Origin of the sequence: Allomuricauda sp. d1 (assembly GCF_039592695.1) — a bacterium.
GTDB lineage: Bacteria > Bacteroidota > Bacteroidia > Flavobacteriales > Flavobacteriaceae > Flagellimonas_A.
The window spans coordinates 922,137-979,807 of record NZ_JBBUTK010000002.1; the positions used below are offsets into that span (position 1 = coordinate 922,137).

Below are 57,671 nucleotides of genomic sequence, written 5' to 3' on the forward strand. Positions count from 1 at the left end.
TCAGAAGCCGAGATGCTCTATGTCGGCGGCGGTGCGGGTATGGCCCCAATGCGCTCGCATCTGTATCATTTGTTCAAGACCTTAGAGACTGATAGAAAAGTGACCTATTGGTACGGGGGTCGCTCAAAACGAGAGTTGTTCTATATTGACCACTTTAAACAGTTAGAGCGGGATTTCCCAAACTTTAAGTTCTATATGGCGCTATCAGAGCCTTTGGAAGAAGACAACTGGAAGGTCAAAAAAGATATCAATGATGAAGAAGGTGATGGTTTCGTTGGTTTTATTCACAATTGTGTCATTGACAACTATCTAAACCACCACGAAGCCCCTGAAGATATTGAACTGTATTTCTGTGGTCCACCTTTGATGAACAAGGCCGTTCAGAAAATGGGCGAAGACTTTGGTATTCCTGATGAGAATATTCGTTTTGATGACTTTGGAGGATAACCTTTAGATATACAAAGATAGACCTGACAGGTTTTCAAAACCCGTCAGGTCTTTTTGTTTTTGGCTATATGGACAATGAAAATGAAAGAAGAGAGCTCACCCAACAAGAACTGCATAATCTGGCTATGAATATTGTTGGCCGACAGTTGGAAGCCGACGGATTTGAATTCATGGCGGTCAACAGCAAGCCGAAGAAGAATCCACAATTTGTATGCTTAAAGAATAAAGTACTTCATTTTATTGTAGTGCGAAATGTAACCCATCCCAATAATCCAAGAGAGTTTGATGAGGGCTTGATGGAGAAAATGAAAAACCATGCCGATAAGTTTGAGGCAAGAACCTATTATGCGGGTGTGGGCCTGACAAATGCTACAGACCAACAACTTCCCGTGTATCTCAATGAAGATTATATTGTAGATTACGAAGGTCTAATAGAACTATAAATGCGGATTTCTCTACTTTTTTTGATATTGATATTTTTTTTGGGATGCCAGTCAGACCCGCTGGTAAAAAACCAAAATATCGGCAATGCCTTGGGCACTACCTATGCCATCACCTATATTGCCGATGAAGAACTGGATTTTCAAAAGGAAATCGATTCTGTTTTTCAGGCGGTGAACCAATCGATGTCGACCTACATTACAAATTCTGACATCTCAAAAATCAACGAAGGAGATTCCACCGTGGTTGTTGACAAGATGTTTGAAGAGGTCTTCAAGCTTTCAAAAAAAGTACATGAAAAAACATCGGGCTATTTTGACCCTACTGTGGGTGTTCTGGTCAATGCATGGGGCTTCGGGCCCGGTCAGCAAATAGTACTGGATAGTACAAAAGTGGATAGTCTTTTAGAGTTTGTTGGCTGGAAAAAGGTGCATTTGAATGCAGAGGGTACGATTGCCAAAAGTCACCCTGCGATACGTTTTGATTTCAATGCGGTGGCCAAAGGCTACGCCATTGACCGATTGGGGGCCATGCTTGATGAAAAAGGTATTAAAAATTATTTGGTCGAGGTAGGGGGCGAGGTTTTGGCCAAGGGCACCAATCTTGTTTCTGAAAAGCGATGGACCGTGGGGATTGACGACCCACAGGTAGTTCAGGGTAGAAAACTAAAGTTGGCCATCGCGCTCAAGGATAAGGCCTTGGCGTCTTCTGGTAATTACCGCAAGTTTCGTGTCGATACAGTGACAGGTAAAAAATATGTGCACACCATTGATCCAAAGACTGGCTATACCAAAAACTCCAATGTTTTGGCGACGAGTGTGGTAGCAAACGATTGTGCCACTGCCGATGCCTATGCCACGGCTTTTATGGCAATGGATTTGGACGAATCCATTAAACTGCTCGTGAAGCAAGAAGAATTGTCTGCTTACATCATTTACCTGGACACCGAAGGGGAAACCCAAGAATTTATGACACCTGGGTTTGAGGCATTGGTCGTTGACTCGATAATCGAGAATTAATGTTCCGGATGCTTGCGTCGAAGTCTAATGTACATTTTCTACCAATGATCAGTGGGCTTGTCCGTCCTGAGATAGTTTACGAAGGTTTTGAAACAAACGGAATGATTTCACCCTTTGCCAAACGATAACGTTCTATTTCTTCTTCTGAAAGCTCTGATGTCAAATCAACTTCCTTAACTTCAAACCCGACTTTTCTGAGTATATCGAAGTAATCCCTGCCATAAATGCGTACGTGGTCGTATTGGCCAAAGATTTTCGCCCGTTCTTTTTTGTCTGTGATGGTATCATCCTCAAAAGTGGCTTCACGATTCAAATCTTGCGGAATCTGAAACACGCCCCAACCACCCGGTCTCATGACCCTATAGAGTTCTTGCATCGCCTTTTTGTCATCAGGGATGTGCTCCAATACATGGTTACAAAGAATCACATCAAATGAATCATCATCAAATGGAAGGTTGCAGATATCAGCTTTAATGTCGGCCAGCGGTGAATTCAAATCTGTCGTGGTGTAATCAAGATTCTTGAGTTTCTTGAAACGTTTGTGAAAAGCTTGCTCGGGGGCAAAATGCAAGACTTTCAGGTTTTCAGTGAAAAAGTCGGTCTTTTCCTTTAAAAAAAGCCATAGCAATCTGTGCCGCTCAAGCGATAGGGTAGAGGGCGATAGCACATTTTCTCTCGGATTTTCATAACCGTAGGGCAAAAAACTGCGGAAACTTTTGCCATCAATGGGGTCTGTATAATTGTTTCCCCTCAAAAACACTGCCAGAATAGGTCTGGCCAAATAGCTCAGTTTAATGAGCCATGGTCTTGGTAATAGGTTAAGAAAGTACTTAAATATCTTGGACACGAATGGCACGAATTTTCACAAATACTTATAACAGAACTCTTTTGTACGTGAGACTATCTTCTCCAAAGTTAACCAGTAACCCTAATTTTAATTTTGATACGGCAAGATAGTTGAGTGTTTGTTTGATATGGCTATCGGTAATTGATTTTATAGCCTTGAGTTCTAAAATAATTTTGTCTTCGTTTACAAAATCTGCGTAGTAATGAAGAAATAGTTTAGTGCCTTTATAAAGAATATCAAATTTTACTTCTCTTTCATATGGCACTCCATTTGTTTTTAGTTCAAATTCTAAAGCATCTGAATATACAACCTCGGTAAACCCTTTTCCTAACTCATTATGCACATCCATGCACAATCCGATAATAAAAAAAAGATTCATCTTTATAGATTAATTTTTCAGAGAGCATTCGTGAAAATTAGTGAAATTCGTGTCTCTTGAACGCTGTTTCTTCATCAGATTCAATGCCCAAGGCATTATAGATATATTGAAACGTGGAAAGCAATTCGGGTTTGCCATCAATCAGGGCGACATCATGTTCAAAGTGTGCACTGGGTTTGCCATCAGCGGTAAGTATTGTCCACCCGTCTTTTAATTGTTTGATGCGCCGTGTGCCCATATTGATCATGGGTTCAATGGCAACGACCATACCATCGACAAACTTTTTGCCCCGACCTCTTTTACCATAATTGGGCATTTCAGGGCCTTCGTGCAGTTTTTGGCCCAGTCCGTGGCCGACCAATTCACGAACGACCCCATAGCCATGGCTTTCGCAGTAGTTTTGAATGGCAAAACCGACATCACCGACACGATTGCCAATTTTGAATTCTCGAATGCCGATATACAGTGATTCTTTGGTGACCTTCAAAAGTTTTTTTGTCTCTTCGGCAACTTCGCCAACCTCAAAAGTATACGCATGATCGCCGTAATATCCGTTTTTAAGCGCCCCGCAATCCACAGAAATGATATCCCCTTCTTTCAATGGTTCGTCATTGGGTATGCCATGGACCACTTGGGCATTCGGACTCCAATTCAACGTATTCGGAAAGTCGTACATGCCCAAAAAACCGGGTGTTGCACCTTCTTCGCGAATGAACTCTTCGGCCATTTTGTCCAATTTTAAGGGATTGGCTCCAGGTTTGATTTCTGCGGCCAGCATGCCCAGTGTTTTTGAGACCACTTGGGCACTTTCACGCAACAACTCAATTTCTTCTAAGGTCTTGATTTTTACCATGGGTGCAAAGATACACGGATTTCAAAAAGCGAATCGCAATCAGACCAATGATTCTTGTGTCATGGCTTTGGGCTTTTCAATACCCATTAGATGAAGAATTGTTGGGGCGATATCTCCCAAAACCCCACTTTTGATTTTTTTGATGTCATCATCGACCAAAATCAAGGGAACTGGGTTTGTGGTGTGCGCCGTATTCGGGCTTCCATCGGGGTTGACCATGGTATCACAGTTGCCATGGTCGGCAATAACAATTGTAGAATACCCATTGGCCTTGCCCGCCAAAATCACATCTTTGGTACATTGGTCAACGGTTTCGCAGGCTTTGATGGCAGCTTCCATAACTCCGGTATGGCCCACCATATCTGGATTGGCAAAATTGAGACAGACAAAATCGACTTCCCCTTTTTGTAATTCTGGTAAAATGGCATCCCTGATCTCATAGGCGCTCATTTCAGGTTGAAGGTCATACGTGGCCACCTTGGGCGAGGGGCACAAAATGCGCTCTTCACCCCCAAAGGGTTCTTCCCTTCCGCCATTAAAAAAGAAGGTCACATGGGGGTATTTCTCTGTTTCGGCAATACGTATTTGTTTCTTTCCCGCTTTGGAGAGCACTTCTCCCAAGGTGTCGTGAATGTTTTCCTTATCATAAACCACCTTGACGTTTTCAAACGTGTCATCATAATTGGTCATGGTGACATAATACAAATCCAATTTTTCCATTTCAAAATCAGGAAAATCTTTTTGGCTTAACACCTGGGTAAGTTCACGCCCCCGGTCGGTTCTGAAATTGAAGAAAATGACAACATCCCCCTTGGTGACCGTTCCATCCACATCCAACAGAATGGGTTTGATAAACTCATCGGTAACCGTTTTGTTATAGCTCATCTGCATCGCTTCAGAGACGTTGCCAAACCGTTCGCCTTCACCATTTACAATAAGGTCGTAGGCCAATTTGATACGCTCCCAGCGTTTGTCTCGGTCCATGGCATAATACCTGCCGATGACCGTGGCCAGCGTTGTGTTTTTATCGGTACAGAAGTTTTGCAGGTCTTCTAAAAAGCCTTTGCCGCTTTTTGGGTCAACATCCCTACCGTCGGTAAAGGCATGGACGAACATATTATTTACACCGGTTTGGTTGCCAGCTTCGATAAGGGCCTTCAAGTGTTCAATATGGCTGTGAACGCCACCATTACTGACAAGCCCTAAAAAATGGACTTTTTTATTGTTCGTCTTTGCATATTCAAAGGCATCTTGGAGTACCTTTTCATCTTTGAGCCTGTTTTCTTTCACGGCCTTGTTGATCTTGGCCAAATCTTGGTAAACGATTCTACCTGCGCCCAAATTCATGTGGCCCACTTCTGAATTGCCCATTTGCCCCTCGGGAAGCCCTACGTTCATTCCGTCTGTCAACAGTTCGGCATTCGGGTAAGTTTTGTACAGTGAATCAATAAATGGTGTTTGTGCTTTTTCAATTGCCGACACATCAGGATTGGGTGACTTTCCCCATCCATCCAAAATCATCAAGATTATTTTTTTATCCATTTTTTGTTGCAGGTGTTTATTTTGACATATTCAGTAAAAAATGTCTTTTTCTAAAAGAAAGATTATAGAAAGTCCTTCTCGTTGTGCATTTTGTTAAACCTTAGTTATTTAATTGTTAATCTCGTAACATTTTGCGAATAAGTCAGTCTATTTGGTATAAACAATTCATTAATCAAAAATTTATTCATCATGAGAAAAACAATTCTAACCTTAGCCGCACTTTGCCTTTTGGTTTCAACACAGGCCAATGAACTCGACAACCCAACCAAAGTTACGAAAGACATTCACCTTGCACCAGACTTTAAACTGAATTCTTTCTGCAATGCCATTATCAAAGGTGATGTAGAAACAGTCAAAAAAATGATAGAGCTTGGCGAAGATGTCAACCGCAAATCACTGGGCATGGCCCCCATTCACTTTGCAGCCCGTTACAACAAGGCAGAGATACTTGAGCTCTTGATCGAGAATGGAGCTGATGTAAAGAAAAAGTGCGACAAAGGTTACACAGCAATGAAACATGCAGAATTGTCAAATGCAACTGATGCAATCGCTGTTCTCGAAGAAGAAAAAGCTAAGAAAAAGAAGAAGTAACAGCTGAGTTTACACATCAATCAAAAAACCCATCCGCCAAAGGCGGACGGGTTTTTTTCATTTACCTTATAGTGTTCAAGTAAAAGAGTAAATTTTTCGTTTTATATTTTAAAAATAATAATCGAATCCTGTAAAAACCCTATAAATAAAGGCATAAATCGCCATTGATAGCATCAGGGCACAGAATACCGAATATACTTTCAAGAGCAATACCACGATTTCGGGCTTGCAGTTTGAAAATGCCTGCACATATAAGTTTTTGAAATGTAAAAGTGTTCCCATATAGTCTGTTTTTCTGGTACTACAGCTATAAGGGATTAAGTTTGAATAAGTAATTTGGGAACCATAAAGATACGTAAAACAGCCTAATCGCCAGTTTTTATCGCTGAATTAACACTATTTATCGACCTCTATACTTTTCGATGGCCTCACGTATTCTCTCAATGCGGTTTTCAGGATCGGGATGTGTGCTTTGAAACTCGGGCACCCTATTCGGGCCGGCAGCGGCCTTTAAAATTTCCATCACCTTGATCATTTCATAGGGGTCATAGCCTGACTGCATCATCAGAAGTACCCCAAGGTCATCGCTTTCAAGCTCATCGCCACGACCGTTTTTCAGCAAGGTGTTCTGACCAATGCTGCCGACAATGCCCCCTGCATCGGCACCCACTGTAGCACCCATGGTCACGGTTTTCCAAAAACTGCTTTCAGCAATACGTTCTGCGGAATGCCTGCCAATCACATGGCCGATCTCATGGCCCAATACCCCGGCGAGCTGGGCTTCGTTCAATTGTTCAAAAAGTGCATAAGTGATAAAACATTGCCCACCCGGAAGTGCAAAAGCATTGATGGTCCGATCATCGGCCAAAAGATGAAAATCATATTCATAGGGTGTTTCACGGGCCACACTGTTCTGCACCAGTTTTTGGCCTACTGCATCGACCAACGCCTGCATACGCTCATCAGGGTACAAACCTCCATGTTGTTGGGCTATTTCTGGGGCACTCTGCAAACCGATGGCAATCTCTTGTTCGGGGGTCATGTTGATGTGCTGCACCCTACCCGTGTACGGATTCTCTTCTTTATTGCTGCATTTCTGGATAAAGGCAAAGGCAACGATGGCCAAGCCGATGAGAATACGAATTTTCCAACTTCCCCTACTTCTCATGACAGTCAGTGTTCTAGGCGAAAGAAAGATACAAAAATTGGGGCTATAATAAGACTTGGTTGATATCCAAAATGTTGTCTTGAATATAGGTCTTCAGAAAATTGGAGGTGAAGTGGTCACATCCTGCAAACTCTTCTTCTGAAATCAATTTTAGGATGTTCAGCTTTCGATAAGCCGAAAGCATGGGTTTTGAAATGGGTGCATAACTGTAGTGCCAAGGTTCATATTTAAACCCTTTCCGCTCCGGATTGTCAGTGTAGACCAAGTAAAATCCAAAATCTTCAGAATGCTTGTCCAACCATTTTTTGAAAGGCGCATACGGACCTTCACCTTCAAATTTACTGGGGACGAGCACATCACCCGATACCTTTTGGTTACCATCTACAATGTCGATATCGGTGGCCCAATGGTGCCTGCTGGTGCCCGGTATCGTAGAATATTCGATGATTTTGTCAATGGCATCCGCGGGTTGCATTCCGTCATCTTCGGTGTATCTGATGTATTTGCGCTCCCAAATGCGCTGTTGGTGGTAAAAATCGCGATAGCTCGAGACCATCTGTATTTTGAATCCGTCTTTTTGTGCAGCTTTCTCCATTTCAACAAAGGCATCGTAGGCTGCTGCACGTAGGTTGATGCCCTCTCCATACAAATCGATATCGGCTTTGCCCATCAATTCGTCAACGGAATATTCAGCAGTGTTGGCGAAACCTTGTTGGGGCGCACAGGCCACAAACAAACTGGCCATACTCGATTGTTTTACAAAAGACCTTCTTTTCACAGGCTTAAAGTTTATTAATGCTTGTTTCGTGTATTTTGAATTACAAGCATTACAAACTTAAAAATTCTAGAGGTAACCGGAACAGTGGAGATGCCACTAACGATCTAAAAAAAGAAACCCCTGATATTCTAGGTTGAGGTCGTTGAGCGTGACAATGTAGTAGTAAATGCCCTCTTCAAGGCCAGTATCGCGGCTGATGACAAAGTTATCGGTGTTGGCAAATCCGTTGAATTCGTTTACATAATTGGTTCGCTCGAACACTTTTTGGCCCAGACGATTGTAGATGATCAATACATTGTTGGGGGATTCTTCCAGTCCATCAATGACCAGAAAATCGTTGATGCCATCGCCATTTGGACTCAAAAAATAATTACCCAAGCTTGGGTTGTTGACCGGAAAAGTGTCGGTAGGCAAGGGCACGGTGCCAAAAGTGATGGCTCCGTAATTGTTGGGCACAAAGGTATCTGAGGTGATAAAACCCTCAGTGATGTCGCCCCCGAATGCCGCATTGCCCAAAACCACCCATTGGTTGCTTGATAGGTTGTAGCCCACCACGATGATTTCTTCCGGAGTGTTGGCCAAATTGGCCAAGTTGCTGCGGGCATTCCAATTAATGGTGATTCGAGAGGGTACATCGCCCTGCAACACCCAAAACTCCGTGGCCGAAATTTGACCAATATCACGCACCCGGTTATCGGTGTCAAACTGTTGGTCATACGTCAATGGATTGTTGGGATCCTCAAAGAAATACGCACAGTTGGCAAAAGCGTTTCGCCCTTCACTTTCGAGCAATAGCGAACGCAATTGCTCGGCATCACCCACAGGAAACGAAAAGGTCGCTTTATCGGTCACCGCAGCAAAACCGACCACTTTTGAAGTATCGTTTTCCCCCGTAAAAAAGGCGTCTTGCAAAAAGTTGAGGTTGATGCTGGGGTCGGTCACCTGCGTCTGTACATTGCCGCCAACAAAGTTGGCATTGTTCACTACGGAAACAGGAACATTTAAAATCACATCGCCTGCGGTAAAGAACTCCACATCATAAAAGGTAGGGGCCACCGTGCCATCAACAAAAAGGGGAAACCCACCATAAAACCCTACCAAGCTCTCACCAGTGGTAAAGACATTGTCATTGATCAAATCAACATGAAAGCCGACTTGCCCTTGGTCATGTACCTGCAACCCACCTGAATTGTACAAAGCGGACTGGCCGGATGCCAAGAGGCAACCGAAAAAGAGTGTTATGCAGAATAACTTTTTCAAATTAAAAATCTAAAACTGTAAAATGCCATTCGGTTACAATTAAAAAATTAGTAACGTTGTTTCTAATTTCAACAGTGAAATTTCCTGGGTTTTGAGAAGTAACATAAATTCTATTATCACCTTCCACGGTTAACTGTATGATATAATCATCAGTAGGTCGGGCAGTGGTGAGACTCACAACGTTTATACCCCCTCCTCCTGTAACAGTTGCTCCACTAACTCGAATAGAATTGGCTCCATTTGCTTTACCCATAGCAACTACAGAAGGTTCTTTCCATTCGGTCCCAGTTGTTGTGGCAGTCAAAACATCACCCGCATTTCCTGTATTTCCATTTTCATCCAGAAGTTGTTCAGTAAGTTCAAGACTTCCATTTATAGTGGTTTCTGTGTCATTTCCAATTTCTCTTATGTTTACTGCTTCTAATCCACCAGTTACTATTCCCAATTGATCTTGAGCAGGAAGATAGAGGCCGGTATTGGTGTCTGTATCATTTGCAAAACCATATGCGGGGTTTGACAATGTTCCATCTGAATTTGAAATTCCCTCAGTTCTTGTTCTGCCATTAGCGACATGTAATTTAACTCCAATTGCAGGGTTATTTGTTCCAACCCCTAATCTATTACCTGTTTGATCCCAAAATAGTTGGCCATTATTTTCTGTTAGAGCCCCAGTTACATTATCTGCAAAAAATACAGAGCCAGATATGCCAGTAACAGAACCCGTATCGTCGTCCGCTGCGGGCTCCCATGCGGTCGTGGTGGCGTTCCACTTGAGCACCTGCCCGTCCGCGGCCCCCATGTCACTGAGGTCGGCCAGTGCTATGGTCGCGTCGTCGATCTTGGCCGATGTCACGGCGTCGTCGGCGAGTTCGAGCTGGTCGGTGGCGTTGATTGCGATGGTGGTCCCGTCGACGTTGACGTCATAGCCCGCTGCGGGGTCGAAATCTGAAAGCCCGTCGTCGCCTTCGGTGTCTGTGAACCCTGTCCCGCCGTCGTCGTCCGCTGCGGGCTCCCATGCGGTCGTGGTGGCGTTCCACTTGAGCACCTGCCCGTCCGCGGCCCCCATGTCACTGAGGTCGGCCAGTGCTATGGTCGCGTCGTCGATCTTGGCCGATGTCACGGCGTCGTCGGCGATGGTCAAAATACCTACGTTATTCATAGTTGCATCTCCGCCTACAATTTGCTCTGTTGGTATATTGGATCCATTACCGATTAAAATATTGCCATTTGTTAGTGTAGGGATACCTGTTCCACTCGTGTTATCGAAGTCTGTAATCCAACCTCCTAATCCTGCATTGGCAGCATCACTCCATTTTAAAATTTCTCCATCGTTGGCCCCCATTCGGTTGAAATCTTCGGCTAGAATAGTGGCATTATCAATTTTTGAACTATCAACAGAATCATCATCCAATTTTGCATTGGTAATTCCAGAATCCGCCACTTGCAAGGCATTGACTCCATTGATTTCAATGGTAGCATTGTCGACATTGACATCTAAATTGTTAGCACCATCGAGGGTAAGGGCATCGCCAGCGGTAAAGTTTGTACCGCCGCCACCTTCTTCGTCATTTGCGGGTATCCAAGTAGCGCCGTTCCATTTTAATACTTGATTTAGGGTAGCTCCTTGTTGGTCAATATCATCGCCCAGAATAGTGCCATCGGCAATTTTTTGCGTGGTTACCGCATTGTTTTGGAGATCAACGTTTTGAACTTGGCCGTTTTGAATCCTAGCAGAGTTAATAGCATTGTCATTGATTCTGAATTCGTTTCCAGGACTACCGTCTCCAATTATTGTAATTAAATCCGCTTCCTCCGTACTCCCCCCAGAAGAGATGATTTGATTGTCAACATAAGTTTTAACAGCATTTTGAGTTGGGTATAAAGTGGTAGAATTACCAAGGTTGGTATTGTCAGACTTGTTTGCCAAATCCTCTTTTTGGGTTAAAGCAGTAGTGTTTGCATCAATGGCATTTTGTAGTGGAGTGGCATTAAAAAAAGCACCGCCATCACTTCCCGGTGTAATTGAGTTCCCTCCATTGCCGCTAACTATTGTTTGGGTTGAACCTGAAATGGCATTGTTAACAAAAGTTCGCACCGCATTTTGTGTGGGGTATAAAATATCAGAATTGCCAAGACTTGTATCTGTGGATTTATTTGCCTGATCTTCTTTGAGTGTTAAGGCATTGCTATTGGCATCAATCTGTATCTGTAGACCACTGTCGTCATACAAGGCACCACCATCTGACCCTGCCGTGATGGAATTGGGTGTGTCGCCACTGACAATGTCAGCCCCAGTGATAAAGCCAGCATCGTTTGGAAAGTCGGTTAGGCTTACCTGTCCAGGGTCGGTACCAATATCGATTTTTTCTTCGCTCACGGAACGAGCATTCAGTTCTGATTGTGTTACGGAATTTTCTGCTAATTGAAGGGCTGTTATTGATGCAGCTTGTATGTTGTTAAACCCATTTATTCGGCCTACTTCAAAATTATAGTTGTTGCCATTTTGTGTGATAATTATTGATTCAAGAAAATTTTCAATAGGATCAGTACTAAAAGTCAATTCAGATAGCGACTCTAATTCTACGCTCACCGAATTGCCCTCACTGTCGGTAAGTACCAAGTTGCCGTCTACAATCTCTAAACTCTCATTGGTCGTACCATTCAAGCCCTCGCAAAGATTAATCCATTGCGCACCTTCAAAATAATGCACACATTGCGTGTCGGTATTGTACACCAGGGCACCCCGCAGCGGGCTCAGGCTGTTCATCTGGGCACTGTTCATTCTTGAGATGACCAAGACCCGTGAGCTGCTTTCAAGCTCCAACACCGATGCTGGGTCAATGGTCTGTGGATTGTCACCGATCTTGACCTGCGCGGTCGCAGAAAACATAACAAGCAAAAAAAGCGGTACGAATCGTAGTGGTGTTCTCATGGCCAGGATATTAAGCGGAATAAATGCCCGAAACACAAATGTAACCTTCTCTCTAATTTGGCCTAATTTTATACGTTTAAATGCACCCTGCCAAGGTTGAAAGGAGACCCGCCCAAAACGGATTTAAAAACCATTTTATCGCAGGGCTGTGGCACTGTTTTTGAACAATTAACAAAAGTTTAGAACCCTTAAATTTTTTTATGCCACCCTGAAGGATTTTCTTTAAGGTATACTAGGCTCAAATTTATGATACGTTCAACCACTGTTTTGCTTCTTCTTTTTATAGGTTTTACCCTGCACGCCCAAACTGACAATGGCCGTGAGGTATTGCGGGGCCAAGTACTGTATCGAGACAGCAATGTGGCCAATGAGAATGTGGTGAACTCTACCACGGGGCGGGCCACCATAACCGATGATAATGGCCGCTTCGTTATCTTGGCCAAGACAGGGGATCAGCTGGTCTTTACCGCCGTAAACTATCAATTGGAAATCGTGACGGTCACCGATGAGATTATGCGAAAAAAGCGTTTGGTGGTCGAGGTCAATGAAAAAGTCACTGAATTGGATGAAGTGGTCGTCAGCCCCGAAAACCAGCAAAAGTTTTTGGAGATGGAAAACGAACGGTTCAAAAAGGTCGAATATGAAATTGATCGCAGCACTGAAGTTGAAAACGTGGCGTATACCTCACAGAACGAACGTATTCAGGGGCAGCTCAATTTTGTGAATATTTTTAAGGCGTTGTTCATTCCTGCAAAAGGGCAAGATGGGGTGCAACGTGAACCCCTCAAGGTCAGTGAGGTGTTGCGACAGGTGTATGACGATGAATTTTTTGTGGTGGATCTACGGTTGCCGCAAGACAAGATCGATGAATTTTTATTGTACTGTGATGATCGGATTCCCTCGCAAGAACTGCTGCGCAAAGACAATGAATTTGAACTGATTGACTTCTTGGTGACCCAAAGCAAAACTTTTTTGGCCGAACAGGAATGAAACCTGCCCTTCTTTTTTTCTTTTTCTGTGGTCTTTGTCTTTCCTCGGTGGTTTATGCGCAAGAGAGCAAACAACTGAAAGGCAAGGTCATTGCCCCCAATAAAGATGTGACAGGAGTCGTGGTACGGAACATCAATACCCAAAATGCTGTTATCACTGATTTTGAGGGCAATTTTTCAATCAACGTGCAACGGAATGACACCTTGATTTTTTTGGCGGTGCAGTTTAAGAATAAAGTCCTTCCGATTACTTCATCAGTGTACAACACGGCATTTGTGAACGTTCCTTTAGAGGAGTTTGTCAATGAATTGGATGAAGTCGAGGTACGGCCCTTCAATCTTTCAGGAAAACTTGATGAAGATGTCAAGACCTTGCAGTTGGAAAAGGATGTCAGTGCCGAAGCTCTTGGTCTTCCCAATGCAGGGGCAAGAATACCGACACAGAGTGAGCGTAAGCTTCAAGAAGCATCCAAAGGCATGTATTCGCTTAGCAGGCCACTTACTGTTTCCCTGAATCCCATAATCAATGCCATAACTGGACGTACTAAAATGCTGAAAAATAGAGTGAAAATTGACGCAACATATGCACAGACCCAAGAAGTACAAGTGTCTTTTGACCATCGCTTTTTTAAGGAAGTTTTGAAAATTCCCGACGAAAAAGTGGATGACTTTATGTATTTCTGTGAGGTGGATAGCACATTTCAAGAGATTGTTGACACCGGCGATCAATTGAAAATGTGGGAGTTTTTAAGGTTCAAAAGTGTTGACTATCGGAAGAATAATGGTTTGGAGTAGGTTTGTTGGATGCTGGATGCTCGGTGTCTTATGCTAAATGGGAAGGTGCTTTTTGGGATTTGGATTTTAGGGCTTGTAATTTCATTGAATCCTTGGCATGACGTTTGCTTAATTGAACTATGATGAAAACGAATAGAAAGATTGTATTGTTCTTGATGGCGGTTTCCGTCCTTATGGTATCCTTTGCGACCACCCACAAATTTTATGTCAGTGTGACCAATATCAAATATTCTGAAGAAGACACTGCCTTTCAAGTGACCACCCGAATCTTTATCGATGACCTTGAAAATGTGCTCAAAGAGCGCTATGAGGTTGAACTGGGTCTCGCCACTGACAGAGAATCTGAGACTTCCGAAGCATACATCGAAAAATACTTAAGGTCAAAATTTGTCATCACCATTGACGGTGAACCTGTCAAATACGATTTTTTGGGCAAGCGCTATGACAATGATGTGGCCATTTGCTATATCGAGGTGCCAGAAATGGTTCTTAAAGACATAAAAACCATGAGCGTACAAAATGAAATCTTGACCGATCTGTTTGAAGAACAGAAGAATATTGTGCATGTAAAATGGAAGGACAACAAGAAGAGTTTCGTGCTCATCAAGGGCAATGATAAAGGAATGTTAAACTTCTGACATTGCCTTAACGATTAGTTAAAAAGGGTTATTTTTCAACGTTTTAAAATCAAAGTAAAAATGAATAAATACAAGTATTATTTTGCTTCCTTGCTCTTTGTTTTTGGGGCTTCATTGATGGCCCAAGAAGGAGAAGAGGAAAAAGAGGAGCGAAAACCTGGCCACTACAATCAAAGTAAGTTCAAACAGTTGTATGAAGAGTTCTCCACTCCGAATACCTATCGTTCGGCTTCGGGCATGCCAGGCCCCGACTACTACCAACAACAGGCCGATTATGTCATGAACATTGAGCTTGACGACAAAAATGCCAAGATTTATGGCGAAGAAACGATTACCTATCATAACAACTCGCCCGATGATCTTGAGTTTCTTTGGGTGCAGTTGGACCAAAATGTGCGTGCCAAAGATTCAAAATCGCCTTTAAGAAACGGTAATGGGGTTAACCTTGCCTATACCACCGGTAATTTTGCGCAGACCTTTGTGACCGAGCCTTTTGATGGGGGTTTCAACATCGAATGGGTAAAAGATGCCAATGGCAAACCATTGTCGTATACCATCAACCAGACGATGATGCGCATCAACATTCCACAGGCATTGAAAAGTGGTGAGCAGACCTCATTTTCCATCAAGTGGTGGTACAACATTCCCGATCATACGGTCAACCGTGCGCGTTCGGGCTACGAATATTTTTCTGGGGATGGCAACCGTGCCTACGTGATTGCGCAGTTCTTTCCGCGTATGGCCGTCTACAGCGATGTTGAGGGCTGGCAAAACCACCAATTCTGGGGAAGCGGCGAGTTTGCCTTGCCTTTCGGAGATTATGAAGTGAACATCACCGTGCCCGCAGACCACGTGTTGGATGCAACGGGAGTACTTCAAAATCGCAAAGACGTATTTTCAAAAGACATGATGAAGCGCTTCGAGCAGGCCAAAAAGTCGTATGACAAGCCAGTTCTGATCGTAACGCAAGCGGAAGCTGAAGCTGCTGAAAAAAGCTTTTCCGACAAGAAAAAAACATGGAAGTTCAAGACCGAGCCGGGCAAAATGGTTCGTGATTTTGGCTTTGCCACCTCACGTAAGTTTATTTGGGACATGCAGGCCGTCAAAATTGGCGGTAAAGATGTAATGGCGGTTTCCATGTATCCAAAAGAAGGCAATCCGTTGTGGGAAGAGTATTCCACCAAGGCCGTCGTGAGCACTTTAAAATCATACTCTGAGCACACGTTTGATTATCCGTATCACAAAGCGATCTCCGTCCATGCCAAAAACCAGGGAATGGAATATCCCATGATTTGCTGGAATTACGGAAGGCCCCGTGAAGACGGTACCTATGATGACCGTACCAAATACGGTATGATCAGTGTGATCATTCACGAAGTGGGGCACAATTTCTTTCCGATGATCGTGAACTCTGATGAGCGTCAATGGGGCTGGATGGATGAAGGTTTAGATACCTTTATGCAGTACATCGCCGAGCAAGAGTTTGGTGAGAAATTTCCAGAGGCCATCGCGCCCAATGAAAAATATCCTTCCAGAAGGGGAGAACCCGCCAAAATCGTTCCCTACATGGCGGGCGACCAAGAGTATATCGCTCCGATCATGTCAAATCCTGAGAACGTGTACAGTTTGGGTCCAAATGCGTACGGAAAGCCTGCGACCGCATTGAACATACTTCGTGAAACGGTGATGGGCAAAGAGTTGTTTGACCATGCCTTTAAAACATATTCACAGCGTTGGAAGTTCAAGCACCCGACCCCTGAGGATTTCTTCCGTACCATGGAGGATGCCTCTGCGGTTGATTTGGATTGGTTCTGGAGAAGTTGGTTCTATACCACCGATTATGTGGATATTGGCGTGAAAGAGGTCAAAAAATACTACGTGACCGACAAGCCAACCAAACAAATGGAAGAATACATGGCCGCACGTAACCTTACGGAAGCCGATTTGCCGCCTTTGGTGTATTTGGCTGAAGAAGACAGTGAAGATTTTAGCGAAGACTTGAAAGGTAAATCACCTTCTGAAACTTCGACGACTTTAAAGGAGTTCATGATGGACAATATGACGGCTGAAGAAAGGGCCGAGGTCGAAGAGCCCAAATATTTCTATCAGGTCACTTTTGACAAACCAGGGGGCATACCCATGCCATTGATCGTAGAATATACCTATGCCGATGGCAGTAAGGAAAACGTGACCTATCCGCCAGAGATCTGGAGAAAGAACGATGCCGAGGTGAGCCGTGTGATTTCTTCGGATAAAGAATTGGTAGGTATCGTTGTAGATCCAAAATTGGAGACTGCCGATATTGATACCACCAACAATGCATGGCCCTTGAAAGATCAAAAATCTGATTTTGACCAGTTCAAAGAAAAGGTCAAAGGAAAATAGTTAACATTACATTAAAAAGGCCCTGCATTTTTATGCGGGGTTTTTTGTTTAATCGACGCAAGCTGTCAGGTTGAGCGCATTCGAAACCTTTCAGACGACCAATGGTTGTATTCCGTTCTACCGACATATTTTCAAAACTTGCTTTCAAACACTCCGCAACTTCAATTATATTTGTGTCATGCAATTTTTGTTTATCAGCGGGGGAGAGATTTTCTTCATTCTATTCATTGTCGTGATGGTATTCGGGGCGGATAAGCTTCCGGGTATCGCAAAAGGTCTCGGCAAGGGCATGCGCCAATTGCGCGATGCCACTGATGATATCAAACGCGAGATTCAAAAAAGTGCCGAAAAACAAGGTATCGATACCGATTTTACCAAAGATATCCGCAAAGAGATTGATGAGGTCAAAAAGAACGTCGATGATGTGACGGGCACCATCAAAAGGGGCACAAAATAGGTTATGCTCAAGAAATTGCTCGAATGGGATCGAGACACTTTTATCTACTTGAACAATCTGGGCATTGATGACCATGACGTATTTTGGACAGCAGTCACCACCATTTCAAACTGGACACCCCTTTTTTTGCTCTTCATCGTGTTGCTGATTTACAAGTACGGAAAAGTGGAAGGGCTCTACAAAGTGTTGACCCTTTTGGTCATGCTGCTTTTCGTGTTGTCGTTGACCTACCTCACCAAAGAATGGGTGGCCCGGTTACGCCCCAACAACGATACCCAGGTGAACACCTTGATTCGAATATTGCAAAGCCCGCATGATTATAGTTTCTTCTCGGGCCATGCAGCTTCGTCTTTCTCGATCACAACATTGGTGTACCTGTTCCTACGGAAAAAAATGGCATGGACTTGGGTATTCTTTCTTTGGCCGATACTCTTTGCCTTAAGCCGAATTTTTGTTGGCGTACATTTTCCCATAGATATTCTGGTGGGCATGTTGGTGGGAATCACATCTGCGGCCTTGTTCTATAAATTTCACAAAAGTTTTATTGGCAAAATACGTTTGGGCAGATCTGAGGGAAGGTGATTTTTCATCTTTTATCCGAAACCCGAAACTATTTGACCCTACTCAAGGTCAGTCCATCCCTGATGGGCAACATCACCGTTTCCAATCTAGGGTCTTCTTTGAGTCGTGTATTGAATTTTAAAAGCGCTTTGGTCGCTTTGTCATTCTTTTCCAAAGGTTGTGCGACCTTGCCCGACCAGAGTACGTTATCTGAAAGAATCACACTTCTTGATGTTGTCTTTGGCATGACCACATCAAAATAGGCATTGTAATTACTTTTTTCGGCATCGATGAACACCAAATCGAAGACCATATCCAATTTTGGAATAATTTCAAGGGCATCCCCGACATATTGTACAATTTGCTTTTCAAAACCACTTTTGTAGAAGTATTTCTTTTGAATGTCATGCAGCTCTTCGTTCACATCAATGGTGTGCAATTGCCCGTCAGGGGTCAATCCCTCAGCAAGGCAAATGGCAGAATACCCCGTGTAGGTGCCAATCTCAAGAATTTTTTTAGGAGCTATCATTTTTGACAACAAACTCAGTACCCTGCCCTGGTGATGCCCGGTGATCATTCTTGGCTGTACCACTTTAAGATATGTTTCACGGGTAAGTTCAGCCAGTATCTCAGGCTCATTTTGTGAATGTTCCGTAATGTATTGCTCTAGATCTTGCGATAAAAAGTGCATGCTTGGCTTTTCGCGAAAATAGCTAAATAAGAAGTATTTTTAACGTATGGAAAATGTTGTGGTCCGCGATGCAACTCTTGCTGATTTGTCGTATTTGAAGCAGTTTGAACAAGCACTTATCAAGGCAGAACGACCTTTTGACCCTACCATTCATCCTGACCCGGTCAGTTATTATGATCTAGAAAACTATGTTACCGATGAGAACGTAAAAGTGGTCGTGGCAGAGATTGCCAATGAGATTGTTGCCTCTGGCTATGCCCTGCGAAAGAAAGCACGCCACTATTTAGACCATGATGATTATGGTTATTTGGGATTTATGTATACTAAGCCATCCCATCGGGGAAAAGGTATCAACCAAAAGCTTACGGAGACCTTAAAAAAATGGTGTATCGACCGTGGGTTGGTAGAAATACGATTGACGGTCTACCACGATAATGTGCCTGCCATCAAGGCTTATGAAAAGTCAGGATTTAAAAGCCACATCAACGAAATGCGACTACGATTGAACGAATAACGGCTATGGAATTTAAAAACACCCTCGATTTTGCCCAAACATTGGATGAAAAAGATGCACTGAAAGCGTATCGTAAGAAGTTTCACTTTCCTCAAGTCAACGGAAAGGATGTCATCTATTTTACGGGAAACTCGCTGGGGCTACAGCCAAAAAATGCCCAAAAGTACGTTGACGATATCATGAACGATTGGCGTGAATTGGCCGTTGAGGGCCATTTTTATGCTGAAAAGCCGTGGTGGGACTATCACGAGCGGTTGGCCAAACCCCTCGCTAAAGTAGTTGGGGCAAATCCCGAAGAAGTATCCGTCATGAATACGCTGACCGTGAACCTCCATTTTTTGATGGTCTCCTTTTATCGACCGACAAAAACACGTTTCAAGATCCTATGTGAAGCGAAAGCCTTTCCCTCAGACCAGTACATGCTGCAGAGCCAGGTACGGTTTCATGGCTTGAATCCCGAAGAAACAATCGTAGAAATCAAGAAACGAAAAGGTGAACGCTTTTGGAGAACCGAAGATGTCATTTCAAAGATTGACGAAGTAGGTGAGGAACTTGCACTGGTACTGATAGGGGGTGTCAATTACTACAACGGACAGGTTTTTGATATGGAAGCCATCACCAAGGCCGGAAAAGCCGTTGGAGCCTTTGTAGGATGGGATTTGGCCCATGCCGTGGGCAATGTGGCGTTGAACCTTCACGATTGGGATGTCGACTTTGCCGCATGGTGCAGCTATAAGTACATGAACAGCGGCCCGGGCAACGCTTCGGGTGTTTTTGTGAACAAAAGGCATTTGGGCAAGAAAGACATCCCGCGGTTTGAAGGTTGGTGGGGCACCAAAAAAGAGACCCGTTTTCTGATGCAACCCCAATTTGACCCTATTGACAACGCAGATGCATGGCAAGTGAGCAATCCACCGGTGCTTTCATTGGCTCCCTACTTGGCTTCCTTACAGCTTTTTGAAGACGTGGGTATGGACGCACTCATCAAAAAAAGCAACCTATTGACCGCTTATTTAGAGTTCATACTGCATGAGGTCGACAAAGAAGTCGAAAGCACCTTTGAGATCATCACTCCAAAGGATAGGGGCTGCCAACTTTCGGTATTTCTGCACGGTGAGGGTAGGGCAATTTTTGACTATCTCATGAAAAATGGCGTGATCACCGATTGGCGTGAGCCCAATGTCATTCGGTTGGCACCGGCCCCATTTTACTGTTCTTTTGAGGATATGTTTCGTTTTGGCCAGATCCTAAAGGAAGGAATTTTGTCGAAATAAGCTAGATTAGCATTTTTTTGCGGACCAATCATGAAGTCACTCCGGCTTATCCTTTCCCATCCCAGATACTTTGCCCCGGCATGGGTATTTGCCAGCCTGAACATTTGGTTCGGTACGTGGGCCATCTACATCCCCACAGTGAAAGAAAAGTTGGGAATCGATAAATCGCAATTGGGAATTGCCATTTTTTTTCTTTCCCTTGGGGTGTTTACTGTATTTCCGATTGCTGCTAAAATCATCAACCGATTGGGCGTGGGCAAAGCGACTTGGTACGGGGTGTTGCTCAGTAGTTTTGCCGCTTTGTTGCCGCTCATGGCTCCCAATTATTACAGCTTGATGGCATCCCTCTTTCTTTTTGGCGCTTCAAATGGTTTTACCGATATTTCAATGAATACCCTCGTCACCGAAATTGAAAAAGAAGACCAACAAAATTTCATGTCGGCTGCGCACGGATTTTTTAGTTTGGGTGGTGTTCTGGCTGGATTGGGCAGTTTTTTGATTGTTTATCTTGGCAACCCGGCCCTGCATATGTTCATTGTCGTAGTTGTTGTTCTTATTGTCAATTATCTGTTGTACAAAAATTATTATCGCCTCACTGCTGCACCCGTAGAGAAAGAGCCCTTTAGCCTTAAACTCTTTAAACCACTATTGGTCATTGGCATTGTCTCTTTTATGGTAATGGGAGGCGAAGGGGCCATTGTCGATTGGAGCGGACTTTTTCTTAAGGAAATCAGCTTGGCACCAGAGGCTCTATGGGGAACAGGATTTCTGGCTTTTTCCATCACCATGACTACGGGGCGTTTTTTGGGGGATAGCATCAGCCAGCGAATAGGTTCTGTAAAAATTGTGGCTTTGGGCAGTTTGATTGCCGTTCTAGGCTATCTTTTAGTGCTCAGTACCCAAACCTATATGGCCATCATCGGTTTTGGCTTGGTGGGCTTGGGATTTTCGGTAATCATTCCTGAACTGTTTCGAATTGGGGGCAATGTTAAAGGCATTGATTCATCGCAAGGTGTCGCATTTATTGCCGGTACAGGCTATGCGGGGTTTTTGGCCGCTCCACCGATTTTAGGATTTTTGGCAGAACAGGCTTCATTGACCACCAGTTTTATTGTTCTTTTGGGCTGTGCCGTGATAGTGTTTTTGGCCACTTTTCTTTTGGGCAAGAAAAGGTGAAAGTCGGCTATTTTATTTCAACCCCGGTGAAATAGAGGTTAAAAGGTTCCCCCTTTTTTTTATGGTCCAATGCCAATGTCAGGCCTTTTTGTTCCGTGTAATTCTCCCAAGTGGTACTCATTGACGGTTCAGCCTGATTACCTTTTCTAAAAGTCCATTCTTGGATTAAGTGATCATCCCCGAAATAGAAATCGTAGGCGTCCCCTGGGGTATAGCCACCTTCATTTGCGTACACAATGGTCAGTTTTTGCATCGGTTGTCCGCTGATGGGCGCAGTAGCTTGTGTGGTATGTTCGTATTCGTAACTGTTCTTATCCCATATCAAATTGAACGGGGCCAGTAACCAGTAACGGTCGTTGATGAAACCTGCATTGGCCTTGTAAGCTGTACTGTCCATCTGCTTTCGTAGGTATGTTAGGGTATCTTGGCCAGAAATTGAGGTAATTTCATTTGTTTTTGGCTTCCAGATCCATGAACGCTCAAAATGGGTCGAGTCTCGGTCAACGTTGAAGGTAAATTTGATTGATTTCACTGCTTTCCAATCATCGTAACCATGGGCATTGGCTATTTTTTCGATTATTGGCAGTGATTCTTCCTCATTATCAATGACTTGTTTCTTGTCGGTCTTACACCCAAAAATACTGATAGCAATAACAGTTAAGATGAAATTAGAACGGAGCATGCCAAAAATTTGAACTAAGATAATCTCTTTTAAAGTATCTTGATGCATATTTGAAAATATAGTTACAAAGCCCAGCCATAGTGACTTTTTTAAAAAAGTTGTTTCTTATCCTTATAGGAGGCCAGGACCAAAAGTCTGCGGCCACCAAACTTTATGGCGATGTATCTGATGAGGCATTGGTAGCACAAATAGTGGCTGACAACAATACCCTGATGTTTGGGGTGCTCTATGATAGGTATGCCAAAATGGTCTATAACAAATGTTATGGCTTTGCCAAGTCAGATGATGAGGCTGAAGATTTGACGCAAGATGTGTTTTTGATGCTTTTTGTGAAACTGGCATCATTTAAGGGTAGGTCGAAATTCTCGACCTGGCTGTATTCGTTCACCTATAACTTTTGTGTCAATTATGTGAATAGAAACAAGCAACGAAAAATGAGCGATAAATCTGTTCCGGTTGAACAGACAGAATACAAACTGACCGATGATGAGGTTTCTGATGAAAGTGTTTATGAACTGAAAGCAGAGCGATTGGAAAAAGCACTACGACTTATTCCTGCGGAAGATAAGTCCATCTTGTTATTAAAATATCAAGATGGTGCCTCTATCAAAGAGTTGATGGAAGTCATGCAACTGGGCGAGAGTGCCATAAAAATGCGCCTGAAAAGGGCAAAAGCTAAATTGTTGGAAGAATACAATACAATAACGGATGGCTGACAATTCAAAAAACCCTTTTAGGGAATTGGACAAAAAACTTCGAGACGTACCCCCCGAAATGCGCAAGAAGGTCATGCACGATGTAGCCATCGCCAAATTCATTATGGATATGGCAGTACTGGTGACATCGAACTACGGGCATTTAATACGAGGCCTTTTGAAAACCAACAAGAGAAATTAACCGAATCAAAAAATAGCATCATGGAGAATTACAAGGAAATCTTAGAAGAAAGCTTGGGCGAAATCTTTAGGAGTGCCGTTCAATTGTTGCCCAAGATAGTTTTGGGCATTTTAGGGCTCATTTTTGCCTGGCTGCTGGTAAAAATACTGTTGTTTGTTCTAAAACGGATTTTAAGGGCCGCCAAAGTGGATAGGCTCTCTGAAAAGATTGTGGCCGCAAAACCATTTGGAGAAAAAGAGGTAAAGATTGATTTGGCAAAGATTATTCTTGCTTTCACGAGAGTGCTCTTGATACTGTTGTTTACCGTAGTGCTGTCAGAGGTCTTGGGCCTTAATGCCATTTCAGATGGCATCGTATCCATCTTTAGCTATTTGCCCACACTCTTCAGCGCGATTCTCATCTTTGCCGGTGGACTCTATCTTGCCAATTTGATCAAAAAGGCCATACTGTCGCTTTTTGATTCTATGGGCATCGGGGGATCTAAGTTCATCAGCGGTACCATTTTTTACATTATCGTATTTTTTATTTCGATCACCGCCCTGAACCAAGCCGGTATTGATACCGAAATCATCACGAGCAACTTTACGCTGATTTTAGGGGCCTTTCTTTTTGCGGCGGCATTGGGCTTCGGTCTCGGTTCGAGAGAGGTTTTCTCCGATATCTTCAAAATGTTCTATGCACGCAAAACGTATATGGTGGGCGACAAGCTTTCTTTTGGTGATGTAGAGGGCACCATAGAATCGATAGACAATATCTCAATGACCTTGAAGACCAAAGAGGGCAAGTTGGTGGTGCCCATCAAAGATGTAGTCTCATCAAAAGTTTCGGTGAAGACGCAGCAATAAAAAACGCCCGCAATCGGCGGGCGCTGTACTGTTATTTTGATTTTGCAACCACTGTTCCTTTGATTTGAATGATAGGGAATTCCGTTCTTCTGTTCAACTCCAATTCTTCGGGAGGGCAGTCGGTCTTGGTTTTACAATCATTGACAGGTTGGCGTTCACCAAAGCCTTTGTAGGACACAATATGGTGCCTTGGCACACCATTTTCGATGAGATATTCGTAGGTGGATTTCGCACGACGCTCAGATAGGTTGTCGTTGTATGCATGGCTTCCTACCGGATCGGTATGTGACTCAAGCTTAATGACCATATCAGGATAGGTCTCGGTCATCAATTTGACCACTTTGTCCAATTCTTCTGCAGCATCGGGCCTGATGTTGTGCTTGTTGAAATCAAAGTATATTTTGTTCAATCCGGCCAAGACCTTGACATCCAACACGGGGTCAAGTGTAATGTCTTTATTGATTACCCGATCACTTCTAGGGGTTGAAAAGGTACTGAAGTACACATTCTTTTTAGGATGTGTTTTTCGTGACGCCTCTATCATGTAGTTGCGTTTTCTATCGATATAGATCTCGTACCTTCCATCACGGTCGGTATAGGTTTCAGCCACTAATTCAGTGGTTTCTTGATTGAACAATGAGATTTTCACGCTATCAAGGGGTTGTTGGTTGATGGCATCGGTGACCTTGCCCTCTACCTGCAATGAGGGGTAAAATCTAAATCGGTAAATGTCATCACCGCCGGACCCCCCTTTTCTGTTTGAGCTGACATACCCATCAATACCATTGTTGTGGGCATAATACCCAAAATCATCCTTTTCGCTGTTCAAGGGCTTGCCTAGATTGATGACGTCTTGAAAATTACCAACGGAATCCAAAACGGTTGCGAATACGTCCAATTGACCAAAACCTGGGTGCCCATCCGAAGAAAAGAACAATTGCCCTTCATTGTTCACATACGGAAACATTTCGTTGCCAGCAGTATTGACCACTGGGCCAGCGTTTACAGGTTCGCCGATACCACCCCTTGCATGTATCTGGGCGTAATAAATGTCGGTGCCACCGTAGCCACCGGGTTTGTCCGACGCAAAGAACAAATAGGTTCGTTCTGTGTTGACACTGGGGTGGCCCGAAGAATAGTGGTCGGCATTCATACTGAGATTACGGGTCACTTTCCACTTGCCATCAATGCTTTCGGCCCTGTAGATTTTGAGATTGTTCAAACTTTCGACTTCATACCCTTCTTTCTTGGTATAGAAACCTTCTTTGTTGCCGAAATAATTGTTACGGGTAAAATAGATGACCGTATCGTTTCTATGGTTGGTAGAGAAAACCAATGAACTCTCATGGTACTTTGAATTGATGTCACCCTCAAGCTTAACAGGTTTGGCATCTTTATTGTCTTCTTCGATGTGATAAATATCCAACCACGCTTCGTTGTTCCAATCGTAGATATTCTCGGATTTTTCATCTATTCTACTGGAGCTAAAATAGAGTCTACCACCGTGGGCGAACGTGCCAAATTCACTGTACTCGGTGTTGAAAGGTACCTCTTCGACCTCGTAACTTTCCCTACTATTGAACAATACGGAAGCAAAATTACCCTCTTTGAGGTACTTTTTGATCCTTGCATCGTTCTTGGCCAGTTTCTTGTAGCGCTTGAACCAATCCATGGCCTCTTCTTCCTTTCCCGCACTTTTCAATGCCATGCCATACTTAAAATAATGGTCAGGTTCTAGGCCGTCATCGTTGATAAAGCGGTCAAAGTATGGAAGTGCCTTTTCAAAATCACGCAACATCAAATGACACTCGGCCAGACGCTGCCATGCATGTGTCGCATGGTTTTCTTTCAATGCCAGTTTTTCATATTCAGGAATTGCCTTGGCGTAGGCAAATTTGTAGAACAGTTCATCAGCCTGCCTTCTCAAGCTTGATTGTGCAGTAGCCGCTACAGATACCAATACTACCGCCAATAAAACAACAAATCTGTAATTTTTCTTCATCATGGTTGGTTTTAAAAGTATCTGGGTGACTTATATAGTTTGGTTTTCTTTGAAAATCGTGGCTCATAAATGAGGATGACCTCGTGGGTTCCCCCCGTATATGGCCTAATTGTAGAAGTTGGTAGGTCATAGGCATAGCCCAGTCGTATGTTGTTGGATACTTGGTAATCCGCAAAGGCACCAAAATTGGCAGCATCGTTCAATCGGTAGGTAGCACCCAACCAGAATTTGTCATAGAATAAAAAACTTGAAGTCAGATCGTAGGATGCTGGTGCACCGTTGGTGAATTTAGACAATACGGTTGGCCTGAATTTTATATCAGCAGAAATGTCAAGCACCAAACCGCCAATGGCATAGTAGCTGTTTCTTTCAAGGGCCACAAACTCACCTTCGTTCAAATCGGTGCTCAATATTCTTGGTGAGGAGATGCCCACGTACCATCTTTCGCTGCTCAGATACAGTCCAGCACCGAAATTGGGTTTCCAGCTATTGAAGTTGGCGTTGAAAAAAGGATCGTTCACATCCGGATTCTCTAACCGATAATTGGTGAAACCACCTTTAATCCCGAAAGAAAGTCTGGCGTTGTACGAAACAGGAATGGTATATGAAAAATCACCGTATACATAATTGGTGCTCTCAAAGCCCAGTTGATCGGAAATGTAGGAGATTCCCAGTCCGACCCTTTCGTTTCGTGTCGGTGTGTGAAAAGAAACCGTGCTTGTCGTCGGATTGCCATCAAGGCCAGCCCACTGGTTACGGTGCAGTGCAGTGAGGTTCATGGTCTCCCTGCTTCCTGCGTAGGCAGGATTCACCGAGATGGTGTTGAACATGTACTGGGTGAACTGTGGTAACTGCTGCGCCTGGCTTTGCAAGCCGATAAACAGTAGCACCACTGAAAGTAAATTTTTCAAATAGTTAGTTTCCATAACTGGTCAAGTTTTGTGTTCATCGGACTGGAAGTTTGGGATCCAATCCATATACAAAGCAATAAAAATCAGCTCATTATGAGTAATTTAGCCGTCGAACGCATCTTTAAAATCGTTATGAAACCCAGCGTTCGATAAAGCGTATTTTTCTTTGGATAAATGAACTTTTCAGGAAAGATTATTTAACCGTCTTTCAACGAAAAAAGCGGGCCATGGCCCGCTTTTTTGATGTTTATTGAAAGATTTGTCTATTGGGTTCCTAAGTAAATGTAGCCATTGAGCGGTTCAAAATCAGCTCCGTTTACATTGATGATGTAGTAATACGTACCTGCAGGAAGCATGCCTGAACTGCCGAATGAATTGTTTGGTGCAAATCCACCCCAATCGTTCTGATAGTTCACGACTTCATAGACCTTATCGCCCCATCGGTTAAAAATCATTACATCGAAGGTATACCCACAATACTCGACGCCCTTGATTTCAAAAACGTCATTGATGTTATCTCCGTTTGCGGTAACCGCTGTTGATATTTCAATCTGGTCTCTGCCACAAGGCACGCAATCGCTGTTGGTCGTAATTATGAAGTCAACATAGTATTTACAATCCCCTTCCGTTGAGCTATAGGCAATAAGGTATTCCCCGACCTCAAGATTTGCAGGATTGAAGGTACTACCTTCAAGAATCACATTTCCACTGGTCACCGTGAACACACCGTTGGTGTCAAAGCCTTCAGGTAAGTAATTGACCAAATTTATTGGGTCATCTTCAACACAAATGTCGATGAACACTTCTTCCAATTGTGGTTGCATGACAAAGATGACCTGTTCAAAGGTGGCCGTGTTTCCACATGAATCTGTGACCTCCCAAGTACGTGTGATCATATAATCGTCGGTATCATCTGAAAATAAGGTGTCTTCAGTGAAGACCACATCGTAGTTTCCGCAACCGCCCATAAAGGTCAATTCGGGTACGGCTGGTACTTCGTCACCACAAATGATGGTGATTTCCTCTTCATAATCACTCGCCGTAATCGGACCAGTAGGATTGATGGTAATGACCTGCGTATGAGAGTTCATATTGCCGGCACAATCGCTTACCGACCATGTTCTGGTCACAGTGTACCCTTCGGAACAATTGGCATTGTTGGTGATCACCTCATCAAAAGTCACGGTCACATCTGTATCACAGTTGTCCACAGCCGTCAATGTAGCAGCATCAGGTATTTCGTTGCACATTACGGTCACGCTTTCTGGTAGTGCTTCCACAAAGGTGGGAGCTTGGGTGTCTTCGACCGTAATCGTCTGTACATGAACTGTTTGATTTCCTGCACAGTCTTCAGCTGTCCAGGTTCTGGTGATGATATAGTTGGATGCACATGAATCATCATCGGTAATCTGCTCGTCAAAAGTGACAAAGGCGTTGTTGTCACAATTATCCAACGCAGTCAACGTCAATGCATCTGGAACATTATCACATGAAACCGTTGCATTACTTGGCAAGGCCTCTACAAAAGTGGGTGCCTCATTGTCTTCAACCGTGATGGTCTGTACATGCGTGCGCACGTTGCCCACACAGTCGGTAATCGTCCACGTTCTGGTAATGGTATATTCCGTATCACAACCATCGTCTTGACCTGTAATTGCTTCTACAAAGTCTTCAGTGTAACTGCATCCATTGGCATTCAATGAAATAGTCGGTACAGTTGGAACTTCATCACAATCGACCGTTACGTCACTTGGAAAATCATCGTCACTGTCATTATCAATGATGTTTCCTGTGGCAGTATCGCCATTGATGCCAATAACAGTGGTCGATAGGTTTGAAAGTACCACAAAGTATGATTCAGTGCTTTCTACAATCACGTCATCAATAATGGGCACGGTGATATCGTACGATTCATCATCATTTCCAACAAAGGTCAATGTTCCATTGGTCAATGTATAATCATCAGGATTTATCGCAGTGTCATCAGTTGTTGTGTAATCAACCGTAAACCCACCTTGAACATTTCCAGTCAGGCGTACCGTAAATGTTGCAGTGCCTGTATCTTCATTCACTGTCACTTCATCATCATCAAATGACAATCCGGTCACACCCGGAATGTTGTCATTGTCCACAATATTACCGTTGGCTTGGGGCATATTGATGCCAATGATAGTGGACGATAGATTTAATAGTTCAACCACATAGTTTTCTGTAGCTTCAATACGATTGTCATCAATAATTGGGATAACGATATCATAATTTTCCCCATCAGTACCAGTGAAGCTAAGCGTTCCAGCTTGAGTTGTGTAATCATCTGGCGCTACGGCGGTACCATCGTTCGTGGTATAATCCACAGTAAACCCACCTTGAACATTTCCAGTCAGGCGTACCGTGAATGTTGCAGTGCCTGCATCTTCATTAACGGTTACATCGGTATTGTCAAAAGCTATTCCAGTGCCTGGTACAGCGTCGTTGTCGAGGATGTTGCCCGTTGCGGTATCGCCGTTGATGCCTATCAATGTCGTGGACAGGTTGCTGAGCACCACGGTGAGGTCCTCGGTGGGCTCAATCAATGAGTCATCGACAATGGGCACGGTGATGTCGTAGGATTCGTTGTCGCTTCCGGTGAAGGTGAGCTGTCCGCTAGTGGCGGTGTAGTCGCCGGGCTCGCCCGCGCTTCCGTCAGCTGTGGCGTAGTCGACGGTGAACCCGCCCTGTACGTTGCCCGTGAGCCTTACGGTGAAGGTTGCGGTGCCGTCGCCCTCGTTCACGGTGACGCTGTCACTGTCAAAGCTGATGCCTGTACCCGGCCCACCATCATTATCCGTTATGGTAACCGTACCGGGACTATTTGAAACGGTAATATCTTGTGCTTGCGCATTTGTAAAACCCGGAGGCGTTGCCGTATAGCTTCCACTAACATCAAAATCTTCAATAGGTTCTATGATAGTATCATCATTGATGGCGATGCTAGCTGTCTGTATCTCGTTATTGTTTCCTGTAAATGTTACTGAACCTGACGTATCTGAATAGTCATCTGGTTGGATGGCTGTTCCATCCGATGTGGTAAAATCTATCGTAAACGAATCTTGAACATCCCCTGAAAGAACAAACTCATAATCAACCGTGCCGATATCCTCATTTACAGTAATGTCTTGTAGTGTGACAGTGGCACTGTCGTTGTCATGAATTCGAACCATTCCACCAGCTCCTGCAAGTCCAACCTCGGTGAATGATGCATTGGAAAGCCTTTGTATGACCTGTTCAGAAGGTTCAACGATAGCATCGTCCAATATGGTCAAAGGGATAAAGAATTCCGTTCCCGCAGGTGAATTTGCTGGAAATGAAATTGTAGTGGTTATCGCATTGTAGTCTGAACCGTCTGTTGCCGGAAATGTAATTCCTGAGCTGTTGACCGTTAAATCAACAGTAAAAGCCGGTTCAACACCTGACCCCGATTCGTGTAACCATACTCTCAATTGAACAATGCCCGTATCTTCATCAACATCATAGTTGCCAGTGGTCACCGTTGCATCGTCTGTATCGATAATGGTACCCACACCATCACCATCTACTATTGTCACAGTATTTGTGGCATCCACAATCGTTACATCGAAAGTTTCGGTACCCTCTAACCAAGCATCGTCTAAAGCCGCTACATCAAATGTCACAGAATTGGCAAATGCAGGTAAGATAACGGTCGATGGCCCCGAATAATCGGCACCAGTCGTAGAATTGTCATTGTAGGAAATGTCAAACTCAATATCATTGGCAATTGGGTCATTGATAGAGATGGTAAATTCAAGATTGTCACCCTCGTTTGCCGTGGCATCGCTGATGCTCACTCCTGATTTGACATCTAAAGTGACGGTTGAAATGTCACATACATGTTGGTTCGGAGCTGGAAGACATACCTGTACCTCAAAAACATCAGTGCCTGTAAACCCTGGATCTGGAGTATAGGTGAATGTACCGTCGGTATTGACCACCAAAGTACCATTCAATGGGTTTGTGCTGGCATAATACGTATATTCAGAACCATCTGGCACATTATCGTTTGCACCTACATCACCATTAAAGACTTCTTCAAATTCTGGATTGAAGGAATCATCTACAGCATAGGTCTGCATCAAAAAGAATTTACCGTCACCATTATCAAAGGTAGCGGCATAGTATCTTATAGAGGTTATGGTCGAGCCCACGGGGGCAAGCTCAGAAAGTTGATAGAGTGCCACACCTATAATCTGGCCGTTTTCATTGTTTCGACCACTGCTCCAATAATCTGAATTGGCAGTCGGAGGGGATGGTGGAAGTACCCCTGTGAGATTGAACTCATTTCTGACAAAGGTTTGACCCAACCGTTGCTCTGCTCCACCTCCTACTGGTGTTCCCCATACTTCAATGTAGAAACAATTGTTTCCTCCACGTTCGGTTACCGCAAGAACACCACCCTCGTTTGATGGAATTCCTGGATTGTAACTTATGGTCTGTATTTGGGTGTCAGTGGTGGCTACAGCACCATAATTCTCACAAAAATTATCACCATTACTATTTGATTCAAAGTAATGGTTCAGGTTCAGTGATTGATAAGCATCAAGTGCCTCTGAATTCCAACTGGGGTCATTACTACTGCCCAAAACTTCTGAACCATTGCGCATGATGTCATTCCCACTATGACCACCAGGACCCAATCTTGTCAGCTCATAGTTTGAAGGGACAACAAAAGTGCTGTAAACGTTTCCGTCAATGGTTATGGATTCTATTGTGGCCGGATCACTGATATTTGTCTGCGTATCTGCCCAGGTAAAGGTAACACCTGTTCGTACCGAATTGGCCTGTGAAAACACACTACTGCAAAAAAGCAGCATAGTCATCGTTATAAGGAATAACGATAAACAAGACGTAAGTTTTTTAAAGTAGTGCTTTTCTGCTTTAAGGGTAGTTTTGGTTTTCATAGGCTATGATTTAAGGTGACTTAGGTATCTAGTCTAAAATCTTATAAAAAGCCTGACGCGACAATCAATGGAAGAAAAGTGTATTTGAGAAAATCATGCCACAGTCAAGTTTTTCATTTTTGTTTTCAGTAGTTTATTTTTAAGATTGGGTTCAAAAATTTGTTAACAAATAACGGATGAAGTACAAATTCATCAAAAATTAGACGTTATGGCTTAGGTTATTATCGTTCAAAGTATGCCAGTCAAGACAAACGGTATCTTTTTATCGATATTCGTAAAATGTTGTACCACAGTGTGTTTCGTGGGTAAAATTGATTCTAAATATGAAGTTGTAGGTATTGCAGCAAGAACAATTTCACCATTGAAGTTCAAAGCAACCATGAGCGTTCGAATTCTCTGCCAAATTGCCTAATTTTGACATTTCACATACATACATTCATGAGTTCTAAAAAAGGAAAAGTACAAGAGCAGATTCAAGAAAAGTTACTGGAAGAACGAAAAATCTTCCTTTGGGGCATGGTTGAAGATAGTTCGGCAAAACATGTAATCGACCGCCTTCTCTATCTAGATCTGTTGAACAATAAAGAAATACAATTGGTCATCAATAGTCCTGGGGGATATGTCACCTCGGGTTTTGCGATTTATGATACACTGCAACAGATAAAGAGTCCCGTATCAACGGTATGCTCAGGATTGGCCGCTTCTATGGGTTCCATTCTGCTTTCCGCAGGAAAAAAAGGAAGAAGGTTTATTCAGCCCCATGCCCGGGTCATGATCCATCAACCCAGTGGTGGTGCCCAAGGTCAGGCATCAAATATTGAAATACAGGCCCGTGAAATTATCAAGACAAAAGAGTTGGGAGCAAGAATATTGGCTGAAAACTGTGGTCAGGATTATGAAAAGGTCATGAAGGATTTTGATCGCGATTATTGGATGGGTGCCGAAGAATCGGTGAAATACGGAATTGTGGATAAAATCTTGAAGTAACGTTCACTTTGACCGGGAAAAAAAAGTCCTTCGCATGATATGTGAAGGACTTTTTCAATATATATGGACGCCGAAGCGGGATATTCTATTATATATACGACGATTAAACCCTAAAAAGATTACAAGGCTACGTTAAGAAACCTTAAAATGAATCAGGATTTTCCAGTACCTGTCTCGCTCTTTTCTTCAAAGCCTGCAATTCTTCGGTATCTTTTTTCTCTAAAAGATTGAGCATCATGCCCATACGCTGGTTGTTTTTGAAGTGTTCTTTTTTCTCATCCAAGAAATTCCAGTAGAGGGCATTGAAGGGGCAGGCCCCTTCGCCTAATTTTTTGGTGTGTGAATACGAACATTCTTTACAGTAATTGCCCATTTTATTGATGTAATTGGCACTGCTCACATAAGGTTTTGTGGCAACAATGCCGCCATCGGCAAATTGGCTCATGCCCCTGGTATTGGTAATCTCTACCCATTCGATGGCATCGATATACACCCCCAAATACCATTCATCAACTTGGTCAGGATGTATCTGCGTAAGTAGCGCATAATTACCGATGACCATCAATCGCTGTATGTGGTGGGCGTATGCCTCATCCAAGCTTTGGCCAATGGCGTGTTTCAGGCAGTTCATCTTAGTTTTACCCGTCCAGAAGAAATCGGGTAGGGGGTAGTGGTTGTCCAATTCATTCAGTTTGGCATACTGTGGCATTTCTTTCCAATACACCCCTCGCATATATTCACGCCAGCCCAGAACTTGGCGTATGAAACCCTCAACCTGCGAAATGTGGATGTTGTTTTTATTCTCATAATAATAATCCAAAACTTTGTCGATAACCTCCTTCGGTGAGAGCATTTTACTGTTCATGGCGAAAGAGAGCCGTGAGTGGAACAGAAATTTTTCTTCGGTGTGCATCGCATCCTGATAATCACCAAAATGTACCAGAAGTTCTTTGCAAAAATGGTTGAGCACTGAAAGGCAATCTGAACGCGATGTTGGCCAACTTAAATTTTCGGCAGAAATATTTCCAAAAGTTGTTACTCCAGCCTCTTCAATTTCTTTCAAGATTTGGGAAACATCTTTTCGAAACCCCCGTTCATGGGGAATTTCAGGCTCACCCGCCCATTTTTTGCGATTGCTCTGGTCAAAGTTCCATTTTCCGCCCTCGGGCTGGTCGTTGGTGACCATGATACCGTGCTTTTTGCGCATCATGCGGTAAAAGCTTTCCATCAACAACTGTTTTTTGCCCTTAAAAAAAGCTTCCAGCTCGTCTCTGGTGGTGTAGAAGTGCTCGGTACCAAAGGCTTTCGTTTCAATTTCCAATCCGTCACAAATGGACTTCAGTTGCTCATCCAATCGGTATTCATCGGGCAATTGGTATTCAAATTTTTTGGCTTCGATCTCGGCCACATGCTTTTTGATAAGCTCCCCCAATGATTTTTTTGCGTCATCATCGGTGATTTTGATGTAGGCGATGTTGTGCCCTTTTTCTGAGAGCTCTTCGGCAAAATTCCGCATGGCGGCAAAAAAAGCGGCCACTTTTTGAACATGGTGTTTTACATAATCGGTCTCTTGCCGCATTTCAGCCATGAGGTAAATGATTTTGTCATTTGTGGTTGTGAACCAAGAATGATTATGGTTGAGTTGGTCACCAAGAATGAGACGAAGTTTTTTCATTAAAAGAGGGTTTGTTGCAACCAAAGGTCTTGATACGTGCCTTTTTTGTCATACATATCGGCCTGTCGCTGAATGTTGAACTTTCTGTCTCTGGGGTCGTTGCCCACGCCGCTGTTGTACATCCAGTTGCCCCAATTGCTGTGTACATCGTAATCAATGAGCATACTCTCAAAATAAGCGGCCCCGACACGCCAGTCTTGTTCCAAGTGCTTGGCCCAATAGCTGGCCACATTCTGGCGCCCCCGATTGCTCATCCAACCCGTTTGGCCAATTTCTACCATATTGGCATTGACAAAAGGTTCTTTGGTCGTGCCTGAAATCCATTTTTGTTTGGCGCTATCCTCATCTTTCCAATGATATTCTTTGTTCAGAATTCCACTTTGCCAGAAGATTTTGTCACCGTGTTTGAGTGAAACATATTTAAAATAATCACGCCAAATCAGTTCAAAGATGAGCCAGTAGGTGCTGTCGTTCTTTTGCACCTCTTTTTCAAATTGTTTGACTTCCCAATAGACAGTTCGGGGTGAAATGCTTCCGTTGGCCAACCAGGCCGATAGTTTTGAGCTGTAGTCTTTGCCGATGAGTCCATTTCGTGTTTTCTTGTAAGAGGCGATTTTTTTGGTCTCCCAGATATAATCTTGCAATCGGTTTTGGGCTGCATCCTCTCCACCAGAAAAAGGAAAAGCGGTACGTTCATCCCTCTCAACATCTTCAAGCCCCAATTGCTCAAGCGAAGGAATTTCAGTGCCGTTTTCTACTTTGTTTTCTTTGGCAAAGGGAGGAATCTCTGAAACCACAGGCCTGACCTTACATTGTTTTTCGCATTTTCTTCGGAATTGGGTAAAGACATCAGGAATATTTTCAAATGATGGGTATGGAATATCTTCGGGATGAAATAGAAACTGGTCGTCGGTTTCTTCAAAAGTGACGGCATTGCTAACGGTAGCTTTTACAGCATCATTTACAGCATCAATAATCTTGCGCTCATCGCGAGTCCATTCCTGTTGCAAAAAAATAGTGTCGATTTGATACGTTTTTACAATCTCAGGAAGCACATTTTCTGGCCTGTCGTGAAAGACCAATAGTGTGATGTTGTGCTTTTCAAGGTTCTTTCGTAGATTGTGGACACTTTCAATCAAGAATTTGGCACGGAATTTTTCCGTTCTTTTGAATCCGAATGGTCCCGTTTCAAAAAAACGGGGATCAAAGCAGTACACCGCTATGACCTTCTTGCCTTCACAGGCTTTTTTTACGGTCTCACAATCGCTGATTCGTAGATCGTTATTGAACCAAATAAGACTGTTCATGGACAAAGTTCAAATTCAAATATCAAGTTCAGGCTCAAAAATCGCTTATTTTTGTGCACACTCGTACAAGTAGCGGAATGGTTAAACTTCATGGTTTGCCAACTTGTTTCGTCTGCACTTTTCACTGCAATATGTGACGTTTTCCCAATCTTTTTTCCATTTTGCGCGCCAAGAAAAAGGCCGTTCACAGACCGGGCAAATTTTCGAGGGAAGTGTCAATTTGTGATGCGTCATAATGTTTAATAAAATTATCAAAAAATTAAACAAATACTGTTCTAAGCATGGATGTTTTTGCTACAAATACTATCGTGAATGCTTTTTGCTACATTTGCCCCCATGCCTCAAACTGAAAAAAATATTGCTATAGTCGGTTCAGGGTTGGTAGGTTCCCTTTTGGCCATTTATTTGCGAAGGGCAGGTCATCAGGTAACGGTCTTTGACCGCAGACCCGACATACGAACTATAGAGTTTTCGGGTCGTTCCATCAATTTGGCGATGAGTAACCGTGGTTGGCGGTCACTTGAACAGGTCGGCATTGCCGATGAGATCAAAAAAATAGCCATTCCCCTTGATAAAAGGGCCATGCATGTGAATGGCAAGCAGGTCTATTATCAAAACTACGGAAAAGAAGGGGAGGCCATTTGGTCCATTTCGAGAGGTGTGCTCAACCGTAGGATGATTGATTTGGCAGAGGAAAAAGGCACGGATTTCAGATTTAACGAAAAGGTTTGGGATGTCAATCTGCCTGAAGCCAAGATTTATACTGGTGAGACCGAGAAAAGTGCGTGGAAAGAATATCAATTTGATTTGATTTTTGGATGCGATGGGGCGTTCTCGCGGGTACGGCATAAGATGCAGCGGCGCAGCCGTTTTGATTACTCACAGCAGTTCATTGATGTCGGTTACAAAGAATTGACGATTCCACCCAACGATGACGGGTCCCATAAAATGGATAAGAACTCTTTTCATATTTGGCCCAGGGGAAATTTTATGCTGATTGCAATGCCCAATATTGATGGCAGCTTTACCTGTACCTTGTTTTTGCCTTTTGAGGGCGAGGTCTCGTTTGAGAGCATCACCACCAAAGAGGAGGCAAAACGGTTTTTCAAAACCTATTTTCCGAATGTGCGGAAAGAAATTGAGAATCTGACCAAAGATTTTTTTAAAAATCCTACCAGTGCCATGGTCACCATCAAATGCTATCCGTGGACGTATTGGGACAAAATCGCTCTGGTGGGCGATTCAGCACATGCCATCGTTCCTTTTTACGGCCAGGGTATGAATGCCGGTTTTGAGGATATTTATGCGCTTAATCAATTGATGAAAAAATATGGTGACGATTGGGAAAGGATTTTCGAAACGTATCAAGACCAAAGAAAACCCAATGGCGATGCCATCGCAGAATTGAGCTATCGCAATTTTGTAGAGATGAGCAGTAAGACCGCCGACCCCAAATTTTTGTTGCAGAAAAAAATTGAGAAATGGTTCTCACTGAAACATCCTGAGAAGTGGATTCCAGTCTACAGTAGGGTAACCTTCTCTGAAAGCCCCTATGCCGAGGCATTGGCCATTGGTGATGCGCAAGAGGCCATCATGAAAAAAGTTATGGCGATGCCCGATATTGAAGAAAAATGGAACTCGCCCGAAGTCGAGCAAAAAATCCTGGAATTATTATCCTGACCTAACCTTTCTTACGTCGCATTTCTACTTTTCTCATTGGCATGGAATCAATCAGGGAAAACAGGATTTTAGGGTCGACCAAAAACTCTTCTGAAAATTTTACCGTACCATCTTTACCGATTAAAACAACTCCCTCAAAACCTGGCTTCAGAGAAAGTTTGGATTTTAGATTCTCTTCTGCGTTCATAATCAGCATATCACGTTCTACGATTGCTGAATGTTCGTCTTTGAATAGTTTCTGTTGTTTTTTGAAGGTTTCTGAGGATGCCTTTCCGAACAAAAGCACGATACGGTTTTTCCATTGGTAGCTTTTCAAGTTTTGGGCGCTCATAAGGGAGGTCATAAACAACAGCAGTATGATGATGATCCGCATTGATATAAAATAAAAAACCATCCCAAAATTAAGGGATGGTTTCAAGAATGTTCTCGGCCAGATCTCAAATTTTTGAGAACATGGTCTCCATTTTTTGCTGTTCTTCTTCAGCGAGTACAGGGTCGACCAAAATTCGTCCGCTGTGCTCATCGGTAATGATTTTTTTACGTGAGGCGATTTCAACCTGCACCTGAGGCGGTATCGTGAAGAACGATCCACCGGAAGCACCTCGCTCTACGGGTACCACTGCAAGACCATTTTTTACGTTGTGGCGAATTCGCTTGTAGGCCTTTACCAAACGCTCTTCGATTTTATCTTCGAATTCTTCTGATTTTTTTAGAAGTGCTTTTTCTTCCTTTTCAGTTTCAGCCATAATGGCTTCCAACTCACTTTTTTTATGCTTTAAATGCTCTTCTCTTTCTGAGAGCTTTTCTTTGGTCTCAGCGATGACCTCTTTTTTCTGATCGATCTGTGCCTTGAACTCTTTAATGTGCTTTTCGGCAAGTTGAATTTCAAGCTCTTGAAATTCAACTTCTTTGCTCAATGAATTGAATTCGCGGTTGTTTCTGACGTTTTTTTGCTGGTCAGCGTATTTTTTGATTAGAGTCTTAGACTCTTCAATCATGTTCTTTTTTGCAGAAATCTCGTAGTTGATGGTCTCAACATCAGATTTCAGCTTTTCAATTCTAGTTTTAAGACCCAAAACCTCGTCATCTAGGTCTTCAACTTCTAATGGAAGTTCTCCACGAACGCTCCGAATTTCATCGACCCTTGAATCTATCAATTGCAAATCGTACAACGCTCTTAGTTTTTCTTCGACCGTCGTTTCCTTTTTTGCTGCCATATATTAAAAATACTTGATGGGATTAGTAATGCTTTCCGATAAAGCGATTGCAAAATTAGGAATTTTTTCCGTAAGAAAATCGACCAACAGATTTTTTGTAAACTGCTCAGTTTCATAATGGCCAATGTCACAGATGACGATTTTGCCCTCAGCTTCATAGAATTCGTGGTATTTGATGTCAGCGGTAATCAAAACATCGGCTCCCTTTTGCTTTGCAATAGGTATTGCAAAAGCACCGCTGCCGCCCAACACGGCCACTTTTTTGACCTTTTTACCCAATAACTGCGAGTGACGGATTACGGATGCGTTCATCTTTTCTTTGAGCATTGAAAAGAACTCGGTCTCATCCATCTCTTTTTCAATTTCGCCAACCATGCCCATGCCTATATTTTGGTTTGTATTGTCAAGGGTAATCACTTCATAGGCAACTTCTTCGTAAGGGTGGTTTTTAAACAGAGCGTTCAGAACATCTATTTCCTTGGCAGAGTCAAAGGTGACGTTGATTTGGGTTTCTTCCTCGAAATGGGTTTTTCCTATCTCACCCAAGGTGGGATTTGAATTTTCACCCGCCATAAAACTTCCCGTTCCATCCGAGGAAAAACTGCAATTACTGTAGTTTCCAATAGTTCCCGCACCTGCTTGAAAGAGTGACTCTTTGAGTTCATCAGCATTTTTTTTGGGCACGTAGGTGGTCAACTTTTTTATGGTCTGCGCTTTCGGAATCAGAATTTTGGGTGAAAACACCCCCAAAACCTCACATATTTTGGCATTTACACCAATAATGGAATTATCGAGCGCTGTATGCATGCTGTAAATGGCAATCTTATTCGCCAATGCCTTCATCACGACACGTTCAACGTATGTCTTGCCGGTCAATTTTTTTAATCCCGTGAAAATTATGGGGTGAAAACTAACGATAAGGTTTAGTTTTTTGTCAATGGCCTCATCAACTACATTTTCCAAAGTATCTAAAGTGACCAGAATACCTGAGACCTGTTGATCTGGGTCGCCCACCAAAAGCCCCACATTGTCAAAATCTTCAGCATAAAGTAACGGCGCAAGTTCTTCTAAGTGTCTGGTGATTTCACGTACGGTCATGTTGCGGATTTAAAACGTTTAAAGATAAAATATTATAATTTCGCCCAAATGAGGTTACTTCGAATCTTGGCTTTTCCTGTTTCGTTGGTCTATGCGGCCATCGTTCATCTTCGTAACCTCTTGTATGATGTGGGCTTCTTTCCTTCCAAAAAGTTTACGACACCTACTATCTGCATCGGAAATTTGAGCACTGGCGGTACCGGTAAGACCCCAATGGTTACTTTTTTATCTGAAATGCTCAAGGATACCTACAAAATAGCATTATTGAGCAGGGGATACCGAAGAAAATCAAAAGGATTTGTATTGGCAGATGCTGCCTCTACCGTAGCTGATTTGGGTGATGAACCCTTTCAATTGAAGCGGAAGCACGCTTATTTGACCGTTGTTGTTGATGCGGATAGAAGTAACGGAATTAAAATGTTGGAAGAAAAGGTGAATCCTGATGTCATTTTACTGGATGATGCTTTTCAACATCGGAAGGTGCTTCCACAGCTTTCCATTTTACTTACTGCGTACGATGCATTGTACGTTGACGATTGGTATTTGCCGACTGGCAATCTTAGGGATGCAAAAAACCAATCGAAAAGGGCAGATGTCATTGCGGTCACAAAATGCCCCAACTTGCTTTCAAAAGTGGAAAGGGGTTCCATCCTAAAAAAACTAGGACCAAAACACCATCAAAAGGTGATTTTTGGTACGCTTGGCTATTCTGAATTTTTTACGGACGGCAAAACCAAAATTTCCTTTGACGGGATAGAAAACAAAAAATGCGCCTTGGTCACGGGCATTGCAAATCCTGAACCTCTCGTTAGCCATTTAAAAGGCCTCGGCCTTGTTTTCGAGCACCTTAGATTTGCCGACCATCATTTCTTTTCTGATAAAGAAATCAATGATTTCAAGGCCTATGAGATTATACTGACGACCGAAAAAGATTATGTCAGATTTGGCGATAGGCTGACAAATGCATTCTACCTTGAAATGGGGCATGTTTTTTCGAAAGTGGACACTGAAATATTGAAGAAAGAACTCATTGAGGCAATCAAGCCTCATGACGCACCCTAGATTTAAAGATATTCTCCCCGATTTTTTGATAGAACACCTCTGGTTTAAAGGGTTTGGTCACCACATCATCACAACCGGCCTCATAGAAACTTTCAAGGCTATCATCTAAAGAAATGGCCGTAAGGGCTATGATTGGAATTTCTTTATCAAATTTTCTGATCTGTCTGGTAGCTTCCTCGCCACTGATGCCGGGCATGTGAATATCCATCAGAATGGCATCATAGGTATTGGCCTTGGCCAAATCAATAGCCTCGTTACCGTTGTTGGCAATGTCACTGGTAATTTCTTTTTTGGTAAGCATCTTTTTGGTGATGACCTGATTGATTTTGTTGTCTTCAACGATTAGAATGTGAAGTCCTTTAAAATCGAATTCCTCAGGATTAAGCTCAAAGGGTATATCAGCAATGACCTTGTCCTCCGTCTTTAGATCGAGTTCAAAATAAAACGAACTGCCCTTGCCCAATCGACTGTGCAGTTTGATTTCGCTATTGAACAGTCCCAAAAGACTCTTGACAATCGTTAAGCCCAATCCGGTACCGCCATACTCCCTGTTAATTTGTATGGATCCCTGTTCGAAACTCTCAAAAATGTTGTTCTGCTGCTCTTCAGAGATGCCGATACCATCATCTTTCACCTCAAAATATAGCTTTAGGTCATCTTCATCGCGTTCTACCAGTTTTGCGATGACCTCTACTGTACCATTCTTCGTGAACTTCAGCGCATTGCCCACCAAGTTCATAAATATTTGTGACAGCTTCACGGGGTCGCCCAATAGGGTATCAGGTATTTTTTTGTCGTAATTCAGAACGATCTTCGTCTTGTTCTCTTTGGCATTTTGCTGCAATGAATCGATTACATCGGTAAGTACTTTTTTAAGCTTGAACTCTGTGCTCATTATTTCGACCTTGTCCGCATCAATCTTATTGATTTGAAGGATGTCGTTGATGAAGTTCAATAAATAATCGCCCGAAAATTTGAGTGACTTGAGGTGGTCTTTTTGATGGTCGCTGGGATTTTCTTCCAACAACAAGTGGGTCAGGCCGGTCACAGCATACAATGGTGTACGTAGCTCGTGGGTAACGGTAGAGAGAAAATTGGTCTTTGCCTTCATGGCGGTGACGGCTGAATCTCTTGCCAACTCAAGCTCTTTATTTTTTGTCTGCAGTAGATCGTTTGTTTTGAGCTTGATTTGATTGTTCCTGTAAAGTGAAACTGCAAGCAATGAAATGATGATGAGAAAGGCAGAGGTCAATATTGAGGTGATTTCAGAACGATTGGCCGATTGGCTCAGTTCTTCTTTTTCTTCCTCTAATTTTTCAATTTCACCGCTCATATTCTCAAAACGGATTTTATCTGCCGTCTTCGCCTCTATTTTTGTTTTTTCAATGTTGAACAGTGAATCCCTTAAAGTGAGCAGGCTTTTGTTATGGCCCAGCGATTGGTCAAAGGCACCTAATTCTTCATAATACTTTGATAAAACTTCGTTTGAACGAAGTATTTCCCTGAAAAACCCATTTTTGGCGGCCAGTTCCAATGCGGCTTTGGCATGTTTGATGGAATTTTCAAGGTTGGAAAGTTTATAGTTCATTTCAGCCAGTACCAAGTTGGCTTGGGTAGCGAGGAAGGCTCTTTCTTTATCATCTGCATTGACCAGAAGCGCATTGAGGTTTTTCTCGGCATCCTCATACTTTTCAATGTTCACATAAATTTTTGCCTCGATCAAAAGAATGTTGTTGTTCAAATTCCGGTCATTGCTCAAGACTTTGGCCTCTTCGAGCATCCGCAATGCCTGATAGTTGTTCTCATCGCGATAGAGCAACACTGATTCAATATATTTTTTTACGGCTTCCCCATGCGGATACGCAATATCGTTCAAAAGAATGTCGGCACGATCTTTATAGAACAGGGCGGTTTCCCTATCGTCCAATTCCAAGTGAAGCAACGCAAACCTTAAATGGCAGTCTAACAAGGCTTTTAGGTCTTCATTTTCCTCAGCAAGGGCTTTTGCCCTGTTCAACGATTCTAAGGCCTTGTCTATTTTATTTTGGTGCTGGTAGGTAAGCACCCTATCAAAGATTTGGTCAATTTCAGAGGTGGGCCGTAGTTTCGATTGGGCAAAACTTGGGGATAGCAGTACTGAAAAAAACAGTAACACTATGAAAACCAAGGTTTTATTAAAAAAAGTCGCAGTCAGATGTATTTTTTTTCTATAAGCAAAGCTATCAAATCAATTAACCTTGAGCAATAACCGGTCTCATTGTCATACCAACCAATGGTTTTGACCATTTTTCCTATTACAGAAGTCATCTCTGAATCAAACGTACAAGAGTAAGAACTATTGTTTATATCGATGGACACTATGGGCGCATCAGTATACTGCAAAATACCCTTCAAACCGTTCTCTGCCTGTTCTTTGAAAGCATGGTTTATTTCAGTTATCGAGGTATTCTTTTTTACGTTGAACGTAATATCGGTCAATGACCCATTGGGCACGGGCACCCTGATGCCACAACCGCCTATTACGGTTGAAAGATTGGGAAAAATTTTGGTCAGTGCTTTTGCGGCCCCTGTGGTAGTCGGAATTATGGATTGTGAAGCAGCCCTCGCCCTTCGTAAATCATGGTGCGGTCGGTCATGCAGGCTTTGGTCTGACGTGTAAGAATGTATCGTCGTAATGTACGCTTGTTCGATACCGCATAATTCTTGGATCACCTTTATCATCGGTGCAGCACTGTTGGTTGTGCACGAGGCGTTCGATATAATCAAATCTTCTTCTTCAATCAAATGCTCATTGACCCCCAAGACCACCATTTTGATGGTCTCATCAACGGGTGGAACACTCAGGATCACCTTTTTGGCCCCATTTTCAACATGGTGATTTAATTCGGTCCTGGTTTTGAATTTTCCCGATGCTTCAACAACCAGGTCAACTTCCGCTTTTTTCCAAATGATTTCTTTGGGATGTGTATGATCGGTGACCTCGATTTTCTTCCCATCCACTAAAAGGTGATTGTTTTCTGAAGTGACGGAAGCCTTGAAAATACCGTGTATGCTATCGTATTTCAGCAAATGCGCCAATGTAGTCAAATGACCGATGTCATTGACAGCGACCACCTCGATATGGGGATGCCCATACAGCAATCGAAAAAGCGTTCTGCCGATACGACCGAAACCATTGATGCCGATTCGGAGCTTTTTCATGAGTAATAGGAGTTTTGGGAAAAATTAAATACTAACGCTAATGAATGTGTTTGTGGGCCTTGTAGGATGAGCGTACCAGTGCCCCACTTTCAATATGCCTGAAGCCCATATCCAACCCGATGGCTTCGTATTTTTTGAACTGCTCGGGAAGAATGAATTCTTTGACGGGCAGGTGTTTTTTTGAGGGTTGCAGATACTGCCCAATGGTGACCACATCGACATCAACGTTGCGCAGATCACGCAGGGTTTCGATAACCTCGTCCTCAGTTTCGCCCAAGCCCAGCATAATGCCTGATTTGGTGCGGTTGGCACCGTTTCTTTTCAAATAGTCCAAAGCGGCAAGGCTTCGGTCATATTTAGCCTGAATGCGCACTTCACGTGTCAACCTTCTGACTGTTTCCATATTGTGTGAAATCACTTCTGGGGCGACAGCCAAAATTCTGTCCAAATGTGATTCGATTCCCTGAAAATCAGGAATCAAGGTTTCAAGTGTGGTTTCGGGGTTCATGCGTCTGATGGCCTTAACCGTTTCTGCCCAAATTATGGAGCCCATATCTTTCAAATCATCGCGGTCAACAGAAGTGACCACCGCATGTTTGATGCCCATGATTTTGATGGAGCGGGCCACTTTTTCAGGTTCTGCCCAATCGACACTCTCTGGGCGACCGGTCTTCACCCCACAAAAACCACATGAGCGTGTACAGATATTGCCCAAAATCATGAACGTGGCCGTACCCTCGCCCCAGCATTCACCCATATTGGGGCAGCTGCCCGAAGTGCAGATGGTGTGCAGGTCATACTTATCGACCAAACCTCTTAACTGGGTATACTTTTTTCCGGTGGGGAGCTTGACCCTCAACCACTTGGGTTTCCCTTTCGGGGGCATCACATGTTCGGCAGTCTCAGTGCTCATAGTTTTCATTTGAACCAACTACAAATATACGGATTGCAGTTTGAAAGCAGTATTTAGGATTTCTTGTTCTTGATAATCTCTGCAAGCAATTTTTTTGCCCTCAATAGTTTGACTTTGATGTTGTTAACGGGTTCATCGAGTACAGTTGCGATTTCTGCATAAGTGAGTTCGTTAAAGTATCTCAGGTTGATGACCTTTTGGTAGTGGGGCTTCAATTTTTTGATATGTTGCAGCAGATTGGCCAGGTTTTGCTCGATGATGAGCTGGTCTTCTACAGACGGACTTTCATCAAGTACTTTTTTGACGGCATCCCCATGGGAATCCATCTCATCTAAAATATTCTTTTTTCGCTTCCTGATGAGGTCTACGTGCAAATTCTTCGAAATGGTGATGAGCCATGTTTTGAATCCATAGGTATCGTCGTAAGTATCAATTTTATCGAATGCCCGTGAAAAGGTTCTTATGGTGATGTCTTCGGCATCGTTTTCGTTTTTGGTACGCAATAGCTGAAAACCATAGACATCGCCCCAGAATGTGTCCAAAAGTGTACTGAAGGCAATTTGATTGCCCGCTTTGGCCTTTTCGATGGTTTCCTTTAAGATAGCTTCGGATTTATCCAAGAAAGTGTTTTTGCAGCCTCTGATGGAACGGCATCAACCTGCGCTTACGGTATCTTTTTTGCATTCTTGTTCATCGGGCAATTTGCCGCAGTAGCTACATGCTTCGCCATCTTTGTTGAGAAACGGGCTTTGACTGGCGCAGGTACCTGCGAATTCACCGTCTTTTTTTGCCCAGATTTTGATGGCTATTCCTGCGAATGCGAACGCTAAAAGTGCTATGGTGAGTAATATAAGTTCCATCTGCTTTTGTTGCAAAGGTAAAAAACCCCTGGCGAAGCAGGGGTCTGTTTACAGTTATTTTGGCAGAATATCAGTAATTGATATTGGCGACAATGTTTTCTACCGAAGGAGCATCATTGCCACCTTCTGGCTCAATGGTGATATAGCCCACGGCATTCTGGTCAGAGTAGGGCAGCGCCAACAAATTTTCTTTGTCTTCAAACTGCTTTATGATGCCAAGGTTCACAAGCTCGCCGTTCACCTCTGCCCACATTTGGTAGCATTGATCTTCAGGAAGCTGTGGCAAATTGCTGACATTGATATACGATAGCTTTTTTACTGGATTTACGTAGGCCACTGCCTTCAGGTCTTTTGCCTTGCGATTTCCGTTGACATTGTATTTCTTGGTGTTCGGGTTGTTCAGCACGATGTATTGGTTTCTCAAGTCTTCGAGCTGCACTTTCATGTCTTCTTCGAGATTCTTTATTTTATTGTTGACCAAGGTGTTCTTCTGCTGCAGTTCTTGGTTCTGGTTCCAGAAAAAATAGGAAGACCCTGCAAAGACCATGGCCACGATACTGGCGGCGACAGCCCAACGATAGAATTTTCTACGGCCGGCCCTTTCATTGCGAATTCTGTTCAGAATACGTTCTTTGAGCCCCTCGGGTGTCTTTCTCGCGTGCATCTTGGCAAATACCTCAAGATTTTCTTGAAGTTCATCATAAGCCTTGCGTACTTCTGGATACATGGCGATGTAGCGCTCTACCCTGAGTGCTTCTTCGGTTGAGGTCTCACCCAATAGGTATTTTTCCAACAGGTCAGATGCTAAAAAAGAATGTATTTTTTCTTTCATGATATCATACTTAAAATAAGAAGAACCAATGTTGGGGCATCATAAATCTTTCGCAATTCCCTGAGACCGATTTTCAACCTTGATTTGATGGTTCCAAGGGGAATATCCAGCTCATCGCTGGCCTCTTGCTGTGTCATTCCCTGAAAAAATAAGGCATCAAGCACAATTTGGTACTTTGGCTCTATCTTTTCCAGGTTCTCCTGAATGTCTAAAAACTCTGGTCGGGTGGTACTCACACCCAGATTATATACGTCTGAAACATCAATTTGGATTTCTTTATCCGATTTTGTGTTCGCACTCCGCAACTTGTCAATGGCCGTATTACGGGTAATCCGAAAGAGCCATGTGAACAACTTTGCCTTTGACGAATCGTAAGCATCGGCATTTTTCCAGATTTTGATAAAGCTCTCCTGTAATACATCTTGTGCCAATGCATCATCTCTTACCACCTTGTGGGCAACGCCATATAAGGTGTCGCCATAGTTGTCATAGAGCAGTGAAATCGCTTTTTCGTTGCGTTCTGCGAGTAATTCGACGATGTGTTTTTCAAGTAGTGTGCTCATTCAAGAAAAAAATACCCGCTAAAAAATCCAAAAGTATTCTTTGGGCGTATATAAGGTAACGCTAAAATATAAAATTGATTATATGATTGGCGTTGTGAATACGAAAGCATAAAAATTTACTTCGTATATAAATTTTTGGTTAGTTTGGTTTGGTATAACCCCTGTAATCTCTCAGATACAGGGGTTATTTTATGATGTTCACTTCTGGTTTGAGCTCAACGCCAAATTCTTTTTTGACTGTTTTTTGAATGTCACGGGCCAAGCTTAAAAGTTCTTTACCAGTGGCATTGCCATAATTTACCAATACCAATGCCTGCCTGTCATGTACCCCGGCATCACCTATCCTTTTTCCTTTGAACCCGCATTGCTCTATCAACCATCCCGCAGGAATTTTTATGGTATCATCACTGGTCTCGTAGAAAGGCATATCAGGATGCGCTTTTTGCAGTTTTTCAAATTTGTTTCTTCCCACCACTGGGTTTTTAAAAAAACTGCCACTGTTGCCTATCTCTTTAGGGTCGGGCAACTTGCTCTGGCGGATGGCGATGACCGCATTTGAAATGTCTTTTATCGTGGGGTGTACAATATTCTGCCGGTGCAGTTCTTGTTCAATGGCACCGTAGGATGTGTTCAATTGGTGATCTTGCTTGGTCAGTTTTAGCTTTACGGATGTAATGATGTAATTGCCCTTTTCCTCATTTTTGAAAATGGATTCTCGATAACCAAACTGACAGGCATCTTTATCGAACTCCAATAACTCACCGCTCTTAACGTTCATGGCCTCACAGCTCACAAAGACATCTTTGAGCTCAACGCCATAGGCACCAATGTTCTGTATGGGAGCCGTACCTACGTTACCGGGAATCAGCGACAGGTTTTCAAGGCCTCCGTATCCCCTTTCCAAAGCCCACAATACAAGCCCATGCCAATTTTCACCGGCCATTGCCTTGATAATGACCTCATTTTCTGTCTCTTCAACAACAGAAACTCCCTTGAGATTAATGAAGACCACCAGCGCCTCAATGTCTTTGGCAAGCAGCATATTGCTGCCACCGCTCAAGATAAAATGTTCTGGATAGGCGGTGAGCTCCAACACTTTTTGAAGTTGTAAAAGGCTGGTTATCTCAACAAAAAAGCGCGCTTTGACATCAATGCCAAAGGTATTGTATGTTTTAAGGGATATGTTTTCTACAATATTCAACGGCCGAGATATTGGTCAAGAGCTTTCGAAAGAATGGTCACGGCCCATTTTAATTGCTCTTTTTCAAGTACGTAGGCAATCCTGATTTGATTGAGCCCAAGACCTTCGGTGGCATAAAACCCGGCTGCAGGGGCCACCATAACGGTCTCGCCATCAATTTCAAAATGTTCAAGCAACCACTGGGCAAAATCATCTGAGTTGTTGATGGGCAGCTCGGCAATACAATAAAAGGCCCCTTGGGGAACAGCTACTTTGACACCTTCTATTTTCTTCAGTTCTTCAACCAATAGGTTTCTGCGTCCGACATATTCTTCAATGACCTCGTCAAAATAACTTTTCGGGGTCTCTAAAGCGGCCTCGCTGGCAATTTGTGCAAACGTTGGGGGCGAGAGCCTTGCTTGTGCAAATTTTAAGGCGGTCTGTACCACAGATTTATTTTTTGACACCAAACAGCCAATTCTCGCTCCGCACATACTGTATCGCTTAGAAACCGAATCTACCATGACGGCATTCTCTTCCAAATCCTTTATTTGAAGGATGGAAAAATGTTCTCGGTTATCGTAGGCAAATTCGCGGTATACTTCGTCAGCGACCAGAAAGAGGTCATATTTTTTTACCAAAGTGGCCAATTGCCCAATTTCTTCCTTGCTGTACAAATATCCTGTGGGATTTCCGGGATTGCAGATTAAGATGGCCTTGGTATTTTTGGTGATCAGCTTTTCAAATTCAGAGATGGGTGGCAGCGCAAAGTTTTCATCAATGCTCGAAACTATGGGTACCACCTTTACGCCCAAAGCCGTTGCAAAACCATTGTAGTTGGCATAAAAGGGCTCGGGAATGATGATTTCATCCTCATCATCCATAATACTGCCCATTACAAAAGAGAGCGCTTCTGAGCCTCCTGTGGTCACAATGATGTCTTCAGCGGTGACCCCAATGTCATTTTTGGCGTAATAAGACGCTATTTTTTTGCGGTACTGCTCTGAACCTTCGGTCATGCTGTAGGCCAGTACTTCAAGGTTGTGGTTTCTGACCGCATCCATCGCAATTTTGGGTGTTTTTATATCAGGTTGCCCAATATTCAAGTGAATGACATGAACGCCCCTTTTTTTGGCAGCCTCTGCATAAGGCACCAATTTTCGAATGGGTGAAGCGGGCATTTTATTCCCTTTGGTAGAAATGATGGGCATGTCACAAATTTTACGCAAAAATGGCAAAAGCTATCCGTTTGGGCAAAAGTAAAAAGCAAGTTCAAGCTAAAGTGTCAAGTTCAAATTCAAAAGCCAAACTCAAACTGAACAACAATTCGTGGCAATTAGCGAAATTCGTGTCTTTTGAAGTACGAGGTTAGAAGTACGAAATACGAATGTAAAAGAATACATGTTGTTGGGCTATGACATACAATCCTCTGTGAAACTCTACGGTTCTCTGCACTGCGCTGCGAAACAACGTATTGAGTTCAAGTTTTAAACCCAAATAACAAATTCCAAAAGAAGTATTTTCCTCAACCCTTAAACTTTAAAGCCTTGGCCTGACAACCCCTTCCCGATGTAGAATGACCGATATTATGTTAAATTAAGGTTAGCTGACAAATTATTTGCTAACTTTAAGAAAGTGTAACCTATTAGTATCGAGCGCAATGGGTCGTATCATCCGAACCATACTACTTTGTTGTTTTTTGTGCCCCCCAATGGGTATGGCACAAGGGTTTGGGCTTCCCGACGGACAAAAACACCAGAAAATCAAATTTGAATTGATCAACAATCTGATAGTTGTGCCTTTGCAAATCAACGGTGCTGAACTGTCATTTGTGCTTGATTCTGGGGTCAGCAAACCTATTCTGTTCAACATCACAGAGCAAGACTCCATCCAGATTAACAATGTATCTGAAATAACCATCAATGGTTTGGGGGATGGCGACCCGATCAAGGCGCTTAGGTCTGTACATAACACTTTTAAGCTTGGTAATGCGGCAAGCTTTGACCAAGAATTGTATGTGGTTTTGGACAAGGATATCAATTTTTCTCCTTTTCTGGGGGTGACCGTCCACGGCATCATTGGCTATGATCTGTTCCGTGATTTTGTGGTTGAATTGAATTACGGTTCACGATGGATCAAACTGCATGCCCCTGAGTTATATGCCAAAAAACACAAGAAAAAAGCGGTGACACTGCCCTTGAGCATTGTGAACAGAAAAGCTTATGTAGACGGTTCCATCATTGTAAAAAAATCAGAGGACATACCTGTAAAACTGCTTGTTGATACAGGAAGCAGTGATGCCCTTTGGTTGTTCAAGGATGCCGATAAGGGATTGGAGGTGCCAACAAAGCACTATGAAGATTTTTTGGGCAGGGGGTTGAACGGTGACATATTTGGTAAGCGCACCAAGGTAAGCGGCATTAAAATAGGTGATTTTGAATTTAAAAATGCAAAAGCTGCTTTTCCCTATCGGGAATTTTTTGGAGGCATTACAAATTTGGGCGATCGTAACGGTAGTGTTGGTGGAGAGATTTTAAAGCGCTTCAACATTGTCTTTGATTATCAGAATGAGCAGGTGACCCTGCGTAGAAATGTCCATTTTTCATCACCTTTTCAGTACAATATGGCCGGTATCGATTTGCAGCACAATGGCATGCGTTATATCGCCGAGCGAATTGCTGATTCAAATGGGGTGGTCAGAAATCCTGATAAAGAATCTACGTTCGGTAATGTGCAGATTCTATTACAGAACCGAACCCGATTGAACCTCGTGCCAGAAATCATCGTGTCTGGTATCAGGGCCGGTAGCCCTGCGGCAGAGGCCGGGCTCAAAGAGGGTGATGTAATCTTGGCCGTGAATGGCAAACGTGTGCACAACTACAAGCTACAGGAAATTTTAAAGATGCTGAATGAAAAAGAAGGTAAGCGAATACGTGTGTTGATAGAGCGGTACGATCGTGATATGACCTTCAGTTTTGTGTTGAAGAACTTATTTGAATAAAAAAAAGCCCTGACGCTAAAAGTCAAGGCTTTTTTATAATGGCCTACAAGGTTACTTGGCACCATCGACCAGTTCACCTTTAATTTTCAAGACCTTGGTCGGTGTCTCAGCATTCGAGAGCACTGTAATCGCCTTTCTAAAAGGCCCGGCAGGTCTTTTGGTATCATACTTTACCTCAATCGACCCAGTAGTACCAGGGGCAATGGGCCCATCTGGTTTTTTGGGTATCGTGCAGCCACAGCTTGACTTTACATCGCTGATGACCAATGGGGCATCACCGGTATTGGTAAACTCAAAGGTGCGCACACCGTCACCACCACGCTCAACCTGGCCGTAGTCGATTGTTTCGGTCTTAAATTCAATTTTTGCCGTCTGGGCCTGAAGGCCGAAGGCCAACAATCCCATGAATAACAATAGTACAGTCTTTTTCATCATTATAGTTTTGGGTGAACTTCAAAATTAGCCCTTTTCAGACTACCTCCAAAATTCTTTTGTTTTGTAATAACGTTACTTATTTTTGTTTCGTATTTACAGGATGGGTCATTAACCGAAGAATAGCGATAATTTAACACACCATTCCCCGATACTGCTCAATCCGGATTCTAATTGTCAAAAACCGTACCGAAAAATGGATATTCCATCAAAATATGACCCGCAACGGGCCGAATCGCGTTGGTATGATTACTGGATGCAACACGACTTTTTCAGCTCAAAGCCCGATGGTCGTGAGCCGTATACCATTGTCATACCCCCGCCCAACGTCACCGGGGTGTTGCACATGGGCCACATGCTCAACAACACGCTTCAAGATGTATTGATTCGGAAGGCTCGTTTGGAAGGGAAAAATGCCTGTTGGGTACCCGGTATGGACCATGCCTCAATCGCCACTGAGGCGAAGGTGGTGGCCAAATTGAAGGAAGAGGGGATCTCTAAAAGCGATATTTCTCGAGAAGAATTTTTAAGGCATGCCTGGGAGTGGACCGACAAGTATGGTGGTGTGATTCTAGAACAGTTGAAAAAACTGGGCTGTTCTTGCGATTGGAGTCGTACCAAGTTCACTATGGATGACGATATGTCAGCCTCGGTCATCAAGGTTTTTATTGATTTGTTCAATAAGGGATTGATTTACAGAGGACACCGAATGGTCAATTGGGATCCAGAGGCCAAGACCACTCTTTCTGATGAAGAGGTGATTTATGAAGAGCGACAAGGACTACTTTATTACCTTGAATATGAAGTTGTTGAGGAAGATGGAAAAACTCCCCCTTTGGGGGGCGGGGGGCTTGTAATTGCTACGACAAGGCCCGAAACCATTTTGGGCGATACGGCCATTTGCATCAATCCGAACGATGAACGATACCAGCATCTGAGAGGTAAGAAAGCCATCGTACCGATCAATAATCGTGTGATTCCCATCATCGAGGATGACTATGTGGATGTGGAATTTGGCACCGGATGCCTGAAAGTGACCCCGGCCCATGATGAGAACGACAAGACGTTAGGGGAAAAACACAATCTGGAAATCATCGATATTTTCAATGAAGACGCTACCCTGAATTCTTACGGAATGCACTACGAAGGCAAAGATCGTTTTGTCGTCCGAAAAGAAATCATCAAAGAGCTGGAAGCAAAAGGACATCTTGTAAAGACGGAACAGTACGCGAATAAGGTTGGCACCTCTGAACGCACAAAAGCGGTCATCGAACCACGGCTCTCAGACCAATGGTTTTTGAAAATGGAAGGTTTGGCCAAACCCGCCTTGGAAGCTGTGATGAAATCGGGTGAGGTAAAATTGTATCCCAAGAAATTTGAAAACACCTATCGCCATTGGATGGAGAACATCCGTGACTGGAATATCTCACGCCAATTGTGGTGGGGGCAGCAGATACCTGCCTACTATTACGGTGACGGCCAAGACGATTTTGTAGTCGCTGAGAATATCGAAGAAGCGCTAAAGCTTGCACAGAAAAAAACTCAAAACCCAGAGCTCACAACTCAGAACTTAAAGCAAGACCCCGATGTGCTCGATACTTGGTTTTCGTCATGGCTATGGCCCATTAGTGTTTTTGGTGGCATTTTAGAGCCTGACAATCCCGAGGTGAAGTATTATTATCCGACAAACGATTTGGTGACAGGCCCTGATATTTTGTTCTTCTGGGTGGCCCGTATGATTGTCGCGGGCTATGAATTTCGTGGTGAACGTCCGTTTGAGAATGTGTACCTCACAGGATTGGTGCGTGACAAGCAGCGACGAAAAATGTCAAAATCGTTGGGCAATTCCCCTGATGCACTAAAATTGATTGAGGAGTTTGGGGCCGATGGCGTGCGTGTGGGATTGTTGTTGAGTTCTGCTGCGGGGAACGATTTGTTGTTTGATGAGGCATTGTGCCAACAGGGGAAAAACTTCGCCAATAAAATCTGGAATGCCTTTCGATTGGTCAAAAGTTGGCAAGTTGCCGACATTGCACAGTCTGAAGCTTCAAAAATCGGGTTGGACTGGTATTCGACCCGCTTCAATCAAGTGTTGACCGAAATCGAGGACCATTTCTCCAAATACCGTATTTCAGACGCCCTGATGACCATTTATAAATTGGTTTGGGATGATTTCTGCTCGTGGTTGCTCGAAATCATAAAACCAGCCTATCAACAGCCCATTGACAGAAAAACATGGAATGCGGTCATTCAACTGTTTGAAAAAAACCTAAAGTTATTGCATCCTTTTATGCCGTTTTTGACCGAAGAAGTATGGCAGCATATCGCAGAGCGAAAACCTGAAAACGCTTTGTGTGTCGCCGATTGGCCTAAAGGTGAAGAATTTGATGCAAATTTGGTTTCGACCTTTGATTTTGCCGCTGAGGTGATTTCGGGTATCAGAACCATTCGAAAAGAAAAGAACATTCCCCATAAAGATGTACTGGAGTTAAAAAAACTGGATGTCGAAGATTTGGGTTCAACAATGGATGCCATCATCACAAAGCTGGGGAATATCTCAGCAATAGCCACTGTTGACAAGGCTGTTGATGGCGCATTGAGCTTTCGGGTCAAGAGCAACGAGTATTTCATACCCATTTCAGGGGCGATTGATGTCGAGGCCGAAATTCAAAAAATCAACGAAGAACTCAAGTATACCCGTGGCTTTCTACAATCGGTGCAGAAAAAGCTCTCCAATGAGCGTTTTGTGAACAACGCTCCCGAAAAAGTGGTGGAACTCGAGCGCAAAAAGGCCGCCGATGCCGAAGCCAAGATAGAGACCTTGGAGAAGAGTTTGGCTTCGTTTGAGTGAGTATTTCCCCTCCTCGGAGGGGTGAATTGTCCGCATTAAAGCGGACAAGAAGGGGTGGGTAGTTTTCATTTCTTCTTTCACTAACCCATGTTAGTGGCACCCTCTTCAAAGGGGAAATTAGAGAAGTTTGGCGAGTTTGTCACAAAGTATTTATACACATTGACAGCGCCGTTATTTCAATCCCGATAAAATCATTAAGTTTATAAAAATCGGCAAACCCATCTGAAGAAAATGAAAAAAGTAAGCCGGAGAAATTTTCTCAAGAAAACTTCCTTAGCCTCTGCAGCCATTGGTGCCGCCTCTTTGCTTCCTGAATATGTACGCGGACAAACTGAACGTCCCATCACTTCGACCTACATGGGCGATTTTGCCGCACCAAAGCTTTCAACGGTCCGTGCAGCGTTCATTGGCGTAGGGGCCCGCGGTGGCGATCATTTAAAATTTTTTGCTTCCCTGCCTGGTACCGAAGTGGTAGCCATAAGCGATTTGTATGAAAATCTTGTAAAAGAAAAAGAAGGTTGGGTCAGGGAGGTTTCTGAGAAAGGAAGGCACAAGAACATCAAGTTGTATTGGGGCGATGAAGAAAAATGGAGGGCGATGTTAAAAGAAGTGCGTCCTGATGTGGTCTTTATCGCTACCAATTGGAACAATCATGCGCCAATGGCCGTCGAGAGCATGAAACAGGGAGCACATGCTTTGGTTGAGGTGCCCATTGCGGTCACGCTTCAGGAAATGTGGGATATTGTAGATACTTCTGAAAAGACACAGAAGCACTGTATGATGTTAGAGAACGTCAATTACAGTCGCGATGAACTGCTATTTCTCAATATGTGCCGTCAAGGGGTCATCGGCGAGTTGCTGCATGGCGAAGCGGCCTATATTCATGAACTGCGATGGCAGATGGATGAGATCGATCGGGGTACTGGCTCATGGCGCACCGGCCATTATGCAGAGCGCAACGGAAATTTGTACCCGACACACGGCTTGGGGCCAGTGGCTCAATATATGAATTTGGGCCGTGGTGAAGACACTTTTGGCAGTTTGGTCTCCTTTTCAACCCCGGCCATGGGAAGACAGGCCTACGCGAAAAAAAATTATCCAGAAAATCATAAATGGAACCAATTGGATTTCAAGGGCGGTGACCTGAACACTTCCATCATCAAAACGCATTTGGGCCGAACTATCTTGGTGCAGTGGGATGAAACCAGTCCACGGCCCTATTCGCGTTTGAACTTGATTCAGGGTACTAAAGGAACGTTGGCCGGTTTTCCGACACGGGTGGCGTTGGAAGGCGGCGTAGAGGGATTGACCGAAGATCACCATTCTTGGGTACAGGGCGAACAGTTGCAAGTAGTTTACGAAAAATATGACCATCCGTTGTACAAACGTCTGAACCAAACCGCAAAGGGCAGTGGGCATGGCGGCATGGATGGTATTATGGTCTACCGCATCGTAGAATGTCTTCAGAACGGACTACCTTTGGACCAAAACGTGTATGAAGGTTGCCTTTGGAGTGCCGTCGCCCCCTTGAGTGAACGCTCGGTGGCCAGTGGGGGTTATCCACAGCCATTTCCCGATTTCACACGTGGCAATTGGAAGAATACCCAACCTTTAAAAATTATTTCTTAATGCCCCCTATTTCAATCAAAGTCCCTGCGAGGATTTGCTTTTATGGAGACCATCAAGATTATTTAGGGCTTCCGGTTATTGCCGGAAGTATTGACCAATATATAAATCTAAGGGCAGAGCCCATTTCAGCAAGTGAGTTTCGATTAGATCTAAAAGACATTGATGCGCATAGAACGATTCCACTGACCATCGACGCGCATGACATCTCACAAAGTGACTATTTATTGGCAGCACTTGCTGTTCTGATCCAAAAAGGATTTCGCTTTGCACGGGGATACCGACTCAATATCTCGGGTGATATTCCGGTGAATGCAGGTCTTTCAAGCTCCTCGGCTTTGACCATAGCATGGATTCGATTTTTAGTAGAGGCCCAAAGTTCAGAAATAACGGCAACCGATATCGAAATTGGACAATGGGCCTACGAGACTGAAGTTACTTTTTTTAAAAGCCCGGGCGGACTTATGGATCAATACACAATCGCCCAACAAGGATTGCTTTATATTGATACCCAAATGGGCAAAACCGAACCTTTGACCGGCCACCTTGGAAAATTGGTCGTTGCTGAATCTGGCATAGCGAAAGAAACTTTGGATGTTCTCAAAAACGCCAGGCTTTTTCAAGAAAATGCCGCCGCTGAGGTAAAGGCAGCACATCCAGATTTTGAAATGCAAAAATCAACCTTGGCAGACTACCGACGTTATTTGGATCTGGTTTCACAAGAATATCGTGACCATTGGTATGCCGCTATCCATAATTATGAGAATACGAAGCAGGCAAGAAGGCTTTTATCATCCCCAGAAAGTAACCTAAAGGAGTTGGGGCAGTTGATGAACGAGCACCAAGTTATTCTAGAAGAGTGCATTCAGAACACACCACCAGAAATGGCCAAAATGATGAATGCCGCACGCAATGCCGGCGCTTTGGGCGCCAAGACCATCGGCTCAGGGGGCGGCGGTTGTATGGTCGCCATGGTAAATGACGATTCAAAAAGTACGGTCATAGATGCCTTTCTAGAGAATGGCGCCAAGGCCGCTTATGAAGTAGAACTGGTTTATCCTTAGCGAATGAAAAACAATAGTTTGGTGATTATGGCTGGTGGAGCTTCTTCGAGAATGAAACAAAGCCTTGAAAACGCTGATTTGGACGAGGTCATT

At 43.4% G+C, this 57,671-nt stretch carries 54 protein-coding genes (2 of these 54 cut by a window edge); 24 read left to right on the top strand and 30 right to left on the bottom strand.

Annotation, left to right across the window (positions count from 1 at the left end; translation table 11 throughout):
- From nqrF to AAAH86_RS11260, 3 genes are all read left to right on the top strand, one after another.
- Nucleotides 1-447: the 3' end of an NADH:ubiquinone reductase (Na(+)-transporting) subunit F gene (gene nqrF, locus AAAH86_RS11250; protein ID WP_343487717.1), read on the top strand. Its footprint begins 861 nt before the window's first position; the window shows 447 of its 1,308 coding nt (coding positions 862-1,308); its start codon lies beyond the left edge, outside the window; its stop codon occupies nt 445-447.
- Between the two features lie 68 nt (nt 448-515).
- Nucleotides 516-890: a Na(+)-translocating NADH-quinone reductase subunit F gene (locus AAAH86_RS11255; protein ID WP_343487718.1), complete on the top strand. Its 375-nt coding sequence runs from the start codon at nt 516-518 to the stop codon at nt 888-890.
- The gene (locus AAAH86_RS11260) at nt 891-1,907 is read left to right on the top strand and encodes an FAD:protein FMN transferase (protein ID WP_343487719.1); all 1,017 of its coding nucleotides are present in this window, start codon (nt 891-893) and stop codon (nt 1,905-1,907) included.
- Between the two features lie 76 nt (nt 1,908-1,983).
- Here AAAH86_RS11260 and AAAH86_RS11265 read toward each other — a convergent pair whose 3' ends face one another.
- The 4 genes from AAAH86_RS11265 to gpmI are packed head-to-tail and all read right to left on the bottom strand — an operon-like array spanning nt 1,984 to nt 5,528.
- Complete coding sequence (locus AAAH86_RS11265) at nt 1,984-2,754, bottom strand: methyltransferase domain-containing protein (RefSeq protein WP_343487720.1); 771 nt, start codon at nt 2,752-2,754, stop codon at nt 1,984-1,986.
- Between the two features lie 25 nt (nt 2,755-2,779).
- Nucleotides 2,780-3,133: a GxxExxY protein gene (locus AAAH86_RS11270; protein ID WP_343487721.1), complete on the bottom strand. Its 354-nt coding sequence runs from the start codon at nt 3,131-3,133 to the stop codon at nt 2,780-2,782.
- A 37-nt stretch (nt 3,134-3,170) separates the two neighbouring features.
- Nucleotides 3,171-3,986, bottom strand: coding sequence for a type I methionyl aminopeptidase (map, locus tag AAAH86_RS11275; protein ID WP_343487722.1), 816 nt, complete (start codon nt 3,984-3,986; stop codon nt 3,171-3,173).
- 39 nt (nt 3,987-4,025) lie between these two features.
- The gene (gene gpmI, locus AAAH86_RS11280) at nt 4,026-5,528 is read right to left on the bottom strand and encodes a 2,3-bisphosphoglycerate-independent phosphoglycerate mutase (RefSeq protein ID WP_343487723.1); all 1,503 of its coding nucleotides are present in this window, start codon (nt 5,526-5,528) and stop codon (nt 4,026-4,028) included.
- Nucleotides 5,529-5,717: 189 nt separating this feature from the next.
- On the opposite strand from gpmI, the gene AAAH86_RS11285 reads away from it, so the two are divergent.
- Nucleotides 5,718-6,119: an ankyrin repeat domain-containing protein gene (locus AAAH86_RS11285; RefSeq protein ID WP_343487725.1), complete on the top strand. Its 402-nt coding sequence runs from the start codon at nt 5,718-5,720 to the stop codon at nt 6,117-6,119.
- Between the two features lie 108 nt (nt 6,120-6,227).
- On the opposite strand, the gene AAAH86_RS11290 is transcribed toward AAAH86_RS11285, so the two are convergent.
- From AAAH86_RS11290 to AAAH86_RS11310, 5 genes are all read right to left on the bottom strand, one after another.
- Entirely contained in the window at nt 6,228-6,401 is a 174-nt protein-coding gene (locus AAAH86_RS11290; RefSeq protein ID WP_343487726.1) for a DUF6747 family protein, read from the bottom strand.
- Between the two features lie 118 nt (nt 6,402-6,519).
- Nucleotides 6,520-7,287 carry a M48 family metalloprotease gene (locus AAAH86_RS11295; protein ID WP_343487727.1) on the bottom strand — a complete coding sequence of 256 codons (768 nt, stop codon included), beginning with the start codon at nt 7,285-7,287 and terminating at the stop codon, nt 6,520-6,522.
- Nucleotides 7,288-7,330: 43 nt separating this feature from the next.
- Nucleotides 7,331-8,032 carry a M15 family metallopeptidase gene (locus tag AAAH86_RS11300; RefSeq protein WP_343487728.1) on the bottom strand — a complete coding sequence of 234 codons (702 nt, stop codon included), beginning with the start codon at nt 8,030-8,032 and terminating at the stop codon, nt 7,331-7,333.
- A 129-nt stretch (nt 8,033-8,161) separates the two neighbouring features.
- Complete coding sequence (locus AAAH86_RS11305) at nt 8,162-9,325, bottom strand: gliding motility-associated C-terminal domain-containing protein (RefSeq protein ID WP_343487729.1); 1,164 nt, start codon at nt 9,323-9,325, stop codon at nt 8,162-8,164.
- Between the two features lies 1 nt (nt 9,326).
- Entirely contained in the window at nt 9,327-12,257 is a 2,931-nt protein-coding gene (locus AAAH86_RS11310) for a hypothetical protein (RefSeq protein ID WP_343487730.1), read from the bottom strand.
- Between the two features lie 246 nt (nt 12,258-12,503).
- Between AAAH86_RS11310 and AAAH86_RS11315 the strand changes: the two genes are divergently transcribed.
- From AAAH86_RS11315 to AAAH86_RS11340, 6 genes are all read left to right on the top strand, one after another.
- On the top strand, nt 12,504-13,247 hold the full coding sequence (locus AAAH86_RS11315) for a carboxypeptidase-like regulatory domain-containing protein (RefSeq protein WP_343487731.1): 744 nt from the start codon (nt 12,504-12,506) through the stop codon (nt 13,245-13,247).
- Entirely contained in the window at nt 13,244-14,041 is a 798-nt protein-coding gene (locus tag AAAH86_RS11320; RefSeq protein WP_343487732.1) for a carboxypeptidase-like regulatory domain-containing protein, read from the top strand. Before AAAH86_RS11315 ends, AAAH86_RS11320 begins: the two co-directional genes overlap by 4 nt.
- A 119-nt stretch (nt 14,042-14,160) precedes the next feature.
- Complete coding sequence (locus AAAH86_RS11325) at nt 14,161-14,679, top strand: DUF6702 family protein (protein WP_343487733.1); 519 nt, start codon at nt 14,161-14,163, stop codon at nt 14,677-14,679.
- A 60-nt stretch (nt 14,680-14,739) separates the two neighbouring features.
- On the top strand, nt 14,740-17,064 hold the full coding sequence (locus AAAH86_RS11330) for a M1 family metallopeptidase (RefSeq protein WP_343487734.1): 2,325 nt from the start codon (nt 14,740-14,742) through the stop codon (nt 17,062-17,064).
- Between the two features lie 178 nt (nt 17,065-17,242).
- A complete protein-coding gene (locus AAAH86_RS11335) occupies nt 17,243-17,521 on the top strand; it encodes a twin-arginine translocase TatA/TatE family subunit (protein WP_343487735.1) in 279 nt (92 codons plus the stop codon).
- Nucleotides 17,522-17,524: 3 nt separating this feature from the next.
- On the top strand, nt 17,525-18,103 hold the full coding sequence (locus tag AAAH86_RS11340; protein ID WP_343487736.1) for a phosphatase PAP2 family protein: 579 nt from the start codon (nt 17,525-17,527) through the stop codon (nt 18,101-18,103).
- Between the two features lie 28 nt (nt 18,104-18,131).
- Here the strand turns inward: AAAH86_RS11340 and AAAH86_RS11345 are convergent, their stop codons facing one another.
- On the bottom strand, nt 18,132-18,773 hold the full coding sequence (locus AAAH86_RS11345) for an O-methyltransferase (protein ID WP_343487737.1): 642 nt from the start codon (nt 18,771-18,773) through the stop codon (nt 18,132-18,134).
- A 46-nt stretch (nt 18,774-18,819) separates the two neighbouring features.
- On the opposite strand from AAAH86_RS11345, the gene AAAH86_RS11350 reads away from it, so the two are divergent.
- From AAAH86_RS11350 to AAAH86_RS11360, 3 genes are read left to right on the top strand one after another with little or no spacing between them, the layout of a single operon-like run.
- On the top strand, nt 18,820-19,287 hold the full coding sequence (locus AAAH86_RS11350; RefSeq protein ID WP_343487739.1) for a GNAT family N-acetyltransferase: 468 nt from the start codon (nt 18,820-18,822) through the stop codon (nt 19,285-19,287).
- 5 nt (nt 19,288-19,292) lie between these two features.
- Nucleotides 19,293-20,561 (top strand): kynureninase, encoded by a 1,269-nt coding sequence (kynU, locus tag AAAH86_RS11355; RefSeq protein ID WP_343487740.1) that lies wholly within the window; start codon nt 19,293-19,295, stop codon nt 20,559-20,561.
- Between the two features lie 30 nt (nt 20,562-20,591).
- A complete protein-coding gene (locus AAAH86_RS11360; protein WP_343487741.1) occupies nt 20,592-21,737 on the top strand; it encodes an MFS transporter in 1,146 nt (381 codons plus the stop codon).
- A gap of 7 nt (nt 21,738-21,744) precedes the next feature.
- On the opposite strand, the gene AAAH86_RS11365 is transcribed toward AAAH86_RS11360, so the two are convergent.
- Nucleotides 21,745-22,419 carry a hypothetical protein gene (locus AAAH86_RS11365; RefSeq protein ID WP_343487742.1) on the bottom strand — a complete coding sequence of 225 codons (675 nt, stop codon included), beginning with the start codon at nt 22,417-22,419 and terminating at the stop codon, nt 21,745-21,747.
- A gap of 80 nt (nt 22,420-22,499) precedes the next feature.
- Between AAAH86_RS11365 and AAAH86_RS11370 the strand changes: the two genes are divergently transcribed.
- Genes AAAH86_RS11370 through AAAH86_RS11380 form a run of 3 tightly spaced genes read left to right on the top strand, consistent with a single transcriptional unit; the run spans nt 22,500 to nt 24,161 of the window.
- A complete protein-coding gene (locus tag AAAH86_RS11370; protein ID WP_343487743.1) occupies nt 22,500-23,135 on the top strand; it encodes an RNA polymerase sigma factor in 636 nt (211 codons plus the stop codon).
- Nucleotides 23,128-23,316, top strand: coding sequence for a hypothetical protein (locus AAAH86_RS11375; RefSeq protein WP_343487744.1), 189 nt, complete (start codon nt 23,128-23,130; stop codon nt 23,314-23,316). Before AAAH86_RS11370 ends, AAAH86_RS11375 begins: the two co-directional genes overlap by 8 nt.
- Nucleotides 23,317-23,336: 20 nt before the next feature.
- On the top strand, nt 23,337-24,161 hold the full coding sequence (locus tag AAAH86_RS11380) for a mechanosensitive ion channel domain-containing protein (RefSeq protein WP_343487745.1): 825 nt from the start codon (nt 23,337-23,339) through the stop codon (nt 24,159-24,161).
- Between the two features lie 31 nt (nt 24,162-24,192).
- On the opposite strand, the gene AAAH86_RS11385 is transcribed toward AAAH86_RS11380, so the two are convergent.
- From AAAH86_RS11385 to AAAH86_RS11395, 3 genes are all read right to left on the bottom strand, one after another.
- Nucleotides 24,193-26,166, bottom strand: a complete 1,974-nt coding sequence (locus AAAH86_RS11385) for an OmpA family protein (protein ID WP_343487746.1) — start codon at nt 26,164-26,166, stop codon at nt 24,193-24,195.
- 8 nt (nt 26,167-26,174) lie between these two features.
- Nucleotides 26,175-27,089: a type IX secretion system membrane protein PorP/SprF gene (locus AAAH86_RS11390; RefSeq protein WP_343487747.1), complete on the bottom strand. Its 915-nt coding sequence runs from the start codon at nt 27,087-27,089 to the stop codon at nt 26,175-26,177.
- A gap of 248 nt (nt 27,090-27,337) precedes the next feature.
- Nucleotides 27,338-31,942 (bottom strand): Calx-beta domain-containing protein, encoded by a 4,605-nt coding sequence (locus tag AAAH86_RS11395; RefSeq protein WP_343487748.1) that lies wholly within the window; start codon nt 31,940-31,942, stop codon nt 27,338-27,340.
- A gap of 525 nt (nt 31,943-32,467) precedes the next feature.
- On the opposite strand from AAAH86_RS11395, the gene AAAH86_RS11400 reads away from it, so the two are divergent.
- Nucleotides 32,468-33,016 carry an ATP-dependent Clp protease proteolytic subunit gene (locus tag AAAH86_RS11400; RefSeq protein ID WP_343487749.1) on the top strand — a complete coding sequence of 183 codons (549 nt, stop codon included), beginning with the start codon at nt 32,468-32,470 and terminating at the stop codon, nt 33,014-33,016.
- 142 nt (nt 33,017-33,158) lie between these two features.
- On the opposite strand, the gene AAAH86_RS11405 is transcribed toward AAAH86_RS11400, so the two are convergent.
- From AAAH86_RS11405 to AAAH86_RS11415, 3 genes are all read right to left on the bottom strand, one after another.
- The gene (locus tag AAAH86_RS11405; protein ID WP_343487750.1) at nt 33,159-34,691 is read right to left on the bottom strand and encodes a cryptochrome/photolyase family protein; all 1,533 of its coding nucleotides are present in this window, start codon (nt 34,689-34,691) and stop codon (nt 33,159-33,161) included.
- Entirely contained in the window at nt 34,691-35,998 is a 1,308-nt protein-coding gene (locus AAAH86_RS11410; protein WP_343487751.1) for a DASH family cryptochrome, read from the bottom strand. Before AAAH86_RS11410 ends, AAAH86_RS11405 begins: the two co-directional genes overlap by 1 nt.
- 81 nt (nt 35,999-36,079) lie before the next feature.
- Nucleotides 36,080-36,232 carry a DUF2256 domain-containing protein gene (locus AAAH86_RS11415; RefSeq protein ID WP_343487752.1) on the bottom strand — a complete coding sequence of 51 codons (153 nt, stop codon included), beginning with the start codon at nt 36,230-36,232 and terminating at the stop codon, nt 36,080-36,082.
- 102 nt (nt 36,233-36,334) lie between these two features.
- Between AAAH86_RS11415 and AAAH86_RS11420 the strand changes: the two genes are divergently transcribed.
- Complete coding sequence (locus AAAH86_RS11420) at nt 36,335-37,678, top strand: NAD(P)/FAD-dependent oxidoreductase (protein WP_343487753.1); 1,344 nt, start codon at nt 36,335-36,337, stop codon at nt 37,676-37,678.
- Nucleotide 37,679: 1 nt separating this feature from the next.
- Here AAAH86_RS11420 and AAAH86_RS11425 read toward each other — a convergent pair whose 3' ends face one another.
- From AAAH86_RS11425 to AAAH86_RS11435, 3 genes are all read right to left on the bottom strand, one after another.
- Nucleotides 37,680-38,051, bottom strand: a complete 372-nt coding sequence (locus tag AAAH86_RS11425; protein ID WP_343487755.1) for a DUF4174 domain-containing protein — start codon at nt 38,049-38,051, stop codon at nt 37,680-37,682.
- A gap of 64 nt (nt 38,052-38,115) precedes the next feature.
- Nucleotides 38,116-38,895, bottom strand: a complete 780-nt coding sequence (locus tag AAAH86_RS11430) for a C4-type zinc ribbon domain-containing protein (RefSeq protein WP_343487757.1) — start codon at nt 38,893-38,895, stop codon at nt 38,116-38,118.
- Nucleotides 38,896-38,898: 3 nt separating this feature from the next.
- The gene (locus AAAH86_RS11435; RefSeq protein ID WP_343487758.1) at nt 38,899-39,993 is read right to left on the bottom strand and encodes a Nif3-like dinuclear metal center hexameric protein; all 1,095 of its coding nucleotides are present in this window, start codon (nt 39,991-39,993) and stop codon (nt 38,899-38,901) included.
- Between the two features lie 48 nt (nt 39,994-40,041).
- Here AAAH86_RS11435 and lpxK point away from each other — a divergent pair, with 48 nt between their 5' ends.
- Nucleotides 40,042-41,055 (top strand): tetraacyldisaccharide 4'-kinase, encoded by a 1,014-nt coding sequence (lpxK, locus tag AAAH86_RS11440; RefSeq protein WP_343487759.1) that lies wholly within the window; start codon nt 40,042-40,044, stop codon nt 41,053-41,055.
- Here the strand turns inward: lpxK and AAAH86_RS11445 are convergent.
- The 9 genes from AAAH86_RS11445 to AAAH86_RS11485 all read right to left on the bottom strand — a co-directional run bounded on the left by AAAH86_RS11445 (nt 41,033) and on the right by AAAH86_RS11485 (nt 49,815).
- Nucleotides 41,033-43,210: a response regulator gene (locus AAAH86_RS11445; protein ID WP_343487760.1), complete on the bottom strand. Its 2,178-nt coding sequence runs from the start codon at nt 43,208-43,210 to the stop codon at nt 41,033-41,035. The two genes, lpxK and AAAH86_RS11445, sit on opposite strands and share 23 nt — an antisense overlap.
- A gap of 35 nt (nt 43,211-43,245) precedes the next feature.
- Nucleotides 43,246-44,256 carry a type I glyceraldehyde-3-phosphate dehydrogenase gene (gap, locus tag AAAH86_RS11450; RefSeq protein WP_343487761.1) on the bottom strand — a complete coding sequence of 337 codons (1,011 nt, stop codon included), beginning with the start codon at nt 44,254-44,256 and terminating at the stop codon, nt 43,246-43,248.
- A 37-nt stretch (nt 44,257-44,293) separates the two neighbouring features.
- On the bottom strand, nt 44,294-45,169 hold the full coding sequence (gene lipA, locus AAAH86_RS11455) for a lipoyl synthase (protein ID WP_343487762.1): 876 nt from the start codon (nt 45,167-45,169) through the stop codon (nt 44,294-44,296).
- 53 nt (nt 45,170-45,222) lie between these two features.
- Nucleotides 45,223-45,789, bottom strand: coding sequence for a sigma-70 family RNA polymerase sigma factor (locus AAAH86_RS11460; protein ID WP_343487763.1), 567 nt, complete (start codon nt 45,787-45,789; stop codon nt 45,223-45,225).
- A gap of 33 nt (nt 45,790-45,822) precedes the next feature.
- Complete coding sequence (locus AAAH86_RS11465; RefSeq protein ID WP_343487765.1) at nt 45,823-46,029, bottom strand: membrane or secreted protein; 207 nt, start codon at nt 46,027-46,029, stop codon at nt 45,823-45,825.
- Nucleotides 46,030-46,099: 70 nt separating this feature from the next.
- Nucleotides 46,100-46,861 (bottom strand): anti-sigma factor, encoded by a 762-nt coding sequence (locus tag AAAH86_RS11470; RefSeq protein WP_343487767.1) that lies wholly within the window; start codon nt 46,859-46,861, stop codon nt 46,100-46,102.
- Nucleotides 46,858-47,424, bottom strand: a complete 567-nt coding sequence (locus AAAH86_RS11475; RefSeq protein ID WP_343487768.1) for an RNA polymerase sigma factor — start codon at nt 47,422-47,424, stop codon at nt 46,858-46,860. Before AAAH86_RS11475 ends, AAAH86_RS11470 begins: the two co-directional genes overlap by 4 nt.
- A gap of 184 nt (nt 47,425-47,608) precedes the next feature.
- On the bottom strand, nt 47,609-48,625 hold the full coding sequence (murB, locus tag AAAH86_RS11480; protein ID WP_343487769.1) for a UDP-N-acetylmuramate dehydrogenase: 1,017 nt from the start codon (nt 48,623-48,625) through the stop codon (nt 47,609-47,611).
- A complete protein-coding gene (locus AAAH86_RS11485) occupies nt 48,622-49,815 on the bottom strand; it encodes a pyridoxal phosphate-dependent aminotransferase (RefSeq protein ID WP_343487770.1) in 1,194 nt (397 codons plus the stop codon). The genes murB and AAAH86_RS11485 overlap by 4 nt, the downstream gene beginning before the upstream one ends.
- A gap of 506 nt (nt 49,816-50,321) precedes the next feature.
- On the opposite strand from AAAH86_RS11485, the gene AAAH86_RS11490 reads away from it, so the two are divergent.
- Nucleotides 50,322-51,605, top strand: a complete 1,284-nt coding sequence (locus AAAH86_RS11490) for an aspartyl protease family protein (RefSeq protein WP_343487771.1) — start codon at nt 50,322-50,324, stop codon at nt 51,603-51,605.
- A 51-nt stretch (nt 51,606-51,656) separates the two neighbouring features.
- On the opposite strand, the gene AAAH86_RS11495 is transcribed toward AAAH86_RS11490, so the two are convergent.
- Nucleotides 51,657-52,037, bottom strand: coding sequence for a DUF1573 domain-containing protein (locus tag AAAH86_RS11495; protein ID WP_343487773.1), 381 nt, complete (start codon nt 52,035-52,037; stop codon nt 51,657-51,659).
- A 196-nt stretch (nt 52,038-52,233) separates the two neighbouring features.
- Here AAAH86_RS11495 and AAAH86_RS11500 point away from each other — a divergent pair, with 196 nt between their 5' ends.
- The 4 genes from AAAH86_RS11500 to AAAH86_RS11515 form a co-directional block, all read left to right on the top strand.
- A complete protein-coding gene (locus AAAH86_RS11500; protein ID WP_343487774.1) occupies nt 52,234-54,888 on the top strand; it encodes a valine--tRNA ligase in 2,655 nt (884 codons plus the stop codon).
- Between the two features lie 231 nt (nt 54,889-55,119).
- Nucleotides 55,120-56,517 (top strand): Gfo/Idh/MocA family oxidoreductase, encoded by a 1,398-nt coding sequence (locus AAAH86_RS11505; protein ID WP_343487775.1) that lies wholly within the window; start codon nt 55,120-55,122, stop codon nt 56,515-56,517.
- The gene (locus AAAH86_RS11510; RefSeq protein ID WP_343487776.1) at nt 56,517-57,578 is read left to right on the top strand and encodes a GHMP kinase; all 1,062 of its coding nucleotides are present in this window, start codon (nt 56,517-56,519) and stop codon (nt 57,576-57,578) included. The genes AAAH86_RS11505 and AAAH86_RS11510 overlap by 1 nt, the downstream gene beginning before the upstream one ends.
- A gap of 3 nt (nt 57,579-57,581) precedes the next feature.
- Nucleotides 57,582-57,671: the 5' portion of a sugar phosphate nucleotidyltransferase gene (locus AAAH86_RS11515; protein WP_343487777.1), read on the top strand. It continues 753 nt past the right edge of the window; the window shows 90 of its 843 coding nt (coding positions 1-90); it begins with the start codon at nt 57,582-57,584; its stop codon lies off the right edge, out of view.

Excerpts from the sequence above, each read along its gene's own strand:
- kynU (WP_343487740.1), top strand. The coding sequence starts at position 19,293 with ATGGAATTTAAAAACACCCTCGATTTTGCCCAAACATTGGATGAAAAA.
- AAAH86_RS11385 (WP_343487746.1), bottom strand. The coding sequence starts at position 26,166 with ATGATGAAGAAAAATTACAGATTTGTTGTTTTATTGGCGGTAGTATTG.
- AAAH86_RS11345 (WP_343487737.1), bottom strand. The coding sequence starts at position 18,773 with ATGCACTTTTTATCGCAAGATCTAGAGCAATACATTACGGAACATTCA.
- AAAH86_RS11420 (WP_343487753.1), top strand. The coding sequence starts at position 36,335 with ATGCCTCAAACTGAAAAAAATATTGCTATAGTCGGTTCAGGGTTGGTA.
- AAAH86_RS11500 (WP_343487774.1), top strand. The coding sequence starts at position 52,234 with ATGGATATTCCATCAAAATATGACCCGCAACGGGCCGAATCGCGTTGG.
- AAAH86_RS11325 (WP_343487733.1), top strand. The coding sequence starts at position 14,161 with ATGATGAAAACGAATAGAAAGATTGTATTGTTCTTGATGGCGGTTTCC.
- lpxK (WP_343487759.1), top strand. The coding sequence starts at position 40,042 with ATGAGGTTACTTCGAATCTTGGCTTTTCCTGTTTCGTTGGTCTATGCG.
- AAAH86_RS11360 (WP_343487741.1), top strand. The coding sequence starts at position 20,592 with ATGAAGTCACTCCGGCTTATCCTTTCCCATCCCAGATACTTTGCCCCG.
- AAAH86_RS11300 (WP_343487728.1), bottom strand. The coding sequence starts at position 8,032 with ATGGCCAGTTTGTTTGTGGCCTGTGCGCCCCAACAAGGTTTCGCCAAC.
- AAAH86_RS11485 (WP_343487770.1), bottom strand. The coding sequence starts at position 49,815 with ATGCCCATCATTTCTACCAAAGGGAATAAAATGCCCGCTTCACCCATT.
- AAAH86_RS11330 (WP_343487734.1), top strand. The coding sequence starts at position 14,740 with ATGAATAAATACAAGTATTATTTTGCTTCCTTGCTCTTTGTTTTTGGG.
- map (WP_343487722.1), bottom strand. The coding sequence starts at position 3,986 with ATGGTAAAAATCAAGACCTTAGAAGAAATTGAGTTGTTGCGTGAAAGT.
- AAAH86_RS11415 (WP_343487752.1), bottom strand. The coding sequence starts at position 36,232 with ATGACGCATCACAAATTGACACTTCCCTCGAAAATTTGCCCGGTCTGT.
- AAAH86_RS11350 (WP_343487739.1), top strand. The coding sequence starts at position 18,820 with ATGGAAAATGTTGTGGTCCGCGATGCAACTCTTGCTGATTTGTCGTAT.
- AAAH86_RS11435 (WP_343487758.1), bottom strand. The coding sequence starts at position 39,993 with ATGACCGTACGTGAAATCACCAGACACTTAGAAGAACTTGCGCCGTTA.
- AAAH86_RS11335 (WP_343487735.1), top strand. The coding sequence starts at position 17,243 with ATGCAATTTTTGTTTATCAGCGGGGGAGAGATTTTCTTCATTCTATTC.
- AAAH86_RS11410 (WP_343487751.1), bottom strand. The coding sequence starts at position 35,998 with ATGAACAGTCTTATTTGGTTCAATAACGATCTACGAATCAGCGATTGT.
- AAAH86_RS11495 (WP_343487773.1), bottom strand. The coding sequence starts at position 52,037 with ATGAAAAAGACTGTACTATTGTTATTCATGGGATTGTTGGCCTTCGGC.
- AAAH86_RS11310 (WP_343487730.1), bottom strand. The coding sequence starts at position 12,257 with ATGAGAACACCACTACGATTCGTACCGCTTTTTTTGCTTGTTATGTTT.
- gap (WP_343487761.1), bottom strand. The coding sequence starts at position 44,256 with ATGAAAAAGCTCCGAATCGGCATCAATGGTTTCGGTCGTATCGGCAGA.
- AAAH86_RS11375 (WP_343487744.1), top strand. The coding sequence starts at position 23,128 with ATGGCTGACAATTCAAAAAACCCTTTTAGGGAATTGGACAAAAAACTT.
- AAAH86_RS11470 (WP_343487767.1), bottom strand. The coding sequence starts at position 46,861 with ATGAAAGAAAAAATACATTCTTTTTTAGCATCTGACCTGTTGGAAAAA.
- AAAH86_RS11270 (WP_343487721.1), bottom strand. The coding sequence starts at position 3,133 with ATGAATCTTTTTTTTATTATCGGATTGTGCATGGATGTGCATAATGAG.
- AAAH86_RS11430 (WP_343487757.1), bottom strand. The coding sequence starts at position 38,895 with ATGGCAGCAAAAAAGGAAACGACGGTCGAAGAAAAACTAAGAGCGTTG.
- AAAH86_RS11365 (WP_343487742.1), bottom strand. The coding sequence starts at position 22,419 with ATGCTCCGTTCTAATTTCATCTTAACTGTTATTGCTATCAGTATTTTT.
- lipA (WP_343487762.1), bottom strand. The coding sequence starts at position 45,169 with ATGAGCACTGAGACTGCCGAACATGTGATGCCCCCGAAAGGGAAACCC.
- AAAH86_RS11260 (WP_343487719.1), top strand. The coding sequence starts at position 891 with ATGCGGATTTCTCTACTTTTTTTGATATTGATATTTTTTTTGGGATGC.
- AAAH86_RS11315 (WP_343487731.1), top strand. The coding sequence starts at position 12,504 with ATGATACGTTCAACCACTGTTTTGCTTCTTCTTTTTATAGGTTTTACC.
- AAAH86_RS11285 (WP_343487725.1), top strand. The coding sequence starts at position 5,718 with ATGAGAAAAACAATTCTAACCTTAGCCGCACTTTGCCTTTTGGTTTCA.
- AAAH86_RS11400 (WP_343487749.1), top strand. The coding sequence starts at position 32,468 with ATGAGTTCTAAAAAAGGAAAAGTACAAGAGCAGATTCAAGAAAAGTTA.
- AAAH86_RS11405 (WP_343487750.1), bottom strand. The coding sequence starts at position 34,691 with ATGAAAAAACTTCGTCTCATTCTTGGTGACCAACTCAACCATAATCAT.
- AAAH86_RS11295 (WP_343487727.1), bottom strand. The coding sequence starts at position 7,287 with ATGAGAAGTAGGGGAAGTTGGAAAATTCGTATTCTCATCGGCTTGGCC.
- AAAH86_RS11255 (WP_343487718.1), top strand. The coding sequence starts at position 516 with ATGGACAATGAAAATGAAAGAAGAGAGCTCACCCAACAAGAACTGCAT.
- gpmI (WP_343487723.1), bottom strand. The coding sequence starts at position 5,528 with ATGGATAAAAAAATAATCTTGATGATTTTGGATGGATGGGGAAAGTCA.
- AAAH86_RS11380 (WP_343487745.1), top strand. The coding sequence starts at position 23,337 with ATGGAGAATTACAAGGAAATCTTAGAAGAAAGCTTGGGCGAAATCTTT.
- AAAH86_RS11425 (WP_343487755.1), bottom strand. The coding sequence starts at position 38,051 with ATGCGGATCATCATCATACTGCTGTTGTTTATGACCTCCCTTATGAGC.
- AAAH86_RS11395 (WP_343487748.1), bottom strand. The coding sequence starts at position 31,942 with ATGCTGCTTTTTTGCAGTAGTGTGTTTTCACAGGCCAATTCGGTACGA.
- AAAH86_RS11290 (WP_343487726.1), bottom strand. The coding sequence starts at position 6,401 with ATGGGAACACTTTTACATTTCAAAAACTTATATGTGCAGGCATTTTCA.
- AAAH86_RS11390 (WP_343487747.1), bottom strand. The coding sequence starts at position 27,089 with ATGGAAACTAACTATTTGAAAAATTTACTTTCAGTGGTGCTACTGTTT.
- AAAH86_RS11340 (WP_343487736.1), top strand. The coding sequence starts at position 17,525 with ATGCTCAAGAAATTGCTCGAATGGGATCGAGACACTTTTATCTACTTG.
- AAAH86_RS11505 (WP_343487775.1), top strand. The coding sequence starts at position 55,120 with ATGAAAAAAGTAAGCCGGAGAAATTTTCTCAAGAAAACTTCCTTAGCC.
- AAAH86_RS11510 (WP_343487776.1), top strand. The coding sequence starts at position 56,517 with ATGCCCCCTATTTCAATCAAAGTCCCTGCGAGGATTTGCTTTTATGGA.
- AAAH86_RS11320 (WP_343487732.1), top strand. The coding sequence starts at position 13,244 with ATGAAACCTGCCCTTCTTTTTTTCTTTTTCTGTGGTCTTTGTCTTTCC.
- AAAH86_RS11475 (WP_343487768.1), bottom strand. The coding sequence starts at position 47,424 with ATGAGCACACTACTTGAAAAACACATCGTCGAATTACTCGCAGAACGC.
- AAAH86_RS11465 (WP_343487765.1), bottom strand. The coding sequence starts at position 46,029 with ATGGAACTTATATTACTCACCATAGCACTTTTAGCGTTCGCATTCGCA.
- AAAH86_RS11490 (WP_343487771.1), top strand. The coding sequence starts at position 50,322 with ATGGCACAAGGGTTTGGGCTTCCCGACGGACAAAAACACCAGAAAATC.